Source organism: Prosthecobacter fusiformis (genome assembly GCF_004364345.1).
GTDB lineage: Bacteria > Verrucomicrobiota > Verrucomicrobiia > Verrucomicrobiales > Verrucomicrobiaceae > Prosthecobacter > Prosthecobacter fusiformis.
On record NZ_SOCA01000001.1, the window covers coordinates 288,357 to 346,027 of the forward strand.

General features: G+C 57.1%; 42 protein-coding genes and 1 tRNA gene (2 of these 43 cut by a window edge). 20 read left to right on the forward strand and 23 right to left on the reverse strand.

Annotated features, from left to right (window positions below):
- Together infB and nusA are read right to left on the reverse strand one after the other, a co-directional pair.
- Positions 1–1,859: the 5' portion of a translation initiation factor IF-2 gene (gene infB / locus EI77_RS00915; RefSeq protein WP_133792877.1), read on the reverse strand. It extends 409 nt beyond the left edge of the window; only the first 1,859 of its 2,268 coding nucleotides appear in the window; its start codon is at positions 1,857–1,859; its stop codon lies beyond the left edge, outside the window.
- 79 nt (positions 1,860–1,938) lie between these two features.
- Positions 1,939–3,192 carry a transcription termination factor NusA gene (gene nusA / locus EI77_RS00920; RefSeq protein ID WP_133792878.1) on the reverse strand — a complete coding sequence of 418 codons (1,254 nt, stop codon included), beginning with the start codon at positions 3,190–3,192 and terminating at the stop codon, positions 1,939–1,941.
- Positions 3,193–3,473: 281 nt separating this feature from the next.
- On the opposite strand from nusA, the gene EI77_RS00925 reads away from it, so the two are divergent.
- Genes EI77_RS00925 through EI77_RS00935 form a run of 3 tightly spaced genes read left to right on the forward strand, consistent with a single transcriptional unit; the run spans position 3,474 to position 6,069 of the window.
- Positions 3,474–4,253 carry an ABC transporter ATP-binding protein gene (locus EI77_RS00925; protein ID WP_133792879.1) on the forward strand — a complete coding sequence of 260 codons (780 nt, stop codon included), beginning with the start codon at positions 3,474–3,476 and terminating at the stop codon, positions 4,251–4,253.
- 30 nt (positions 4,254–4,283) lie between these two features.
- Complete coding sequence (locus EI77_RS00930; protein ID WP_133792880.1) at positions 4,284–5,498, forward strand: FtsW/RodA/SpoVE family cell cycle protein; 1,215 nt, start codon at positions 4,284–4,286, stop codon at positions 5,496–5,498.
- Positions 5,499–5,532: 34 nt separating this feature from the next.
- Positions 5,533–6,069 (forward strand): cob(I)yrinic acid a,c-diamide adenosyltransferase, encoded by a 537-nt coding sequence (locus EI77_RS00935; protein ID WP_133792881.1) that lies wholly within the window; start codon positions 5,533–5,535, stop codon positions 6,067–6,069.
- Positions 6,070–6,072: 3 nt separating this feature from the next.
- Here EI77_RS00935 and EI77_RS00940 read toward each other — a convergent pair whose 3' ends face one another.
- Positions 6,073–7,320, reverse strand: a complete 1,248-nt coding sequence (locus EI77_RS00940; RefSeq protein ID WP_133792882.1) for a PQQ-binding-like beta-propeller repeat protein — start codon at positions 7,318–7,320, stop codon at positions 6,073–6,075.
- 128 nt (positions 7,321–7,448) lie between these two features.
- Between EI77_RS00940 and miaB the strand changes: the two genes are divergently transcribed.
- Together miaB and EI77_RS00950 are read left to right on the forward strand one after the other, a co-directional pair.
- Complete coding sequence (gene miaB, locus EI77_RS00945; RefSeq protein ID WP_133792883.1) at positions 7,449–8,810, forward strand: tRNA (N6-isopentenyl adenosine(37)-C2)-methylthiotransferase MiaB; 1,362 nt, start codon at positions 7,449–7,451, stop codon at positions 8,808–8,810.
- A gap of 66 nt (positions 8,811–8,876) precedes the next feature.
- Positions 8,877–10,145, forward strand: coding sequence for a glutamate-5-semialdehyde dehydrogenase (locus tag EI77_RS00950; RefSeq protein ID WP_133792884.1), 1,269 nt, complete (start codon positions 8,877–8,879; stop codon positions 10,143–10,145).
- Between the two features lie 49 nt (positions 10,146–10,194).
- Here the strand turns inward: EI77_RS00950 and EI77_RS00955 are convergent, their stop codons facing one another.
- Positions 10,195–11,862 (reverse strand): coiled-coil domain-containing protein, encoded by a 1,668-nt coding sequence (locus EI77_RS00955; protein ID WP_133792885.1) that lies wholly within the window; start codon positions 11,860–11,862, stop codon positions 10,195–10,197.
- Positions 11,863–11,991: 129 nt separating this feature from the next.
- Here EI77_RS00955 and EI77_RS00960 point away from each other — a divergent pair, with 129 nt between their 5' ends.
- Positions 11,992–14,367 (forward strand): hypothetical protein, encoded by a 2,376-nt coding sequence (locus EI77_RS00960; protein ID WP_133792886.1) that lies wholly within the window; start codon positions 11,992–11,994, stop codon positions 14,365–14,367.
- Here EI77_RS00960 and EI77_RS00965 read toward each other — a convergent pair whose 3' ends face one another.
- From EI77_RS00965 to lepA, 7 genes are all read right to left on the reverse strand, one after another.
- The gene (locus tag EI77_RS00965; protein WP_208300231.1) at positions 14,368–17,703 is read right to left on the reverse strand and encodes an autotransporter-associated beta strand repeat-containing protein; all 3,336 of its coding nucleotides are present in this window, start codon (positions 17,701–17,703) and stop codon (positions 14,368–14,370) included. It abuts the gene before it with no gap.
- Between the two features lie 154 nt (positions 17,704–17,857).
- Entirely contained in the window at positions 17,858–18,637 is a 780-nt protein-coding gene (locus EI77_RS00970) for an MlaA family lipoprotein (RefSeq protein WP_133792888.1), read from the reverse strand.
- Positions 18,637–19,218, reverse strand: coding sequence for an MlaC/ttg2D family ABC transporter substrate-binding protein (locus EI77_RS00975; RefSeq protein ID WP_133792889.1), 582 nt, complete (start codon positions 19,216–19,218; stop codon positions 18,637–18,639). Before EI77_RS00975 ends, EI77_RS00970 begins: the two co-directional genes overlap by 1 nt.
- Positions 19,215–19,691: an outer membrane lipid asymmetry maintenance protein MlaD gene (mlaD, locus tag EI77_RS00980; protein ID WP_133792890.1), complete on the reverse strand. Its 477-nt coding sequence runs from the start codon at positions 19,689–19,691 to the stop codon at positions 19,215–19,217. Before mlaD ends, EI77_RS00975 begins: the two co-directional genes overlap by 4 nt.
- Entirely contained in the window at positions 19,688–20,497 is an 810-nt protein-coding gene (locus EI77_RS00985; RefSeq protein ID WP_133792891.1) for an ABC transporter ATP-binding protein, read from the reverse strand. Before EI77_RS00985 ends, mlaD begins: the two co-directional genes overlap by 4 nt.
- A gap of 2 nt (positions 20,498–20,499) precedes the next feature.
- On the reverse strand, positions 20,500–21,276 hold the full coding sequence (locus EI77_RS00990; RefSeq protein WP_133792892.1) for an MlaE family ABC transporter permease: 777 nt from the start codon (positions 21,274–21,276) through the stop codon (positions 20,500–20,502).
- Positions 21,277–21,404: 128 nt separating this feature from the next.
- Positions 21,405–23,201 (reverse strand): translation elongation factor 4, encoded by a 1,797-nt coding sequence (gene lepA / locus EI77_RS00995; RefSeq protein ID WP_133792893.1) that lies wholly within the window; start codon positions 23,199–23,201, stop codon positions 21,405–21,407.
- A 423-nt stretch (positions 23,202–23,624) separates the two neighbouring features.
- Between lepA and EI77_RS01000 the strand changes: the two genes are divergently transcribed.
- From EI77_RS01000 to EI77_RS01020, 5 genes are all read left to right on the forward strand, one after another.
- Complete coding sequence (locus tag EI77_RS01000) at positions 23,625–25,415, forward strand: DUF4407 domain-containing protein (protein WP_133792894.1); 1,791 nt, start codon at positions 23,625–23,627, stop codon at positions 25,413–25,415.
- Positions 25,416–25,490: 75 nt separating this feature from the next.
- On the forward strand, positions 25,491–27,509 hold the full coding sequence (locus tag EI77_RS01005; RefSeq protein ID WP_133792895.1) for an acyltransferase family protein: 2,019 nt from the start codon (positions 25,491–25,493) through the stop codon (positions 27,507–27,509).
- 134 nt (positions 27,510–27,643) lie between these two features.
- Positions 27,644–28,501, forward strand: a complete 858-nt coding sequence (locus EI77_RS01010) for a class I SAM-dependent methyltransferase (protein WP_133792896.1) — start codon at positions 27,644–27,646, stop codon at positions 28,499–28,501.
- Between the two features lie 38 nt (positions 28,502–28,539).
- On the forward strand, positions 28,540–28,980 hold the full coding sequence (locus tag EI77_RS01015; protein WP_133792897.1) for a c-type cytochrome domain-containing protein: 441 nt from the start codon (positions 28,540–28,542) through the stop codon (positions 28,978–28,980).
- A 172-nt stretch (positions 28,981–29,152) separates the two neighbouring features.
- Entirely contained in the window at positions 29,153–30,580 is a 1,428-nt protein-coding gene (locus EI77_RS01020; RefSeq protein WP_133792898.1) for an aspartate aminotransferase family protein, read from the forward strand.
- A gap of 65 nt (positions 30,581–30,645) precedes the next feature.
- Here EI77_RS01020 and EI77_RS01025 read toward each other — a convergent pair whose 3' ends face one another.
- The 4 genes from EI77_RS01025 to EI77_RS01040 all read right to left on the reverse strand — a co-directional run bounded on the left by EI77_RS01025 (position 30,646) and on the right by EI77_RS01040 (position 38,271).
- The gene (locus EI77_RS01025; RefSeq protein ID WP_133792899.1) at positions 30,646–33,186 is read right to left on the reverse strand and encodes a bifunctional serine/threonine-protein kinase/formylglycine-generating enzyme family protein; all 2,541 of its coding nucleotides are present in this window, start codon (positions 33,184–33,186) and stop codon (positions 30,646–30,648) included.
- Positions 33,187–33,341: 155 nt separating this feature from the next.
- The gene (locus tag EI77_RS01030; RefSeq protein WP_133792900.1) at positions 33,342–34,610 is read right to left on the reverse strand and encodes a DUF1552 domain-containing protein; all 1,269 of its coding nucleotides are present in this window, start codon (positions 34,608–34,610) and stop codon (positions 33,342–33,344) included.
- 11 nt (positions 34,611–34,621) lie between these two features.
- On the reverse strand, positions 34,622–36,982 hold the full coding sequence (locus tag EI77_RS01035) for a DUF1592 domain-containing protein (protein ID WP_133792901.1): 2,361 nt from the start codon (positions 36,980–36,982) through the stop codon (positions 34,622–34,624).
- Positions 36,983–37,143: 161 nt separating this feature from the next.
- Positions 37,144–38,271 (reverse strand): prenyltransferase/squalene oxidase repeat-containing protein, encoded by a 1,128-nt coding sequence (locus EI77_RS01040; RefSeq protein ID WP_133792902.1) that lies wholly within the window; start codon positions 38,269–38,271, stop codon positions 37,144–37,146.
- Between the two features lie 175 nt (positions 38,272–38,446).
- Here EI77_RS01040 and EI77_RS01045 point away from each other — a divergent pair, with 175 nt between their 5' ends.
- On the forward strand, positions 38,447–38,728 hold the full coding sequence (locus EI77_RS01045) for an SWIB/MDM2 domain-containing protein (protein WP_133792903.1): 282 nt from the start codon (positions 38,447–38,449) through the stop codon (positions 38,726–38,728).
- A gap of 21 nt (positions 38,729–38,749) precedes the next feature.
- On the opposite strand, the gene EI77_RS01050 is transcribed toward EI77_RS01045, so the two are convergent.
- The 3 genes from EI77_RS01050 to EI77_RS01060 all read right to left on the reverse strand — a co-directional run bounded on the left by EI77_RS01050 (position 38,750) and on the right by EI77_RS01060 (position 43,263).
- Positions 38,750–39,043 carry a GIY-YIG nuclease family protein gene (locus EI77_RS01050; RefSeq protein ID WP_133792904.1) on the reverse strand — a complete coding sequence of 98 codons (294 nt, stop codon included), beginning with the start codon at positions 39,041–39,043 and terminating at the stop codon, positions 38,750–38,752.
- A 131-nt stretch (positions 39,044–39,174) separates the two neighbouring features.
- On the reverse strand, positions 39,175–39,651 hold the full coding sequence (locus EI77_RS23210) for a hypothetical protein (protein WP_166646920.1): 477 nt from the start codon (positions 39,649–39,651) through the stop codon (positions 39,175–39,177).
- Positions 39,652–40,020: 369 nt separating this feature from the next.
- Positions 40,021–43,263, reverse strand: coding sequence for an efflux RND transporter permease subunit (locus EI77_RS01060; RefSeq protein WP_133792906.1), 3,243 nt, complete (start codon positions 43,261–43,263; stop codon positions 40,021–40,023).
- A 163-nt stretch (positions 43,264–43,426) separates the two neighbouring features.
- Here EI77_RS01060 and EI77_RS01065 point away from each other — a divergent pair, with 163 nt between their 5' ends.
- Entirely contained in the window at positions 43,427–46,027 is a 2,601-nt protein-coding gene (locus tag EI77_RS01065; RefSeq protein WP_133792907.1) for an alkaline phosphatase D family protein, read from the forward strand.
- Between the two features lie 86 nt (positions 46,028–46,113).
- Here EI77_RS01065 and EI77_RS01070 read toward each other — a convergent pair whose 3' ends face one another.
- Both EI77_RS01070 and EI77_RS01075 read right to left on the reverse strand, forming a co-directional pair.
- Positions 46,114–46,368, reverse strand: coding sequence for a hypothetical protein (locus EI77_RS01070; protein ID WP_133792908.1), 255 nt, complete (start codon positions 46,366–46,368; stop codon positions 46,114–46,116).
- Positions 46,365–46,877 carry a hypothetical protein gene (locus tag EI77_RS01075; RefSeq protein ID WP_133792909.1) on the reverse strand — a complete coding sequence of 171 codons (513 nt, stop codon included), beginning with the start codon at positions 46,875–46,877 and terminating at the stop codon, positions 46,365–46,367. Before EI77_RS01075 ends, EI77_RS01070 begins: the two co-directional genes overlap by 4 nt.
- Positions 46,878–47,039: 162 nt before the next feature.
- Here EI77_RS01075 and EI77_RS01080 point away from each other — a divergent pair, with 162 nt between their 5' ends.
- Positions 47,040–47,879, forward strand: coding sequence for an NAD(P)-dependent oxidoreductase (locus tag EI77_RS01080; RefSeq protein ID WP_133792910.1), 840 nt, complete (start codon positions 47,040–47,042; stop codon positions 47,877–47,879).
- Between the two features lie 4 nt (positions 47,880–47,883).
- The gene (gene ygfZ, locus EI77_RS01085; RefSeq protein WP_133792911.1) at positions 47,884–48,741 is read left to right on the forward strand and encodes a CAF17-like 4Fe-4S cluster assembly/insertion protein YgfZ; all 858 of its coding nucleotides are present in this window, start codon (positions 47,884–47,886) and stop codon (positions 48,739–48,741) included.
- A gap of 7 nt (positions 48,742–48,748) precedes the next feature.
- On the opposite strand, the gene EI77_RS01090 is transcribed toward ygfZ, so the two are convergent.
- The gene (locus EI77_RS01090) at positions 48,749–50,446 is read right to left on the reverse strand and encodes an exosortase/archaeosortase family protein (protein ID WP_133792912.1); all 1,698 of its coding nucleotides are present in this window, start codon (positions 50,444–50,446) and stop codon (positions 48,749–48,751) included.
- 102 nt (positions 50,447–50,548) lie between these two features.
- Here EI77_RS01090 and EI77_RS01095 point away from each other — a divergent pair, with 102 nt between their 5' ends.
- A complete protein-coding gene (locus EI77_RS01095) occupies positions 50,549–51,622 on the forward strand; it encodes a hypothetical protein (protein WP_133792913.1) in 1,074 nt (357 codons plus the stop codon).
- Positions 51,623–51,653: 31 nt separating this feature from the next.
- Here the strand turns inward: EI77_RS01095 and EI77_RS01100 are convergent, their stop codons facing one another.
- Entirely contained in the window at positions 51,654–52,205 is a 552-nt protein-coding gene (locus EI77_RS01100; RefSeq protein WP_133792914.1) for a hypothetical protein, read from the reverse strand.
- A gap of 217 nt (positions 52,206–52,422) precedes the next feature.
- Here EI77_RS01100 and EI77_RS01105 point away from each other — a divergent pair, with 217 nt between their 5' ends.
- Positions 52,423–52,971, forward strand: a complete 549-nt coding sequence (locus tag EI77_RS01105) for a hypothetical protein (RefSeq protein WP_133792915.1) — start codon at positions 52,423–52,425, stop codon at positions 52,969–52,971.
- A gap of 21 nt (positions 52,972–52,992) precedes the next feature.
- Here EI77_RS01105 and EI77_RS01110 read toward each other — a convergent pair whose 3' ends face one another.
- Positions 52,993–55,245, reverse strand: a complete 2,253-nt coding sequence (locus EI77_RS01110; RefSeq protein WP_133792916.1) for a hypothetical protein — start codon at positions 55,243–55,245, stop codon at positions 52,993–52,995.
- Between the two features lie 317 nt (positions 55,246–55,562).
- Here EI77_RS01110 and EI77_RS01115 point away from each other — a divergent pair.
- From EI77_RS01115 to EI77_RS01125, 3 genes are all read left to right on the forward strand, one after another.
- A tRNA-Phe gene (locus EI77_RS01115) sits at positions 55,563–55,638 on the forward strand.
- Between the two features lie 184 nt (positions 55,639–55,822).
- Positions 55,823–57,634 carry a GMC family oxidoreductase gene (locus tag EI77_RS01120; RefSeq protein WP_133792917.1) on the forward strand — a complete coding sequence of 604 codons (1,812 nt, stop codon included), beginning with the start codon at positions 55,823–55,825 and terminating at the stop codon, positions 57,632–57,634.
- A 1-nt stretch (position 57,635) separates the two neighbouring features.
- Positions 57,636–57,671, forward strand: partial view of a gluconate 2-dehydrogenase subunit 3 family protein gene (locus EI77_RS01125; RefSeq protein ID WP_208300232.1) — the 5' portion only. It continues 627 nt past the right edge of the window; 36 of the gene's 663 nt are visible here — the first part of the coding sequence; its start codon is at positions 57,636–57,638; its stop codon lies off the right edge, out of view.

Consider the following 57,671-nt stretch of genomic DNA (forward strand, 5'->3'; position numbering starts at 1 on the left):
TTGTTTTCCACCTTGGTATTGAAGCCGATGATGACGGCATCTGAACCGGAGGCGAGAAGCACGTCGGATTCCGTGATCGGGCCGACGTCGGAGTGGAGGATCTTCTGGTTGATCTTGTCGCTGGTGATCTCTCCCAGGCACTTGACGATGGCTTCCACAGAGCCCTGCACATCCGTCTTGAGGACGATTTTGAGGGTCTTCTTGTTGCCTTCGTCAATGCTGTTGAAGAGGGATTCCAGGGTGGAGCGACGGGTGACGGTGAGCTTCTTCTGGCGCATCTCTTCGAGGCGCTCGACGCTGAGTTTCTTCACCGAACGCTCACTGTCCATGACGACGACTTCATCACCCACGTGAGGCATGTCGCTGAAACCGACGAGTTCCACGGGCATGCCGGGACGCACTTCCTTGATGGGTGCGCCACGGTCATTGATGAGGGCGCGGGACTTGCCCCAATGCGGGCCGCAGATGAAGGGCTGGCCGACTTTGAGGGTGCCCTGGCGGACGATGACAGTAGCCACGGGGCCTTTGCCTTCGACCATGGAGGACTCGATGACGGTGGCACGTGCGGGAGCTTTTGGGTCAGCCTTGAGTTCGAGAACTTCAGCCTGAAGGGCCATGGTCTCAAGGAGGCTTTCAATGCCAAGACCGGACTTGGCGGAGACCTCCATCACTTCTGTATCGCCACCCCAGTCAACGGGTGCGAGGCCAATGTCCTGAAGCTGGCCTTTGACGCGCATGACGTCTGCGGAAGGCAGGTCACACTTATTGATGGCGACCATGATGGTCACATCCGCAGCTTTGGCGTGGTTGAGTGCTTCACGGGTCTGCGGCATGATGCCGTCATCCGCAGCGATGATGAGGACGACGATGTCCGTGACGTGAGCACCACGGGCACGCATCCCCGAGAAGGCGGCGTGACCAGGGGTGTCGATAAAGGTGATGGGCTTGCCATCGTGGAAGACGCTGTAAGCACCAATGTGCTGGGTGATGCCGCCGGCCTCACCATGAGTAACCTGGGTCTTGCGGATAGCATCCAGCAGGGAGGTCTTGCCATGGTCAACGTGACCCATGAAGGTGATGATGGGAGCGCGGAGTTCGAGCTTCTCTTCTTCGATTTCCTCAACGACTTGTGCCGTTGGCTCGACGATGACTTCTTCCACCTTGTGGACGCCGGCACCTTTTTCGCGTTTTTCGCGCTCGAGATGGAAGCCGTGTTTTTCACAGACTTTTTCAGCGACTTCGATGTCAATGGCCTTGTCGGCATTGGCGACGAAGACCTTGAGGGCGATCAAATCGGCGATGATTTTGAAGGGGCGGAGGCCCATCTTCTCAGCCAGTTCCTTGACAATGATTGGCGGCTTGAGGTGAATCACCCTTTCACCCGCTTCGTTGATTTCCACTTCAGGAATCACGGCGGCGGGTTCTGGAACAGCCACCTTGGGCACCACGACCGCAGGCAGCGAAGGCGGTGGCGGCATTTGCTGGATGGGGCCTGGCTCACGGATCATGGAGATCGGCGGCAGGGAGGTAGGCTGTTCCGGCGGACGACGGCGGACCTTGGGCTTGTCGTCGTCTTCGAAAAGGTTCAGGGCCTCACGCTTGTGGTCATCCAGCGTCTTTTTGGGCGCTTCGGGGGCCTTGGGCAAAGGCTTAGGGGCTGGCTTGGCACCCAGGGCAGGCAGAGGGGTGGCCTCGCGCCGGGGTGCTCTGGTCTTCGGTTTCTCGTCCTCCTCAATCAATGAGAGCACTTTTTTAGCCGCCACTTTCTTGGGGGGCGTGCTCTCAGCCGCAGCTCTCTCGTCAGCAGTGCTGTCGGGATTGGCTTTGGCAGGTTTGGATGAAGAGGATCGGCTTGGCATGAGAAACGTTGGTCGTTCGAACGGCGGGTCGGGCTGTCGGTTTGAGATTTGTAAAGTTGTAGGAAGCGCGGCTCATAAGCTACGCTTTAGGAGTGTAAGCTGCAATGAGAGTATAGACCTGCTGGGCAAGCTGGTCATCACCCCCGAGGACTTCAGAAATGTCCTCCATATCCACGCGGCGAAGTTCCTGAAGGTCGCCCAGACCACCATTGGCCAGTTTGCGGGCGGTATCGAGATTGATGCCGAGGGCGCGCTCCAGTTCATGGGCGGCGGTATCGAGCTGGCCTTCGAAGACTTCGGCGGCGTGCTCATCGCGCTCAATGCTGAGCTCCATGCCGACGAGGCGGGAGGTGAGGCGGGCATTCTGGCCACGGCGACCGATGGCCTTGGAAAGATCTTCTTCACTGACGGTCAGGCGGGCGGCCTTGTGGTCAGGAGCGACCTGGATGGAAAGGACTTTGATGGGCTTCAAGGCCTCGCGCACAAATTCGGCAGGGTCTGACTTCCAGCGGATGATGTCCACCTTCTCATTGTTCAGCTCACGAACGATGTTCTTCACGCGGGCACCCCGGAGGCCGACGCAAGCGCCGACAGGGTCCACTTTTTCATCGGCGCTATGGACGGCGACTTTGGTGCGATAACCAGCTTCACGAGCGATGCTGGCAATTTCCACCGTGCGGTCACCGATTTCGCTGACTTCGAATTCGAACAGACGACGGACGAAGTTCACGTGGGCACGGCTGAGGACGATCTCAGGGCCACGGGCACCTTCACGCTCCACGGCCTTGACGTAAAAGCGCATGCGATCACCGGGAGTGTAGTCCTCCGTGGAGACGCGTTCTTTGGAAGGCATGGTGCCTTCGAATTTGCCGAGGTCCACCACAACGTCGGACTTATCGAAACGACGGATGGTGCCGTTGACGACATCGCCCGTACGGTCCTTAAACTCATCGTAAAGATTTTCCTTCTCTGCCATGCGCAGACGCTGGAGCATGGTCTGCTTGGCGGTCTGGGCGGCGATGCGGCCCATGTTTTTCGGAGTGACCTCAAGGTCGATCTCATCACCGAGCATGGCTTCCTTTTTGATCATCCGGGCTTTGGCCAGCGGAAGCTCTTCCCATGGATTGGTAACTGTCTCAACGGCCAGCAACTTGGCCCACGCCTTGATCGTTCCTTTCTCAGGATCAATATCAATGCGCAGCTCGCGGGCAGGACCGATGCTCTTCTTCGAGGCCGCGAGAAGTGCTTGAGAAAGCGCCTCGACCATCTTTGCACGGTCAATGCCCTTCTCTTTCTCGTAGTAATCGAATAGTGCTTTTAGTTCGCTGATCATAAAAATGGTGACCTCACCAGACAAAAAAGAGCGGGGAAGACCCCACTCTTGCCAAAAAACAGTGCCTTGTCCCGGTAAAGGAGCACTGAGTGTAGTTCAGGGCGACATTTCGGCAAGCCCAAATTCCGATAGACTTGTAGTCGTGGGAACCCGGATGGAATGAAAGCATGAGGCGGATGTGGTGGGTAAACCTTTTTTTCGCAAAAAGCCCGGAAAGTGGATGCATAATTCCTCCAGCCATCATTTGGCACCAGGGCGCAGTGTGGTAAACTCCGTAGCTTATGGTCCTCCTTCGTGTCGAAAACCTGCAAGTTCATTTCCCGATCCGCTCGGGGTGGTTTGGTCGCCGAGACGTGGTGAAAGCTGTGGATGGAGTGAGTTTCCAGGTCGAAGAAGGCAAAACTCTGGGGCTGGTGGGGGAAAGCGGCAGTGGCAAGTCCACCGTTTCCCGTGCCCTGCTGAAGCTCATCCAGCCCACCCAGGGCAGCGCCTATTACCGGGATCGTGAAATTTTCGGCCTGGCGGAGTCTGATTTCCGCCCGCTGCGCAAGGAGATGCAGATGATTTTCCAGGACCCCATCGGCTCCCTGAATCCACGCATGACCATCGAGACGATCCTCGCGGAGCCTTTGACGATCCATTTTAAGGAGATGACCAAGAGGCAACGCCGGGATGTCTCCGCAGCTCTGCTCCATCGGGTGGGTCTGCCGGAAGATTCTTTGCAGCGTTACCCCCATGAATTCAGCGGTGGGCAGCGCCAGCGCATCGGCATCGCCCGCGCCCTGGCCGTGCAGCCGAAATTCCTCATTTGCGATGAACCGGTGAGCGCGCTGGACGTGAGCGTGCAGGCGAGCGTGCTGAATCTGCTAAAGGACCTGCAGGACGAATTTAAGCTGACTTACCTTTTCATCGCCCATGACTTGGCCGTGGTGCGGCACATGAGCGATGACATCATCGTCATGAACCGGGGCGAAGTCGTCGAAAGCGGCCCTGCGGATGAACTGTGCGAGAACCCGCAGCATGAATACACGCGTAAGCTCCTGGCCTCCATCCCTGCCTGACCCCGCCGAAACGGGCTCCCTTCCCACCCCATGACCCCTCTTTTCAAAAAATTCCTCGGCATCAACTGGATCCTCATCCTGACGATGCTCGGCCTACTGGCCTTCGGTGTATATGCCATTTACAATGCCTCCTACTTCCGGGATGACTCCGGTGTACTCAAGCTGCACCTGAAATGGAAAGACCAGATGAAGTGGATCGGCCTCGGTTTGCCCTTCCTGCTTGGGGCGGCGTTGATCGACTACAAATGGGTCCGCTGGGCCTGTGTGCCAATGTATATGGCAGGTCTGGGCGGTCTCGTTTACCTGCAACTTTACGGAGTGGAGGTGAAAGGAAACCTCGCCTGGGTGACCATTGCCGGGGTGAATGTGCAGCCGTCCCAGTTTGCCATCATGGCCGGAATTGTGATGCTGGCGGTGGTCTTTGGAGAGCTGCCGCGAATGTGGCCGGTGTTTAGACGTCCGTGGTTGCGGCTGATTGTGGCAGGCATCGTGGCCGGCATTCCTGCGGCCATGGTGATCAAGGAAGACTTAGGCTCCGGCCTGGTCTGGGGACCGGTTTTCCTTTCTATGATGCTGGTGGGCAGCATCCCTTTCCGCTACATGATCACTCTCATCCTGGGGGCCTTGTGCATCATCCCCATCGTCTATTTCTTCGTGCTGAAGCCATACCAGCAGGCACGTATCGATACGACCTGGTACATGATCACCAACCAGATGGACAAAGTGGACACCCGAGGAGACGGCTGGGTGCCAACGTTTGTGCAGATCGCGGTGGCATCGGCTGGCTTTGAAGGCAAAGGCCCGATGTCTGAAAAAGTGCCCGACCATGGCACCATCCACCGGCAGTTCTTTCCTTCCACCGAAGCACACAGCGACTTCATCTTTGGGGTCATTTGCGAAGAATTCGGCTTCCGGGGCGCGGTGCTGCTGCTGACGGGAATCGCGCTGCTATTGATCCAGGGCATCTTCATGGCCTTTTACTCCAGAGACCAAGTGGGGCGGCTGCTAGTGGTGGGCGTGGTGGCCATGTTCTTTGCCCATACTTTCCAAAATGCGGGCATGAACCTGGGCATGCTGCCGGTGATCGGCCTTCCCCTGCCCTTCATCAGTTACGGGGGCACGTTCATGATCGTCACCCTTTTCCTCATGGGCATGATGCAGAGCGTGTGGGTGCACCGGAACATCTCCCCCGTGAAACGGAAGACCATGGGCGGACGTGATTTCCGGGATGATGACGATGATTGAACCGCGACCGCTGTTTCATCCGTAAACTGAGCTCATGTCCATCGCCACCCGCCGCGGCGACCAGGGGGAGACCGATCTCCTTTTTGGTCAGCGCCTTTCCAAATCCCATCCCCGTGTCCACGCCCTCGGTGCCGTGGATGAACTCAATGCCGCGCTGGGTCCTCTGCGCATCGCTGCCCTGAAGGCGGAAACCCGGGAAATCGTGGCCAAAGTGCAGCCGCTGCTCATCAGTCTGATGGGGGAACTGGCCACGCCTCCGGGCATGGAGGAACGTTATGCCGCGACTCACAAACCCTTTGAGCCTGCCCACACTGCGTGGCTGGACGAATGGGTGGCCAAGCTGGAAGCGGGCGGTGCGCTGCAATTCAAAGGCTGGGCGCTCCCAGGGGAAGCTGGGGTGATGACCGGTGCCTATGCCGACCTGGCCCGCACGGCCTGCCGCCGAGCGGAAAGAATGGTGGTGGACCTCACCGGCACCGAACAAGAAGTGCCGAATGCCGAAGTCGTGCGTTTTTTAAACCGCCTGGCCGATGTACTCTGGCTGTTGGCACGCTGGGAAGAGCGGGACTGACGGTCATTTCCCCACCCGCCACAGGTGGCCTTCAGTGCGGATAAGGAAATCATCCTCAATCACCGCATAGGAGGCCAGGGATCGCTCGGCCATGTCGTTCTGCGCCACGATTTGGAGTGTCTTCCCAGGCTTCACCACGACGCCTAGGCCCTTTTCATCCTGGAGATAAAGGAGACCGTTGGCATGCAGGATGGAGGCGCTGATGGGACCAGTGCAGCGTTCCTGAAAATGCACCGCGCCCGTCTTGGCATCGGCACAGGTGAGCACGCCATTGTCCGCGACGAAATAGAGCTCATCCCCCACGATGACCATGCTGGGATTGTGCGGGACAAATTTTTCGATCTTCCAGGCGATGTGGGTATCCGTCACGTCCCCTTCCCCATCTGCCCGGATGGCCAGAGCGACTGGTTTACCATAACCAGTGGTGACATAGACCATGCCATGCGCATAGAGCGGACGTGGCACCACGGAAAAGCCTTGGTCATAACGCGCTTTCCAGATTTCCTTGCCGGTCAGCGGATCCAGAGAATTCACCACCCCGCTGCCCGCCGTGATGAGCTGTCTGCGGCCATTCACCTCGATCACCAGCGGCGTGCTGAAGGAAAATTTGTTCTTCGCCTCGCTGATCCGCGCAAACTTCCACACCTGCTTGCCAGTGTTTTTGTCCAGCGCGATGACCACCGGGTCCACGTCCGCATCGGCATTGAAAATGAAAAGACCGCCTTCAATGACAGGGCTGCCGCCATTGCCGTGCACGGGCTGGTAGCTGAAATCCTGCGTCTTCCACAGCACACTGCCATCCACCGCATTCAGGCAGGCGCTGCCCTGATGGCCAAAGTGGACATACAGTTTCCCATCTTCATAGACCGGCGTGGGGCTGGCATGGCTGTTCTTTTTATGCACCTGAGGCGCATCCTTGGGCTGTAAAAAGATCTCCGCTTCCCACACCAGGCTGCCATCAGCGGCCTTCAGGCATAGCACCCGCAGGCTGCGATCCACCACCGGTTTTTCCTCTCCCCCCACAGCGACGGCGGAGGTGAGGTAAATGAGGTCCCCCACGACTACGGGCGATGACCAGCCGATGCCCGGCACGGGTGCTTTCCACAGGATATTTTTATTCACCGCTGGGCTCCATTCCGTCGGCAGACCCGCCGTGGCAGACTGACCCTGCCGGGAGGGGCCGCGAAATTCCGGCCAGTCTTCAGCAGCGGCGTAGGACGTGATGGCGAGGAGAGGGAGAAAGAAGCGCATGGACGGGTAATGACGCTGCTCAGCCCCCTAACCTATCCTGTTTCACAAGGTCCGTGCAAATTTCCTCCGCGTCATTCTTCCGCCCTTCAGTTGTCATCCGCCTAATTCTGGCTACTCTCCCCTCCCCCATGCCACGAGTTCACATCAAGACCTACGGCTGCCAGATGAACGAACGCGATACGGAACAGGTGTCGCAAATGTTCGTCGAGCGCGGCTACACCATGACCGCCACCGATGAAGACGCGGATGTGGTGCTGATCAATACCTGCTCCGTGCGGGATCAGGCGGAGCAAAAAGCCATCGGCAAAATGGGCATGGTCAGGCGCCGCCGTGTGCCCTTGGTCACTGGCTTTATGGGCTGCATGGCGCAGAGCCGCGGCAGTGAACTGGTGGAAAAAACCAAGGTGGACCTGGTGGTGGGCACGCAGAAATATCATCGCGTAGTGGAGTATGTGGATGAGATCATCCGCGCCAAAGAAGCCCGCATGATGGATGAGGAGCGCTTTTCCATCGTGGACATCGAGGAGGAAAAAGCCAGCCAGAACGCCATCCGTGACCACACGCTGAAGGAGAAGCAGGGGGCGGCCTTTGTCAGCATCATGCAGGGCTGCAACATGAAGTGCACCTTTTGCATCGTCCCCTATACCCGGGGAAGCGAGCGCGGGCGACCCATCGCCGACATTGTGGAGGAGGTGCGCCGTCTGGCAGACAAGGGGGTGAAAGAGATCACTTTGTTAGGCCAGATCGTCAATCTTTACGGCCGTCATGAATTCCCCGCGGTGGATGGCAAGAGCCCTTTTGTGCAGCTCTTGGAAGCGGTGCATGAGGTGCCTGGCATCCAGCGCATCCGCTTCACCAGCCCACATCCCATCGGCTATAAAAAGGATCTGATCGAGGCCTTCACGTATCTGCCCAAGCTGGCGGAGCATGTACATCTGCCCGTGCAAAGTGGCAGCGACGAGATCCTCAAAAGGATGCATCGCCCTTACACCGCAGCGAAGTTTACCGACCTCGTGGAACGCATCCGCGCAGCGCGGCCAGGCATCGCCGTGACCACCGATGTCATCGTCGGTTTCCCCGGTGAGACGGACGAGCATTATCTGGAGACCCGGGAACTGTTCGACCGCCTGAAGTTTGAAAACGCCTTTGTCTTCCGTTACTCCAAGCGACGTGGCACCCCGGCTGCGGAGATGGATGAAGCCATCCAGCTCAGCGAGCAGGTGAAGGAAGCCCGCAACCAGGACCTCCTGGCGCTGGTGAACAAACATGCGTGGACCAAGTATGAAGAGCTCCTCGGACAGGAGGTGGAGATCCTCTGCGAAGGCACCAGCAAGACCAATGAAAGCCGGCTCATGGGCCGCACGCGCACCAACAAGATCGTCATCTTTGAAGGCAACCCCGAGCGCCACATCGGCGAACTCATCAACATCCGCATCAGCCACTATGAGAACTTCACGCTTTATGGCGATGTGGTGACCCGCGATGAATAGAGCTCGCCTGCTGTTAAAGATTCCTCAGCCCTTCCCGTCCCACCTTTCGTTCTCTCTTAGACTTCCATGACCGATTCTGAAATCCAAGCCGCCATTCACGAGATGGGCAGCCGCGCCCGTGCCGCCTCCCGCGAACTGGTGAAACTCAGCACCGGGCAGAAAAATAGCATCCTCCTGGCCATGGCGGATGAGATCCAGGCCCGCGAAGAATCCATCCTGGCGGAGAACGCCAAGGACCTGGCACGTGCTGAAGAAAACGGCCTTTCCAAAGCCATGCTGGACCGTCTGACGCTGGACTCGAAGCGCCTGACCGCCATCGCCCAGGCTGTGAGGGACGTCGCCGCCCTGCCTGATCCGGTGGGCGAAGTGCTCACGGAATGGACGCAGCCTAACGGATTGCACATCACTAAAAAGCGCGTCCCCATCGGCGTTATTGGCATCATTTTCGAATCCCGGCCTAACGTCACCACGGATGCCGCCAGCCTCTGCTTCAAGACAGGCAACGCCACCCTGCTACGTGGCGGTAGCGAGGCCATTCATTCCAATGTCGCCCTAGCCGCCGCCCTTCAGGCCGGGGGCGAACGCGCGGGCCTGCCTGCGGACAGTGTGCAGCTCATCCCCTTCACCGACCGCGCCAGCGTGGAGCACATGGCACGGATGGACCAGCACCTGGACCTCATCATTCCCCGTGGTGGCAAAGGGCTGATTGAAAAAGTCGTCGCCACGGCACGCATGCCCGTCATCAAGCACTATGATGGCGTCTGCCATGTGTATGTGGCTGCGGATGCGGACCAGGAAATGGCGGCAGACATCATCGTCAATGCCAAGACGCAAAAACCCGGCGTCTGCAATGCCCTGGAGACCATCCTGGTTCATCGCGACATTGCGGCCAGCTTTTATCCCCTCATCGGCCAGCGCCTGGCTGCGGCCAAAGTGGAAGTGCACGCAGATACGGAAGCGCAAAGTTTGTTAGGCGTGACCAGCATTCCAGCCACCGAGCAGGACTGGAGCACCGAATGGCTGGACCTCATCCTTTCAGCCAAGACTGTCTCGGGTCTCGATGAAGCCATCACCCACATCAACCGCTACGGCAGCCATCACACGGACAGCATCATCACCCGCGACCGCGCCGCCGCTGAACGCTTCCAGCATGAAGTGGACAGTGCGGTTGTGCTTCACAATGCTAGCACCCGCTTCAATGACGGCGGGGAATTTGGCTTCGGTGCCGAGATCGGCATCAGCACGGACAAGCTTCATGCTCGCGGTCCCATGGGCCTGGCCGAACTGTGCAGCTACAAATATCTGGTGGATGGCAGCGGGCAGATCCGCAAATAGCCACCTAACATTTGGGTTAGATGGCTAGCACACTTCCGCGCGGAGGATTTTATTTCTCCGCCTTTCGCAGCACCATCTGCGGGAAAGGAATGTTCCAGCCATGGCGGGTGGCGGAATCCAAAGCAGCCCGCTGCAGCACACGCGTCAGGTTGGGATAGTTGGCAGCCTGACTGCCAGTAAACACGCCCACGATGATGAAGTTCAGGGATGAATCCGCCGCTTGCTCGAATTCCACAATCACATTCACCAGTTCCTCTTCGCGCATGGTTTCCAGCAGGGCCTTGCGCACATCCGCTTTCAGCAGTTCCGGTATTTCCTTCAGAGCCTGGGCCTGGTGTTTATAGTCCAGTCCCAGAGTCATGGAACGGGCGAAACCACCGGATAGACAGGAGACATCTGCCTTCATAAATTCGCCAATCGGCATCCAGCGTTTAAGCCCGCCCCCATGCACCAGTTCTACGCGGTCTGGAGTGATGTCGGTGACCTGGGCAAACAGGCTGCCATCAATGATCACATAGGATCGTTTGGAACAGGGAAACCAGGGCTCATCGAGGCCGCTCGGACGGGAGGTGAAAGTGGATAAGATATCCAGAGGCAGGCGCAGACCGGAGCCGCCAATTACGATATTTGTAAGTTGGGTGAACATGTGAATGGCCCCTACACGCCAGGGAACTCCATCAATGTATATCCGCTCCCCTTCGCGCACCTGGCCCAGGTTCAGCATCATTTGCAGGTCCTCCATGTGCCTGCTGATCCCGGATTTGGCCGTCATCACCATGGCCCCTACAGCAAAGAGAGCCAGGCCACCCAGCAGCCAGTCACCCCGCGCATACAGGACCAGCAAGGCCGCCGCCACCGCTAGCACCACGCTCACCCCTTTATGCACCACATCCAGCAGCCTGCTGGAAAAGCTGAGCTTCTCATACTTCTTCACCGGCACCAGTTTCAGCACATAGTAATAAGCACCGCGCAGACCAAAGAGGACGACCAGAAAGGCCAGCAGAGCCAGCGCGATATTCGCGCCCCGGACAAAGATAAAATTCGTCACCTGCCGACCCAGTTCGGACCAGAAACTCCCGGCGTCCTTTTCCACTTCCTTCAGCTCATTTTCAATGACGGCAATGCGGTTCAGAACATCGTCACGCCGCACCTGCCAGCGCTCACGCGTTGCCAGCAGTTCCTTGGTCAGAGAAGCATCTTTTTCAGGTTCCGCTTTGAGTTCCCCAAGCAATACCTCGACATCATCCAAAGCACGCTCGGCCTGAGTTTTTTGGGATAGCAGCAGAGCCAGCTCCTGCCGCAGTGATTGCAGTTCTTGCGGTCGGCGGGTCACGTCTCGCAAGTCGCTAAAAACAGGGATGAGCAACTGGCCGATTTCATCCTGAAGTTTCATCGGCGTCTGCGCCACAGGATCACTGGTCAGATCCACCAGCGACTGTCGGCCTGTCACCAAAGCATTAAAATCACGCTCCACCTCCAGACGTCGTTTCTCCAAACGCTCGATCTCAGCTTGGACATCCTGTTTGCCCGTTTCGGTGATTTCGCTGCGCAGCTTTTTCCTCTGTTCCTCCATGCCTGCACGCAGGCTTTCACGTGTGGCCAGGAGGGCGCTCAGGGTCGCTCTCTTAGTTGGAGCAGCCTGCTCAGCCAGCGCAGGTACAGGTGCCTTTTCCACCGCCTCCTGCGCAAGTAAAATCGAAGTCAGCAGCAGCGACAAGAGACCCGTCTTTAATATCCAAAACAATCGCATATGTCATTACACTACGGACGCCCGCCTTTGCAAGGCGGTGTCTGTTTTCGGCTACGGCATTGCTCTTACACGCAGGCTCGCTAAAGTGGCTGCTTCATGACTGCTCAGCGCCAACCACGCAAGACCCAGCCACCTGCACGAAATGCTGCCCCTATTGTTCCCTTGGGGACCATCATCCAGGAGCATGACCGCTGGCGCAAAACCCAGCCGGGCAAACTTGGGCGGGGAGCACTTCGAGACCATTGGCAGAAGTTGGATGCCCAGCATTCTCAGCGTCCAGATTATCTCCTGTGGCGGGAGCTTCAGGGGACGGAATGTCCACCCCAGCGGAAGCAGGATCCGGTGGACTTGGCAGTGCGTGCTTTGAAGTCGCCTGAACCGGCCATTCACTGGGCTGCATTGGCCCTGATGCCAGATGTGATGCAATCCCCGGCCCTGGCTTCGGTGGCGCGTAAAAACCTGCTGCTGGATGCCTTGCGCCAATGGCTTGGTGGCGGTCGGCAACCGAGGGTGCCACTCACGGCCGCACCACAAGCAACAGCCCTTTTGTTATGGCTGGGACGCGGCTTCATCAATCCCGATGATGCGACACTTTGGTCTGATCTTAACGCATTGATCCAAGCCGCCCAGAGTGATTGGAAACTGGGGCGTAAACCGGATCTTGGCTTCTGGGAAAGCGGTCTGGTCTGGCCTCTCACCCAGGGACAAATTGCGCGGCGTCTGGCCCTGGCCATTCATTCTTTGATCCAGCATCAAACCGCAGCGAACCCTGCCCGCACCAGCGACTTGGCCCCGTGGCATTTCACGGCCTGGATGCTGCTGAGGGATACCCGCACGGCTCAGAATCCTGCACGCGTGATTGAGATCGAAGTATTGCTAGCGGCTGCCACCACAGCCCGCCTCGGTGGTGACGCCGACCAAGCCGGAAGACTGGCTGCGCTGGCCCTGAATCTTTCACCGCCCAACCTGCCTGAGCCGATGCAGCAAAGCTGCCGTGTCGCCGCCTGGGCCTTGGCAGAAGCCGGGCTCTCTGTGCCACCAACTTTGCGGGTCATCTACGATGAACTCCCCTTCCCTGGAGATCCACCTGCCAGTGAAAGCGGACAGACTGCCGCGCGCCAATACCTGGACAGCAAGGATGCCGCCCATCGACAGCTCATGCTTGAGGTGGAAAACGATCCCGACTGGGAATTGCTGCGCAAGGCAGGTGTGGTGCTGCATCATCCCCTGGCCGCACTTTCTTGGATCGCCCGCAAGGCGCAGTCTTATGCCCTAAAAAAGCAGCACGACCTCCTGCAATCCGCCGCCACTCTGGCCACCCGTCATCATCGCTTGACGACTCTTGGTCGCTTGCTTCCACACCTGCCTGCAAATGCTGAACGGGTGCTCAATTTTGCTCAAAGTCTGCGTCAGAGCCAGAGGCGAATGCCCTTCCTGCGCGATCATGAAATCTGGCAGGACTGGACCCGCTCCCTGCGCACTGCGTGGGCACGCCTAGAGCCGGAGGCTATTCAGGATCCCGAACAACTCTTCATCCTGCACGAGACGCTGCATGATCGTGAGGTCACCCTGTTACGCATTCTTCCTCTAGAGTTGCGCCTGCTGTCGCTGCGCCATTTGCATGGTCGCAAGCAGCCTTCCTCTCTCGTGCAAACACTGGCGACAGAGCCTCGTCACATGCAGCAGCTTGAACATCAGCGGCAGGTGGAGCTCTGGTCAGTCGCTGCGGAATTACGTGAGCGCCCGGAACTGGTAGGCACCGTCTGGATCAGCCTCGTCTTTCGTGGTGATCCCGCCCAGGGCCGGTATAGTTTGATCGTGCAAGGGCCAGCTGGACGCGTCATCCATCATGACCGGCTGCGCACATTACAGACGACACCTGCGGAACTGGACTGGACGCCCCTTTGGTCTGTCCTCAGCAACAGCGTAAAAGAGGTGAATGCGGAAGCCAGCCACATCCTCGCTGCGGTGGATCCCACCATGACCGAGCTGCCCTGGGCCAGCCGCCTGCGGGAAACTGGGCTCGAAGCCTCCATCAGCTTCATCCCAAGCTTGGAATGGGCCTTCCGTGTCATGCGCGAAACCTCAGCCCCAACTCATCCTGGGGAATACCTCTTGCCTGAAAACACGACCGCCACCCTGCCTGACAAACCTTTGCCTAACGGAACATGTGTCCTCCTGCCCACAGCTCCGCAATGCAATGCAGGCACTCGATGGACGAGTTCCGCCAACGTAGCAGAAGACGAAAAGCCCGCCAGCCAGCGCTCGCTGCAAGTGGGTGCGCATGAACGCATCCTCAGCGCGATGCCTATTGTTAGGGGACCGCTAAAAGAAGACCTCATCCGACTGTGCTTGGCGAATGCCACCCGACAGTTTACCGCCCCTGATACTGCACTGACGGAAGAGCAAAGCGCGGCTTTCCAAGCGGCCCCACTTTCTCCCCCAGGTGACTGGTTGAGGTATGGGGTATAATTACACAACCCGTCGGCGGCGCATGCCCAGTGCGCCGATTCCGACGAACACCAAGAACAACCTCGAAGGCTCAGGAATGACGACCGTGATGACGCCAGTGGTATAAAGATTGGAGACATCCCAAAAGAAGCCGAGGGGACTCAGGTCCGGCAGTTGGGGAAAATTGGCCACCTGAGATCCCGTCAGATTGCTAAAAGACCCAGTTACACCTCCAGTTAGACCGCTCCAGTCGATCACCTGCCAAGAAGTGCCTTCCACCCATCCTGCTGAATTTTCCGCATCAATGGCAATGCTCGTGGAGATGCTCAGTATAGCACCTGCCCCCAGCGTCAGACCATCGGCTCCTTCCAGGACTAGCATGTCCGCAGTAGTGGCGGCATTCAGTACACCACTCTGCTGACCGCTGAACAGATCGATGTTTACCCGGCCGCCAATCTCCAGCGAACCCATGCCGCTCGTACTCAATGTGAGCGCATTACCTGCCGTCTGCGACGGCGCACCAATAGTAAGTGTGCCATTGACGGTGATATCCATATCCGCCGCTGAAGCGATCCTACCATTGCCAGTCAGAATGGCCGGAGATGCCAGGATAAAGGCACCGCTACCGGTGGCGCTGCCAGTTGTGTTGAGAATGCGCAATGTGCCCGCACTGATGGTGGTGCCGCCGCTGTAGGTGCTGGCGGTATTCATTACTAGAGTGCCATTACCGGTCTTTTCGATTGCCGCAGCCCCCATCGCCTTCACCCCGATCGTGGTCGTCCCGGAGGTGATCTGGAAAGTGCGTGTGCCAGTGCCCAGATGCAGTTCAGCCTCCACGGCACCCGAGGAACCCGTGGTGATGGAATTGGTACCTGTCGCGGTGAGGTTACCCAGCAGATGCATTTCCACCCCGGCATTGCCCCGGTTGAGGGTGATGGTCCGGCCGCCCAGAGTGAGGCCACCTTCACCGATAGTTAAACTCGTCTTAGGATTGCCCACTCCATTGTTCCCACCGACCAGCATTCCCGCCCCGGTCAATTCCGCCGCATAAAACTCCCACACCGGGGCATCCGCGCCGCCGCTGTTGATCGTCATATCACGGCCGCCGAGAAGCTTGACCGTGCCAAGGACCGTTAAATCCCCCCTATTACCGGAAGCAAGAAAACCTCCCGTTTCCTGGGTATAGTAGGCCAATGTTTCCTGTGTGGTAAATCCTGAAATGGTTCCGCCCTGGACAGTTATGCCTGTGGTATTGGCGATCTGCTCGTTTTGACTGAGCAATAGTGTGCCACCTGTGGCGATCACCAAAGGTCCCGTGATGGCATCCGTGCCCGCTGTTTGATCCAGGTCCAGAATGCCGCCGCTCACCGTTGTCGTGCCGGTATAGGTTTTGGGCAGGTATCCCGTGAATGTCAGAGTTCCATTTCCAGTTTTGGTTATACCCCCATTCCCCACGATGCCGACACTGATATCGGTGGTGCCGCTGGTGATATCAAAGATGCGGACGGCATTCCCCAGATCGATGTGCGGCTCAATGGTGCCACTGTTGCTAACCAGGATAAAATTATTCCCTGTACCAGAGAAGTCACCGTTGAGATTGAGAGTGACGCCTGAATTGCCACGATACAGGGTAATGGTGCGTCCCGCCATGGAGAGGCCGTCACTGCCAACGGTCAGAGCCGTGCGTGGATTCCCCGTGCCGTTGTTGCCACCGATCAAAATGTTCGCCCCGGTGAGGACAACGCTGCGAGCCTGAAAATGCGGAGCAATGGCTGAGCCGGGCAGACTGTTGATGGTGAAGGTATTGCCTCCACTCAGAGTCAGTGCACCTGTGATGGTGACCTGACCACTGTTATCGGAAGCTGTTAGGCCGCCGCCATTCTGTGTGTAGTAGGCAATGGTTTCAGTGGTCAGCCAGCCGGAAATAGTCCCCCCGGTATTCACCGTGATACCCGCTGTATTTGCGATCTGTTCATCCGCCGCCATCGTGAGGGTGCCGCCAGAGTTGACAATAATGTCACCAGCCACAGCGATTACATTGTCGGATTGATTCAGAACCAGCTCTCCCCCATTGACGCGGGTCAGCCCTGAGTAGCTATTAGCCCGGTCACCGGAAAGAGTAAGCCTTCCAGCCCCTGTCTTCGTCAACCCCGCCTCCAAAGAAGCCCCGTTGGTAATTTCCACATTGATAGTTAGGCTGGCCCCTCCACCGCTGACATCGAAGACACGCTCCACAGGATCTGCGTCACCGCCCAGTTCCACACGCACCATGCCGGTTCTTCCACCCGCCGTATCCTCCCAGATGGCTGAAGCCGTGGTTCCAGTCACGGTGACATCACTGTTAAGCACCAGTTTACTACCAGCAGCTTCCGAATTCCCTCCGCGAAGATTCAGCCTCGATCCATCGAGGAACAAACCACCCTCTTTAATGGTGATGATGCCGAGGGTTGGTGAGTTTCCATAGAGGGTAAAGCTGTTGTTTGTTGGCACTGTACCGCCCGCAGTAGCGGGCATATTAGTGAGGCTGAGGCTGCCAAAAGTCAGGCGAGCACTGCTGTTTCCGACAAAGATGGTATTCTCGCTTCCGCCAGTGAAACTCCCTGCACCGTCGATCGTCCAGTTGGAACCCGATCCAGCGTTGAACGAGCCGCCAGTCATGGTCAGACCGCCGATGGTTTCGGTCAGATTTGAAGTCAGCATCGAATTGGTTCCCTGGCCATTAAAGACACTGCCCAGGCCGCTAACGGTGACCACCGTGGTATCCGCAAGCTGATGAGAGCGAGCGAAGGTCACTTTGCCACCATTGCGGATATCTAGATTCCCAGCTACCGCATTGCGGTTGGAGGTTTTATCCAGCCGCAGAATCCCGGCCTCGACGGAGGTTAGACCGGTATAGGTATTGGAGGCGGTGCCACTAAGAGTGAGCGTCTGAGTTCCGATCTTTGTGAGGCCCCCATCTCCACTGAGGATACCGCTCAAGGTCAGGCTCCCTGCTGCCGCATCAAAGGTGCGTGTGGCCTGCATCAGCATGGCCAGGCTGAGGGTCTGGAGAAAAGTGGAGTTATTGGTTACATCGCCGCCGAGAATAATGCGGTTTCCCGAAAGGGTGAAGGCCTCCGCATCTGCATTGAAGGTGATGCCAGCGAATTGAGTATCCGCAGTGAGGTTATTGGCCGCAGTCAGGCGCAAGGCACCACCAAAGAACAAAGAATCACCGCTCAGGGGTAGCTGGCCGCCCCAGTTGAGAGCCGTGCCCCAGTTGTTATCCGCCCCGCCGCCATTCCAGGTGACAGCAGCCCCTTTGACCAAACCAGGTAATGAGAAGATCAGCGATGCAATCCAAGATAGAAAGAGCACCCGACCATGAATAGGCCGAGAAAAGGGATGGGGGGACATCATAGGTTGTCCCTATTCATACCACACCATCTCTGCTGATCTCTCATACAGAGTACCCTAGCAGCCATAGAATAAAGATTATTCTGAAGGCTGTCTAAAGACTCAAATAGCGGGCTTATTCCTTCACCGCTGCATCCCGGTTCTGCATGTAAGTACTGCGGACGGAGAGGTATGGATCCACGGAGTTCTTGCAGGACTCGTCATAGTAATACAAGAGGTCCGGGCTGGACTGGATGGTATCTACGGTGCCAGGAATCCAGGCCCAGTCATTGGTATCACCCTTCATGAACAGACCCCAGTGGGTGGGATTCAAGACATAGTCTCCTGCATAACCAACAGCATCGCGTAGATTGCTTGGTCCAAGTATCGGCAAGACAAGATAAGGTCCTGTACCGACACCCCAGCGGCCAAAGGTCTGACCGGTATCCTCTTTGGGGACAGCGGTCAGGGCGGGGATCTTGTCTGACTGGCGGATGAATCCACCAAATCCAGCAATGGTATTCACGCCGAACTTTTGAGCTTCCTTACCTGCACGGCCAAATTTGCCCTGGAGACCGCTATTAACGAAACGGATGGGGAATTTGACGTTGTCGAAAAAGTTGCCCAGGCCCTTGCGGACGGGGGTTGGGGCAACGAATTCATACCCTTTGGCGACTGGACGGAAGACAAAGTTATAGATACCGTCATTGAGCTTGAAGGTGGCCCGGTTCAGACCCTCAAGAGGATCTGAAACTGCGACGGTGGCCCCATAGTCATCCAGTTCATCCACAGCATCCGCAGCATCAACCACAGGGGCGTCCGCTGGAGGTGCAGGTTGGGATTTGGTAGCGCAGTCCGTCAAAAACGGAATGACGGAGAGGAAAAGCAGGCGGAGGGTGGTGGATCCAGGCTTCATTAGGGGCGAGAGACAGATTGTTCGAGAGAGCTAATTACAGCGGTCGCCCCCCCTTTCTTAAAAGATGCATCAAGCTGGGCACGATAATTGGCCACCATGCTGACGCCTTCGATGACGACATCGACAATGCGCCATCCGCTTTCCTGCTCCATGCGGTAGGTGACGTTGTAACGGCTGCCCTTATAGATCAGATCCGTCGGGACATCCACGCGGCCAGCGGCCGGGGCGAGAGCCGTCTTGAAATTGACCGTGGCGCTTTCACCCGGAGTGAACTTGCCGCTATAAGTGCGGATCACCAGGGTGGTGAAAAGCTGCACGGCTTTTTTCTGCTGGTCACCACTGAACTGGCGCCAGCCGACACCCACCGCTCGGCGGGTCATGGTTTCAAAGCTGATGTGCTTTTGCAAAACAGGCCGGGCTTTTTCTGCCAAGGCACTGCGGCTGGAAACGCTATTGGAAACAGCGAGCACTTCATTCACAGCCGTTTTTAAACGCTGCTGAGCTTCTGCGGTGGATGCATGCACAGGCCCCGCCAGAAATGGCGTCAGTGCGATAAGGGCAAAAAAGGAACGTCGGTTCATGGAGGAGGAGCTTTTTCTGTTTCTTCTGAGACGCTACCGAAGGCCATCTTTCCGATTAACGATTCTATATCAACGGAAGACTCCGTCATTGTGATTCGCTCGCCAGCCTTCAGGAAAGTTTCGTCTGCACCGGGTGAAAGTGCTACATATTTATCACCAATCAGACCGGTTGTCTTAATCGAAGCCATGGAATCTGTGGGAAGACGCAGGTCGGACATCACGCGGAAAGAGACAATGGCGGTGTATTCGGAAGGTTCCACGCGGATAGCCTCCACCCGCCCGACGGGCACGCCAGCGACTAGGACGCTGCTGCCAGTATTCAGACCGCTGACACTGCTGAACCGGGCCTCCAAAGCATATGTATCCCCTCCCAGCAAGGAGCCGCCGCCGAGCTTCACCGTCAGGTAAGCGATGGCGGCAAGACCGAGGAGGACAAAGACTCCAACGAGGAATTCGAGCTTGGTCTGTTTCATGAATCTTGAGATGGAAGAGTTTCGCCACTGCGAATGGCGGTCAATGAAGCGCTCAGGGCGGTGGTATTGTCGCGGAAACTTGTCACTACAGGATCGGATGAGACCCGGAACTCTGCGGGTGTGCCTTGAAAATGCATGCGGCCCTGATCCAGCAAAGCGACGCGGTCACTGGAGATCAGCGCCTCAGGCACATCGTGAGTGACAACGACGGCGGTGAAGCCAAACTGGCGCTGATACTTGGCGATCATAACAAAAACGGCGTTTCTGCGCAGAGGGTCCAGACCGGCGGTGGGTTCGTCAAAAAGCACCAGTTCAGGCCGGGTGACAATGGCGCGGGCCAGGGCCAGACGCTTCTGCATGCCGCCGGAAAGCTGGCTGGGGTAGCGGTCATGATGTGCCTCCAATTCTAGCTGGCGCAAGGCCTCGAGACTGCGCTCGCGGATTTCCTTGTCAGACAAATCCAAGGTCTGCTCCAAAGGCAGGGCGACGTTTTCCAAAGCGGTCAGGGAATCAAACAGAGCGTTGCTTTGAAATAGGAAACTGCAACGTCGGCGAAACTCCATGCGGGTTTTGGCATCCCTGGTTTCCAGCGGGCGGCCATCAAAACAGATGCTGCCTGAGTCGGGGCGAATGACATCGGCCAAGCATTTGAGGAAGACGGATTTGCCGGTGCCGCTGCGTCCCATGACAGTAACTACGCTGCCGCGAGGGACATCCAGATCTGCCCCAGCGAGCACCACATTATCACCAAAGCGTTTATGAACGCCCTGCACCTGAAGCAGCAGATTCTGGGAAGGGGTAACCATGATCAGACAAGGAAGGAGGTGATCATGTAATCGGCCGCCAGCACCGTGATGCTGGACTGAACCACAGCCCGGGTGGTGGAGGCACTGACGGCGCGTGCTCCGGTGGCCGTGCGGCAGCGGTGGGCGTTATACCCGTGATAAGCACAGAGGGCGATGGTGAGGAACCCAAAGGTGGTGGCCTTCAAAAAACACTCCGTGACATCCTGCATCTGCACCGCCCGCTCCACAGCAGACCAGTATATGCCTGACTCTAATCCGAGCAACCAGGAGCCGGAAAGACTGCCGCCGAACAAACCAATGGTGACAAAAAGCGCGGTCTGCATGGGATACACGACCAAGGCCGCGAGCAAACGCGGGGTGACCAGATAGCCGATGCTGCTGACGCCCATGGTTTCCAGAGCGGCCACCTGCTCCGTATTGCGCTGGATGCCCAGCTCTGCCGCAAGGGCGGAACCCGCCTGGCCTACGAGCATGAGAGCAGCCAGCACGGGACCCATCTCGCGAACAAGACTGAGTGAAACCAGTGCGCCCAAGAGGCTCTCCGAACCGAAACGGTTAAGCACATAGTATCCCTGGAGACCAAGAACAAGGCCGGTGAAAAGGCCAACGATGAGGATCACCGGCAGGCAGCGGACGCCTTGCTCAAAGACGGCACGCAAGACCCGACGGAACAGCCGCCGCGAACTTAACACGGACTGAAAAGACTTCAGCGCAAAGAGCGCAAAATCCCCCAGCCCGTGAACAATCGCGAGAGTCTGAAATCCCAGGGTGCGCACCATAAAGCCGCATACTATCACCCAGCCCGAGGCTGGATGCAACGTCCAGGTGATTGTTCTTACAATTTGAAAAGTGGTCAGAACATGGCGCGCTCAGCCGGGGGAAAGCGCACCCAAAATTAAACACGCTTTTAGTTAGTCTTCAGCACTTCAATGAACGCCTCTTGCGGGATGTTCACGCGGCCAATGGACTTCATGCGCTTCTTACCTTCCTTCTGCTTTTCCAGGAGCTTGCGCTTACGGGAAATGTCACCGCCGTAGCACTTGGCGGTCACGTCTTTGCGCAGAGCGCTGATGGATTCACGGGCGATGACCTTGCCACCAATGGCGGCCTGGATGGCGACGACGAAGAGCTGCTGGGGAATCACTTCCTTCAGCTTTGCAGCGAGCTGGCGGCCACGCGCCTCAGCTTTGCCACGGTGCACGATGCAGGAGAAGGCGTCCACAGGTTCACCTGCGATGAGCATGTCCATCTTCACCAGGTCATCGGCCTTATAACCAGCATGTTCATAGTCCATGCTGCCGTAACCACGGGTGAGGGACTTGAGCTTGTCATTGAAGTCCACGAGGATTTCATTCAGCGGGATGACGGTGTGCAGCAGCACGCGACGATCATCCAGGGTTTCGGTGTTGTTCACCTGACCGCGCTTATCCATCACCAACTGCATGATATCGCCGATGTATTCATTCGGGATCATGATAAAAACCTTCACGATGGGCTCACGGATTTCATCAATCTCGTTGGCCGACGGCAGGAAGCTGGGGTTATCCACAAGGATCTCGGTGCCGTCCGTTTTACGAAGTTCATAAATAACGGATGGATACGTGGAAATGACATCCATGTTGAACTCACGACGCAGACGCTCCTGGACGATTTCCATGTGCAAAAGCCCCAGGAAACCGCAGCGGAAACCAAAGCCCAGCGCGGCGGAGCTTTCCGCCATGAAGGTGAAGGCGGCATCGTTGATCTGAAGCTTGCCCACGGCGAGCTTCAGGGCTTCAAAGTCATCAGTGCTGATGGGATAGATGCCACTGAAGACCAGGGGGTGGATTTCCTTAAAACCAGGAAGCGGCTCAGGAGCCGGCTTGCGGGATTCCGTCAGCGTATCGCCAATTTTCACATCCGCTGTGGTTTTCACGTTAGCGATGATGTAACCCACATCGCCAGCTTCCAGCTTGTCACAGGCCACCATCTTCGGGCGGAAAGTACCGACTTCCTTGATTTCGGAGTCGTTTCCGGAAGCCATAAGACGGACTTTTTGACCGCGCACAATGGAGCCGGACATCACGCGGATGTAACTGATGACGCCACGATAGGGATCGAAAATGGAATCAAAAACGGAGGCGCGAAGGTAGCCATCACCCGGTTCTTTTGGAGCAGGAACGAAAGCGACGATGGCCTCCAGGATGTCAATGATGCCAATGCCCATCTTGGCACTGGCGGAGACAGCTTCATCCGCAGGAAGTTGAAGGATTTCCTCAAGCTGCTTCTTCACCTTATCCACATCCGCATTCGGCAGGTCGATCTTGTTGATGACGGGGATGACATGCAGGTTTTGCTGCAAGGCCAGATTCAGGTTGGCCACGGTCTGGGCTTCCACACCCTGGCTGGCATCCACCAGCAAAAGAGCGCCTTCACAAGCGGCAAGGGAGCGGCTGACTTCGTAGCTGAAATCCACGTGGCCAGGGGTGTCCAGCAGGTTCAGCTTATAAATCAGGCCGTCTTTGGCCTTGTAGTTCATGCACACCGGGTGGGCCTTGATGGTGATGCCACGCTCACGTTCCAGGTCCATGCTGTCGAGCAACTGGTCCTGCTGCTGACGTTGGGTGATGGTCTGCGTGGCCTCCAGCAGCCGGTCAGACAGCGTGGTCTTACCGTGGTCAATGTGGGCAATGATGGAGAAATTGCGGGTACGTTCGATGGACATCAGGGGATGGTCGGCTGGCGAACCGATACCCTAGCCCCGAGTGGTGAAAGGGTCAAGGTCGGTGCGCGGCTACCGTAGCGGTGGGGGATGGGGAAAGCTGCGAATTTTTCCCCATTTGGGGATGATTGAACTCAATTCGTTGAAAATCAACGAACTGCCATGGGGATAATTGTCCCCATGGAATCCCCATGCGGGGAACGGAGGGGGAAATAAAACCGGGAAGCCTTCATGGAAGGAGATGATTTAAAGAGGTCAAACGGGGCCTGGAGTGAGCACTCCCTAATGGAAAACCCATATGCTGGGATTATCGCTCAGAATGGGCGGTGGCGCAAGGGGACGACCCGCCGGATCCGGCAAAGGTAAAAATTTCCTGATCCTGCGAATAGTGGGCGAGGAGCCTCCGTCTGAAAACTCATCCCAGCGATGTCTGCGAGCTCGTTTGACTTCGCGCACATTGCCCGCACCTTTACCATCGGGCATACCGCCCATTATCCCATGTCTTTTATTGACCGTCTGGAACGCGTCTTCTTCTGGCTCTCTGGAGCCTCTGCCGACAACCTCGAAAGCTGCCCAGCCTGGGAACGGCGGAAGTATGTGGCCTTTGGCGCGACGGTGCTGGTGCCCTGCACGTTTGCCATGATCGCCTGTGCGTATGCGATTTCGACACTGACGAACAATTGGTTCATCATTACGACGATATCGCTGGTGTGGGCCTTCATCATCCTGACGGTGGACCGGGCGCTGCTGGCGACCTACCGGGCCTATCAAAATATTTTTCGCAAGCTAGCCCAGTTCAGCCTGCGCATCGTGGTGGCGGCGCTGATGGGGATCACCATTTCACATCCGCTGACGCTGCTGCTCTTTAAAGATACGATCATCTCCGTGGTGGAAAAGGAACGGCAGCAAGAGATCGAAACGGCACGCAAGCTGGCTGCAGATCAAAAAGCGCTGGTGGAGGCGCGGGTCAAACCGTTGGAAGATCAAATCGCCCAGCAAAGGCAGGCGTGGTCGGGCAGCTTCGAGGCGAAGTTCCTGGATGGCGATGGCAAGCCGATGGAAAAACCCCTGACGGCAGATGAACAAGCGGCCAAGGCGGAACGGGATGCAAGAATCACATCTGCGGTGGCCCCTGGCAAAGAACGCCTGGAGGCCCATGATGCAGAAATGGCCAAGCAGAGTGCGGAGTATCAAAAAATAGCGGGTGAGCTGAACCATTGGCAGACGGAATTCGAGCGGGAGGTGAATGGCCAGCGCAGCGGCATCACCGGACTGGGGCCACGGGCCAAAAGCATCCAGGAAGATCAACTGACGTGGAGGCGGGCTGAATCCGCAAGGCTCAGCGGCGTGATGGAGACAATGACCAAAGATCGCGGAGTATTGCTGGCTGAGATCAAGGCGGCAGAGGACGGTGTGAATGCTGCCCTGGCTGCCAGGGATGCTGAATATGCGGCCAAGGTGAAGGCGGAGGAAACCCGTGTAGCCGCGCTGAAACAGCAGGTGCAGCAGGAGCAGGCGGACCAGTTTGTGGGGCAGCAAAATGCCATCCGTGAGACGCTGAAGATCCAAATTGATGCGCTTTTGGTCCAGCTCAACAGCCTGCATACGGAAATCGCGAGTCTAGCGGAGGATGAGAAGACACGGATCGACGGACTGCGTGCTGAACCGCGCCGGGACATCTTGACACAGACTCTGGCCCTGCATGACCTGTTTGAAAACGGGGCTGAGGGGGGGCGCTTTGCCCTGACGGCTTATTTGGTGCTATCCGCCCTGTTCATGCTGGTGGATACCATCCCCCTGGTGGTGAAGTTTTTCTCCAAGCCGGGACCGTATGACTCCCTGGTGGACTGCGATGAGGTGAAGTATGACCAGCAGCGCATGGCATTCCTGAAGAGCATCGACCGCTATACCAAGCAGCTGGTGGACAGCCCCTTCCTGCACATCACACAGAACCGGCCGCTGGAGCGTGCGCTCATCGAAGGCGTGGACCGCAGCCGGGCCGCGAAGGCCTTTTTGGAACATTTGATGGATCTGGAGCAGGCTTTCCAGGACAAGGTGCGGCTGGAACGCGAGCGGCTGGCCACCACGGGTGGAGTGAGCGGCGCGGCAGACATGCTGGAAGAAATGGCGAGCGCTTTTTACGCAGACCTGCGCCTACGTATGGAATCCTTCTTCAAGGATGACAGTCATGCCGCGCCGGGTACGGCGCGGGCGTAAGGAGAGGCCATGAGTCCCTTTACGAAAGCAGAAAGTAGCGCACGATAACCGCCCCCAATGCAGACAAATTCGTAAATGAGCCTTTTGGAAAGAACTAAAATCCCTTACATTGCACCCCTCGACGGAATTCGGGCAGTGGCCATCTTGGCAGTTCTTGTATTTCATGTTTCACCAGAATTTTTGACTGGTGGCTTTGTCGGAGTGGACATTTTTTTCGCTCTTTCAGGCTATTTAATCACATCCGTGCTTATGTCCGACCTGGACAATGGCCGCTTGTCATTAATAAAATTCTATCAAAGAAGAATACAAAGGCTCCTGCCCAGCATTATTGTCATGCTTTTGGCAGTCTTGCTTCTATGGGTGCAATTTATGCCTCAAAGCGATGCGCGTGCCACGGGCGTCCACGCCTTATGGTCACTCTGCAACCTGTCTAATGTGTACGTATGGAAAGACTTGGGCAATTACTGGGCACCCTCTGCTGTGTGGGCACCGTTGACCCATACATGGTCCCTTGGGATTGAAGAGCAGTTTTACCTCTTCTTCCCATTTTTAATGACAGTGCTCGTCAGATACCAGCGCCACAGGTTGAGTCTATGGCTAGCAACTTTTACTTTAGCAAGTTTTGCAGCGTCCTGGTATGGGAGCAATCATCACCCGGCAGCGGCATTTTATCTTTTGCCAACACGCTGCTGGGAGTTTTTTCTGGGTTCACTGTTGAGCATCAATCAAAACCGTTTCGTTGCGACCCTCCAAAGCTTTAAAACCGGCACACAGACTCTGGCTCATGAATTTCTCAGTGCTCTTGGGCTTGGCATGGTCATTTTGAGCTTCTACATCATCAATGAAAAAACACCGTTTCCTGGCTGGATCAGCTTGGTGCCTGTTTCAGGAACGATCTTGATTATCGCCTCTGCCTTAGCGGGCCGATCTAAAATATCGCGCTTCCTTGCCTGCCCTCCAATGGTTGCGACAGGACGGCTTTCATACTCATTTTATTTGTGGCACTGGCCGTTCATTATTCTTGGGAAAGCCTTAGCAGATAAAAATGAGCTTCCACAGTTAGCTGGTGCCTTTGCTGGATGCATACTGGGATTGATTCTAGCATGGGTAGCACACATCGTTGTTGAGCAACCCCTGCGGCACCGTTCTACTGGTAACAAATGGCGAATTTCGTTAACTGCTGCAGGCTTTAGTGCTGCTGCGTTGTGTGCTTGTCTGATAGCCCTAGCACAACGAACAACTGAGCCAAGAAGTCTTTTCGATATCTCTACTTTTAGCATCAAGCTCTATGATACTGGCCGTGATCCTGAGGCAGGCTTAGCAACTAGCGATCTATTATATGACCTTCATTTTCCAGATGTACCTCAACCAGACCAGGACCTATGGAGAAATGGAGGGATTCAACATTTGCATGGAGACACTCCACCAAAGGTTGTGGTCCTTGGCAGTTCACATGCACTCATGTATTCCAAGGTAATCGATGCCATTTGCCACGATCATCGCGTCTCCGTTGGATTCTTGGGCGCTGGGCTTGGATCCCCCGCCTTTTTTGAAACTCCCGTTAATGGTCATTTTGCTACGTTGGATATAGCGCGGGAATTCGATCGGGCGCGCAGAAAGTGGATTAGTCTCTGGAAGCCTACAACCATTATCGCGATAGACCGCTGGGATACCCGAGCCAAGACCCCTCAAATATTCGAATCAAAATTGAGGCAGTTTCTTCAGGAGTTATGCCCTCTTGCTAATGTGATTATCGTTGCTCAAGTTCCTGTATTGGATGTCGGCCACCACCGGAATTTGCGTGAATTCATCCATTGGCATACAGACGGTTATAAAAAATTCCCTTTGCTTTCGGCTGACATTCATGATGAAACCCGACGAAAGTACATTAAATTAGCGGAATCAGCCAAAGATGATTTTGACAGTCTTTCAATCTTAAGAGCAGACCTACCCTTTTATCATAACGACGGAAGTATCAAGTACTACTCAGGCAGAACGTTTTTTTATGCTGATGACAATCATCTGACAGACGAAGGCAGTGAATCTATTCGATATCTGTTTGAAAAGGCGATTCTTGAAAGCCTTACACAGTAACCTAAAAACTTTACAGTCCACGAATAGGCGCACACCTCCTGGAAGGACAAATTCCACAACAAAAGGAAGGTAGTCAGGGAAGCCCTGCGTTTTTCCCGATGGCATAATGCTCATCTCCAAGCGATAAAGAGGGTATGCGCTCCGACTTTCATCGCAAGCCTACGGGCTCCCGCACACCGCCACGTCCCGGCCCCCGCCCGCCGCAGGGTAAGGGCGCACCGGCGGGACCGCGCCCGGACCGTAGCCAGGGTGGGACTTCCTGGGAGAAATCTGCCGACTGGTATGACAGGATCCTTGGAGAGCGCGGGTCTGAGCTTTATCAGGCGGTGGTGATCCCGCAATCCCTGGCGCTGCTACAGCCGCAGAAGGGGGAGCACATCCTGGACCTGGGCTGTGGACAGGGTGTCTTTTCCCGAGCACTGGCAGACAAAGGGGCAAAGGTGACGGGTGTGGATGCTGCGCCGACACTCATCGCCAAGGCACGCACTTACCAGAGCCGCACGCCCATCCGCTATTATGACCGCGATGCAGCAGAACTGACCGGGCTGGGTGAATTCGATGCGGCCTCGGCCATTCTTTGCCTGCAAAACATGGAGCACCTGGATACGGTCATCGCCGCGACGGCCACGGTTTTAAAACCGGGTGGGAGAATGCTGTGGGTGCTGAATCACCCGGCCTTCCGCATCCCGCGCCAGTCCTCCTGGGGCAATGAGGAGGAGAGGAAGATCCAGTACCGGCGGGTGGATGCCTATAGCAGCACGCTGGGTATCCCCATCCTGATGCATCCTGGCAAGGCGGATAGCGAAAGCACCGTGAGCTTTCACCGCAGCTTTGAGACACTGACATCCTCCGGCTTCAAGGCGGGGCTGTCCATGGTGGGGCTAGGGGAATGGTATTCGCACAAAGAAAGCCAGCCAGGGCCGCGCGCCCGGGCGGAAAACCGTGCTAGAAAAGAGTTTCCACTTTTCCTGGCCATGTTGTGGAAAAAGTAGGCGTCACATCTGCATCCAATCCGGCTAGAATCCTCCCGATGAAATACTTTGCTCCCGTTTGTGCCCTGGGTCTGATCCTGGCCGCCTGTGCCAGCAAGCCTGCACCTGAAAAGCCCGTCGAGGCACTGGCGGGCCGTGATTACTTCGTGATGTATGTGAAGCCGATCCTGGAGACGCAGTGTCTGCGCTGCCATCAGGGGGCGAATCCGCCGGCGGGACTCTCGCTGGTACAACGAAGCGGAGCCTATGCACCGCGCAAGCGTGACCGGGCCTTCATCGTGCCGGGAGATCCAGATGCGAGCCTGCTGCTGAGGGCGGTGAGCCGGGAGGGGACACACCCGCTGACCATGCCACGGCTAGACATCACCCTAACCGATGATGATATCGGCGCGCTGCATGAATGGATCGAGGACGGAGCCTACTGGCCGGACAATCCAGACGGGTTTTTACAGCCCCGATACAACATCGAAAATCCCTGATTTTACAAGGGATCCAGCACAGTGTAGCCGGACTGATACATTTCTGACCTGGACTGTGATGCCTTACCTTTTTGAGGGGCTGTCACAAAAATACCCACATGAGAGAGTTTGCGCGTAGCAGGGCCACTGGATGCTAGACATGGTGACATTGTCCTAACCAACCAAATTTCCCATGGGCAAAGAATACGACACTACTCCGACAACCGTCCCGCACGTGGCGACCCAATATCGCACCATCTGCACACCGGTCCCCCACCCTGATTCCATCCAGCACATCGAGCGGAGCCGCAAGTATGAACCTCTGTCCATGCGCGGCATGCCGCCCATCGTGTGGGACCGGGCGGAAGACATCTTCGTTTATGACAAGTACGGCAACCGGTGGCTGGACTGGAGCAGCGGTGTGCTAGTGACGAACTGCGGGCATGGCGTGCCCGAAGTGCGCCAGGCCATCATCGACCAAGTGAACAGCGGGCTGATCCACAACTACGTCTTCCCAAGTGAGGAAAGGCCGGAGCTGTGCGAACTGATCGCCAGTGTCTCGCCCGAGCCTTTAAAGAAAGTCTTCCTGCTGAGCACGGGCAGCGAAGCTACAGAATGCGCCATCAAACTGAGCCGGGCGCATGGCATCGCGGTAGGTGGACGGGAAAAGATCGGCATCATTGGCTTTGAACGTGGGTATCATGGCCGCACACTGGCCTCCCAGCAGGCTGGGGGCATGGCAGGCCAGAAGACCTGGATCGTGAACATGGACCCGGCCATTATCAATGTGCCATTCCCGGACGGATACTGGGACGAAAACAGCAGCTTTGACGGCTTCCTTGAGGCGGTGGAAGAAAGCGGCATGAAGCCGAGCCAAATCGCGGGCGTGATCATGGAAAGCTATCAGGGTGTGGGGCCTGACTTCGCGCCGGTGGAGTATATCGAAAAACTGCGCGCCTGGTGCACGGAGCATGATGTGGTGCTGACCTTTGACGAAGTGCAGTCCGGCTTTGGCCGCACGGGCAAGTTTTGGGCCTTCGAGCATTACGGTGTGGTGCCGGATCTGATCTGCTGCGGCAAGGGCATTTCATCATCCCTGCCACTGGCGGCAGTGATCGGCAGACAGGACATCATGGACCAGTTTCCACCAGGATCGATGACCAGCACGCACTCGGGCAACCCGGTGTGCTGCGCAGCGGCGCTGGCGAACATCCGCAAGCTGCTGGATGAAGACCTAACAGGCAATGCGGCAAGGCTGGGACCGGTGCTGCTGAAGGCTTGCCAGGAAATCCAGGCGAAGCATCCTGAAGTGATCGGCAATGTGACCGGCGCGGGGTTAGTGGCCGGTTTGCAAACGGTGAAACGTGGAACGAAGCAGCCGGACCATGATCTGGCGCATCGTGTCATCGAGCTGTGCTACCAGAAGGGGCTGCTGTTCTTCGCACCCGTGGGTGCATGGGGGCAGACGGTGAAAATTTGCCCGCCTCTGACCATTCCGCTGGAGGCGCTGCAAGAAGGCATCGCCGTGCTGGAGGAAGCCTTCGACGAGGCGGTGGCTGAAATGTACGAGGAAGCAGAGGTGGAAACCTTTGACGAAAATCTGGCGGAGCTGGTGGCGTAAGCAGCCGGTTTTGTCTCTGAAAAAAGCTCCATGGCCTCGCGGTCGTGGGGCTTTTTTATGGGGGGCTATTTGCTCCGCTCCAGGACGATGCGGAAGCTGATGGTCGGCCGACGTGTATCGATGGCGATAGGAATGCGGACGGAGGAGAGGAGCTCATCCGGATTGAAGGTCTGCCAGTTGCCACCGCGAACCGTGCCAAGGAGCTTTTTGCTCTTGGGGACCGATTTGGCACCGGGTTCATAATCGGTATCCACCCATTCGGAGGCATTGCCGCCGAGACCGGAGATGCCGCGTTCGTTGGGGAGGAAGGCTCCCACGGCACCTAATTGAGGGAAGCGGTCTTCATAACCTGGGATGAAACCTTCGATGCTGGTCCTGCGCCCGGCATTCGTATCCGCCAAGTTTTCGCTATTGGGTGGAGGTGGCCAGTCGAAGCCCCAGGGGTAAATGCCACGGATACGGCCATTGCGCTCCGCCGGGGTGGCTCCGCGTTCCAGGGGCAGGCCGACGGCGCGGCTCCATTCTTCATCCGTGGGCAGACGATAACGGTCCTTGGGGCCAATGAGCCCGGCATTGCGTTCGCGCTCTGTCAGCCAGGCGCAGAAGGCGCGAGCCTCTTCACGATCTATACCGACGATGGGCTGGGTGCCGCCACGGCCATCATTATCTATATTCCCCGGACGGCGGGCGTTGGTGGCTTTGACATACTCCAGGTAATCACGTCGGCGGGTTTCTACGGAGGCGATCATCACATCCCCCAAAGGCACGAGGCGCAGGCCGAGGCCGTTGGCTTTCCATTCACGACCAAAGGTGACGGCCTGGCGAGTTTGCATGTCCGAAAAGAGCTCCAGCAGAGCACCGGATTTTACCTCGCCCTCCAGGACGACATCAGAAAAGCCTTCTTCCCGGAGTTCAAACTCCACGGACCCACTGCGCACGCGGGGGAGTTCCAGGGGGGTATAGCCGAGGAATTCGTCATGCTGAAAGACGCGGACTTTTTCTGGAGTGGTGCGAATGACGACGCTGCCATAGGTCTGGCGCTCCACCCGGAGATGGAAGGCCTGCCAGTCTTTTTCATCATTGCCAGCCGTGGCTTCACTGTCGCGATCCTCCGGCATGTCTTCACTGCCTGTATTGCCGCTTTCCACGTAATAGAAAGGTTCCACCTCATAATGATGCTCCTGGCTGAGGGCACCTGCGGCACGGTCCGCATCGGTCATCCAAAAGCGGAAGGCCTCCGCATCGCCGACGGGCACGACCACGAAATAAGAGGCGTCTTTGCCATTATCGGCAAGGGAAGCGCGGACGACTTTTCCTTCGAAAGAACGGCCGGTGGCCTCCAGGAAGCGCTTGAAGAATTTGATCTCCACGGGCTGCTCGCTGAGGTGTCCGCTCTGGGCAGGTTTAAAGGCGATGCCAAGGCTATTGGTCCAGCGCTCTCCAGGCTGGGGCAGGCGGGTGGCCTCCATTTTCAAATCGTATTCCGCAGGACGGCTGCGGCTGGCGCTGTGCTCAATCTCCAACTGCTTATGACCGGGCAGGCGAAGCTGATAAATGACAGGAACGCCTTCTTCAGGATTCAGTGCCAATGGGGTGACGCCCACCTTGTCCTCACCTGAAAAAACATCGGCTCCCGCGGGCACCGTTTTAATGGTGAGCATAGGCAGACTTTTTTGCACTTCCAGGACCGGGGCGGCATTGCGCTGGGCGAGCCACATGCCAAAACCAACGGCCAGGCTGAGGGTGACGGCTCCTGCTGCGGCCCAGTACCAAACGAGGCGACGGGAGGGTAAGGGCTGGCCGCGAAGAGCCAGCGACATTTCATGGGCACTGGTGTAGCGATCCTTCGCCTTCGGGGCACAGGCTGTGCATATGACGCGGTGCAGGCGCTGCCAGACATCCAGCTTATCTCCGCTTTCTGAACAGGAAGGAATGTCTGGAAAATCCAGGCGGTCTTTGCCTGTGCTGGCTTCATAAAGCACCATGCCGAGAGAAAAGATGTCTGATTCCGGTGAGCCGGGACCCTCAGGTGCCACAAAACCCTCCGTGCCCACAAAGCTGCGTTGCCCGAGCAGGGCGACGAGGCCGATATCGGCGAGGCGGCAGTTGCCATCAATGAAGATGAGATTCGAGGGTTTTACATCCCGGTGGATGAGCTTGTTTTCATGAAGGAAGTGCAGCCCCTCGGCCACATTTGAGCCGATCTGCAGACAACGCTCTGCCATGATGCGTTTTTCCCGGCGCATCTGCAAACCCAGGGTGTGGGATTTATACGTCGATGGCTGGATGTCGCGGCCGTGCTCCAAGTCATCCGCCAACTCCATGACATAATAATAGAAGCCCTGGGCATCACTGCGGCCGACCTGGAGGATGGGGACGAGACCGACGTGACGGCGGGAGATGGGCTCGTAACGTTTGATGGCCTCGAACTCACGCTCAAAGGAATCCGCCTGGTCATAATCCTCCCGCCAGACGACTTTGACAGCGCGGAGAGCACCCGTCACGGAACGGGCCATCCAGACTTCCCCATAGGCCCCCCGACCAATGAGACGCAGCGTCTCGTGGTCACGGATCTCAGGCGCGGTGCGGATGGGAGCTGCGGTCATCAGGGCAATTGGACAGGATTCGGCGGCGAGTATTCAGCATTTCGCACTCGAAGGTCAAGACTTGCCGCTAGAAACTGCCAGGTATACCCCTGGGAAGCAGTGTATCCGCGCCGGATACACTGCTGGTTGGGGTGAATACAAGACGCCCTGCTGTTTTATACGGACTCCAGCCCCGTCATGGTGGAGGTGCTGGTGGCAAATTTATCTTCCTCCAGACCCAGGCGCTGAAGAGTGCTGAGGTAGAGATTTGGCAGCGGGTAGTTATTCTTCTGGTCGAAGGCGAGATGCTGCCCGTGACGGAACCCACCGCCCGCGAGCATGACTGGCATGTTCTTGTTGTCGTGAGAAGAAGCATTGCCCAGGTTGGAGGTCATCAGCACCATGGTTTCATCCAGCAAACTGTCCGTCTTCAGCTTGCGCAGGAACTGGCCCCATTCACCGATGAGAGCCTCCTCCACGCGGGAGAGCTGGGCGAGTTTTTCCTCGTCCATGCCATGGTGGCTGAGGCCGTGATAACTCTCATCCACACCTTCGATGCCGGAGACATTGTTCCCGGTGACATGCAGAGTGACAAAACGGGTGGAGTCGGTGGCCAGAGCCAGATGAATGATGTCCAGGAAAATACGCTCCACAGCGGCTTCGTTGTCGCGTGGGATCTGAGTGGGTGGTTTCATGGAGACGGCAGGTTTGGGCAGACGGATCCACTCTTCATTGGCCACGAGGCGCTGCTCCAGCTCACGCACGCTGGTGAACCAGGCGTCCAGCTTGTCTCTGTCTCCGGCACCGACTTCACGCTGAAGGGCGCGGGCCTCAGCACCGACGACATCCATGACGCTGTGCCCACGGCGGATCAGCTCGGCTTGGCGGTCCTGCTCTGCCGGTGTGTCGTTAACAAAAAGTTTAGTGAAGAGACGGACGGCATTGTTTTCCGCCGGAATCATAGAGCCGTTCTCAGTGTAGGAAGGGCTGGTCTGGTTAGCCGTACTGAGGACCATGGAGGGAAAGCGCGTCTCGTGACCGAGGTGCTTGGCCATGAGCTGGTCCAGTGAAATGGTGTTGCGGGAGGTGGCGCCGCGCAGGTTTGGACAACCGGAAAAGATGCTGCCTTCAGCCGTGTGGCCACCGGTCACGCCCGGATGCGAAGAGCCGGAGACGATGGTGAAATCATTGCGCAAATCGCTGAGCTGCTTCAGATAACGTGAAGGGGTGTAATTCCGGCCCTGACCTTCTGGAACAAGGTTCGGATTATGCAGGCCCAGGGCCAGGCTGATGCCGACAAAGCGCTTGGCATTTTTAGTATCCGCCGCCGCTGAAAAAGCGGGGGTCATGGCATCCAGAAACGGCAGACCGAGTGACACACCCGCACCGCGCAGCAATGCGCGCCGAGAGAGCCGGGCACCGAAGTTAAAGTTCACGTTTTTCATATCGGGGGGGATTATTTGTGCAGAAACACCGGACTAGTGACAACCGCACTTATAATAGAACGAAGGCCGTGGCCGGATTTTCCAGCCTGGGTGACGATTTCATCCACGGTATCCTTTTCGCTAAAACGAACGCTGGCACCGGTGGAATAGGTGATGAACTGGCGGGCAAACCCGGCGGCGAGCTCGTCACTGCGGCGGGTATAAATCTGCTTCCAAGCCTGGAGATCCGCAAAAGCATCTCCATCTGGCGTGACGCCGGAAGGATTCACCGGTGCTCCCTTGCCGCTCTTTCCATACCCTTTCCGCCAGATGCCCACAGGATCATAGTTCTCCAAGGCGAAGCCGGGGGGATCAATGGTCATGTGGCAAGAAGCGCAGGAGGAATTGCTCCGATGTTTTTCCAACTGGTCGCGGATGGAAGTGGCTCCGCGAATGTCCGGCTCAATGGCGGGAATACCCGGTGGTGGAGGCGGGATGTGAGTACCCAAAATGCGCTCATTGATGAAGACTCCGCGCACAACGGGAGAGGTATGGGTACCATCGGCCGTGACTTTGAGGATGGACCCCTGAGTGACGAGGCCGCCGCGTCCCTTCAGGTCCGACTGACTGAGCATGACCTTTTGCAGGCCCTGGCCGGGAGGAAGTGGCTCTTTACTGCCATAATGACGGGCAAGACGGCCGTTCAGCATGGCGAAGTCGGAGTCCACTAAATGGGTGATACTGAGATCATTGGAAACTACTTCACGGAAATAAGCCCGTGTCTCCTGGACCATGGATTCCTGGACGACGGGGTCAAAGGTGGAAAACTGACGGGTATCTGGAGAGGTGAAATCAATCTCCTTAAGCTTCAGCCACTGGTCGGTGAAACTGCGGATGAAGCGGCCAGATTTCGGATCATTCAGGAGGCGGTCAACCTGCTGGGCAATGACTTCGGGCTTTTTCATTTCACCGGCTGCGGCCAGTTTCATGAGCTGGGAATCCGGCATGGAAACCCACAGGGCATAACTGAGGCGGGAAGCGATGGCGTAATCATCCAGCGCACCGGGAGCCTCAATGAGAGTCAGAAAGCGTGGGGAGCAAAGAATGGCCCGGTAACTGGCCCGTAGCCCCTCTGTAAGAGAAGCTCCTTCGGCGAGCATCTGGTGGCCGATGTTGCTGTAAGCGGCCAGTTGCGAGGCTTTCAACGGGCGGCGGAAGGCCCTGCGGGCAAACTGGGCCACGAGACGGTCCAACGATGCCGTTTTATCCGCCTCCAATTTTTTGAAGTCTCCCTGTCCTAGCAGATGTCGGCGCACCGTGGCCCGATCCGCCGTGGGATAAATTCGCTCCATGTGAATACCGCGATGGGCGATGCCAGAGAAACCGTCTTTCACCAGATCTCGGCCTTTATACGAAACATTGCCACCTTTTCCGCCAGGGGCGACGCGGCGCAGGGTGGCATCATTCGGCTTGAGTTCGAGCATGTTGCCTTCATACATCCAGGCTTCAAAGACGAGGTCACGAGGCTGCTTTGTCGCCTCCACAAGACCAATCATGTAAAGCATGGGAATGGAAGAGATGCAGCGGCCCGAGCGAAGGGTGCCCCAAACACTGCCGACAGGACCCGCATTCAGCGCGCGGACATCCTTCAAGGTGATGCGGTACCAGCCGTCCGCCGGGGCGGCTGTGACAGGCATCCGCCCAACGAACTGCAAGGTCATGGGCCAGGACACGCTCTCCCCTTTCCTCAGTTCAGGTCCGCGAAAATTGCCCCGGTCATTGATGGGAAGTTCTTCAGGAGGACAAAATTTCTTGAAAACGGTGTCGCCATCGAGGGCCCGCTTGAATGCTTCCGTCAGGGCCAGATCGGCCACATCCAGGTAACGTGCCAGTTGATGCTGGGAAAGCTGCTGGGCCTCCGCGACGGTCTCGAATCCATGAGCTCCGCGCTCCGCAGGCAGAAGGTCTTTGAGCGGCAGGTCAATGCCGAGGAGATCGTGCAGGGTATGCTCGTATTCTGTGCGGGTCAGGCGGCGGCTGCGGACGCGCCCATTGCTGGCGATGTCCTGTTCATCTGCCTGGATGAGCGGTTTCCCAAGACTGGCCAGGAAAAGCTCAGCCTCTGTTTTGGTAGGCTGGGTGTTTTTGGCCGGAGGCATTTCGCCAGTATGCACCCGCTCAAAGATGCGCTGCCACTTCAGAGCGGCATCCGCATCGGCCAGATCAAATTTGAGGTCTGTGAGATCAAGACCCGCTTTTTTCACATCTGAATCATGGCATTCAGTGCAGTGCTGGTCGAGAAACGCTGCGACTGGCTGCGGAACTGCGGCCAAGGCGGGACTGGTTGCCAGCGAGGCTAAAAGGAGAGACAGGCTAAGGGGGGGGAATTTCATACATTACAGACCAGCCCCAAGCGGGAGGCCTTGTTTTTCTTCATCGGCAAAGGATTAGAACGCGAAATAACGGCCTAACTTACGGTTAAAACAATGGTGAAGACGGTAAAAGCTGTCCTCAGCAGCAAAGTCGATGCCACCATTCAGGCCCATACGGACCGTCATTTTTGATAAATGGGCAGAAAGTGGTGGTACACACTCAGGCTCAGCAGCGCCAGCGAGGTGGCGTAAACAGGACCCGCACTTTTTTCGTTGCCATTCTTGGGGTGCCAGGAGCCTTCGGCACTCTGGGCACCGACGAGCATCTGCTCGGTCTTCTGGCGGGCCGTGGCTGCGTGGTCGCCGCCCCGCTGATACATGCCCTGGGCGTAATAATAGCACCCGTAGTAAAACCAGGGTTCATTGACCTCCGGCGGGAATTTCAGCAACCAGTTGGAGGAGCCTAGCACCTCTGGAGCATCATACTGACCGGCAACCTGAAGGGACAGCAGACCGGCTGAGGTGGTTGAGAAAGTCTGGCGTCCCCCGTAAGGCTCGTAACTGAAGGCTGCCTCGAGTTGCTTCAGGTTGCCGTTGCTGTCCCGCTCCCCCCGATAGCTGCGTTTGATATAGGCGATGCCATTATCAATGGCCTCCTTGGGCACCTCGATGCCGCTGTTCTTCGCCGCACGCAGGGACATGAGCTGCCAGACGCTGACGCTGATGTCACTGTCACTGCTGGCTGGTTCATAACGCCAGCCGCCCCGATTGGCTTCACTTTTAGGCACCTGCTGGGCACGAATGATCAGCTTGATGGCCTTTTCAGTCATGGAGCGCACTTTTTTATCCGTCTCTTCATCCGGGGACATGCCGAGCATTTCGGTCAGCATGAGGGTCATGATGCCGTGCCCGTACATGCGGCTGCGGTCACTGCGCCCCAGGTAGCCGTTTTCATCGGGCTGCACATTGTCCACGATGTAACGGAGCGCTTTCTGTGCAGCCTGCCCTTCAGGAGTGGGGTCCCCAGGGAGATGGCCGACGGAGGCCAGCCCCATGATGGCCAGGGCGGTCATGGCACCGCTGTGGCTGGGCATGTCCCCCCGCTGAGGTTTTTTATCGGTCTTTTGCTCAGAAAAATAACCGGAAGGCTGCTGCTGCTTCAGCAGCCAGGTGAGTCCCTTGTCCACGGCGGACTTCACCTGAGGGGAGATGATTTCCGGCCGGGGAGCCTGACCCTGCAATCCTGCCGCGTGAAAACTTGCGGTGAGAACCAGTAAAAAACTGGCTTTTTGGGCAGAAAAAAGGGGCATAGGACGAAAATGAGACGGGACACCGCCAGGATGAACGCAGACTGAGCTTAACGCATTTGGAGCGAAAACCTCACTGATTCACCCAGATTTTTGTGCTTCTGCCGCCTCCGTTCCTTGGTAAAATACCCCTAATCAGGGGGATTGACTTATCCGGCGGCGTCTGCGAAAAAGGTAAATGGCTAAAACCGAACCTACCAAAACACCTCGCAAACCGAATCCAGCCCTGATGAAACCCGTCCAGCCGGATGAGGTTCTGGCGGCTGTCGTCGGGTCCACACCCCTCTCCCGTGGTGAGCTCACCAAGAAGGTGTGGGATTACATCAAGGCCAAGGGCCTGCAGGACGAAAAGAAGAAGACGCTGATCAACGCTGACGAAGCGCTGAAGAAGGTCTTCGGTGGCAAAGCCCAGGTGACCATGTTTGAGATGACGAAGCTCATCTCCGGTCACGTGAAGTAAGCTGGCTCCCAACACTGCTTTTTAGGATGGCTGGAGGTTCGCCTCCAGCCATTTTTCTTTTTGCACACGGCCGAGCGCTTTGAAGACCCGCTCCGCCTTCAGCGCCGCAGACATGTCTGCATGGCACCAGGAGCCGAGCAGCCACAGCGGCCCCCGGCCTCGTGTGTATTTGGCCCCCTTCCCTTCCCGGTGCATCTCCAGCCGCCGGTACAGGTCATTGGTGATCCCACAATACAGACTGCCGTCCCGACAGCGCAGCACATAGAGGCACCAGGGCTTGGCTGGGGCTTCGACAGACGTGGACGGATCGGGCATGAAGGATGCGAACGTTATAGCATGGAGCTGGAAAAAGTCTGGCGGTCTGTGGGATAAAGTAGCCTGCACAGTCCTCTGTGCAGAGAGCGGGGCGGAGGCAAAAAGCATAGGTCTGGGTGGGATAAGACAGGCTACGTGGGATTGGAGGAGCTTGGGGGCTTCGCGGTGCTGTCTGCACAGGGGACTGTGCAGGCTACTTTTTGTGGGCAGATCAAGACTTGCCCTCGCATGGAGTTTGGGTAAGTCGGCGCTGTTGCATGAGTTTTCAATTCTTCAGCCCGCTCGCCAAGGTGTCCGTTACGCAGGGTAATCTGCCACACTGGGACCAGGAAGGGGCCACGTATTTTATCACTTGGCGAATGGCTGATTCCATACCCGCCGCCGTTTGGCAGCGCTGGTGTGCAGAGCGTGATGACTGGTTGTTGCAGCACAGCATTGATCCCAGTTTTCCTGATTGGCGGGTACGAATGGAAGATCTGCCGACCACCGTCCGCCAGGAGTTCAAACGCTTCACACGCAGCCTGGAACATGAACTTGATGCTGGTCATGGCAGTTGTGTTCTTCGCCGCCCGGAAGTTGCCGGGATTGTAGCGAGCTCCTTGATGCATTTCGATTCATCCCGTTATACTTTGGGAGACTTTGTGATCATGCCTAACCATGTGCATGTCATCGTTGGAGGAATTGCCAGGGCGACCATGTTGCAGCAGGTGAAGTCATGGAAAAAGTGGACGGCGCTCAAGATCAATGAGTGCATCGGCCTGTCTGGACGGTTTTGGCAAAATGAAAGCTTTGATCATTTGGTCAGAAATGAAGCCTCTTTTCAAAAACTGCGGCAGTATATCGCTGAAAACCCTGGGAAAGCAGGGTTGAAGCCTGGAGAATACCTGCTGTGGCAACGTGAAGGTGGGAGCGAAGGGATAACCGAAAGCTCATCTCCGAAAAGTAGCCTGCACAGGGGACTGTGCAGGCTACTTTTCTCAGATGGCGGCGGCCTCCGCATTCACTGGCATTGGCTGCGGCTTACGTCCCAGGAGGCGGTTGAGCAGCTTGCCCAAATCATCCACGGCCAGATAACACAGTGGCACGAGGAAAAGGGTGATGACGGTGGCGAACAAACTGCCGTAGCCCATGGAAACCGAGACCGGAGTAAGGAACTGGGCGCTGGTGGCCTGGGCAGCACGGTTGTCACCAAAGATCCACACCAGCATGTGGCTGATGCCAGGAGGTGAATTCTCAATCAGGCTGCCGAACTCAAACATCAGCGGCATGAGGCCGACAAAGGTGGTGATCTGGGTGAGGAAGATGGCGCGGAAGCGGCTGCGGCCACCTTCCTGCACGGCGTATTTGAGGTCCCCTGTTTCTTCCCGGAGCTGGTTGATGCGGTCCACGAGCACCAGGGTATCATTCACGATCACCCCGGTCACCGCCAGCATGCCGCAGACGCTCATGCTGCTGACCGGCATGTCATGGAACAGATGGCCAAGCACGGCCCCAACGATGCCGAAGGGCACCACAAGCATGACGATGAAGGGCTGGGTGTAGCTCTTGAAAGGAATGGCCATCATCGCATACATGCCTAACAAAATGATCGCCAAGGCCCACTTACCCGCATCTGCCCCTTCACGCTGGGCCCGCGCCTCCCCCTCAAAGCTCCACTGGATATGCGGATGGGTGGCCATCAACTGGCGGACAAAGACCTCCGCATCGGCACGAACCTTGGCAGGGTCTGTCGTGGATTTGTTCACATCGGCGGTGATGTTCATCGCCCGGCGGCGGTCCACACGTTTGATGTTGGTGAAGCTTTTCCCAACCTTGGCCTCCGCCACACGTGAGAAAGGGATCTCCAGGCCAGACGCGGTCCGCACCCGCATGGTCTCCAGGGTGGCCAGGCTTTTACGATCCTCTTTAGGATAACGCAGCATCACCTTCACCTCATTGCGCCCACGCTGGATACGCTGGACTTCATCGCCATAAAAGGCCTGGCGCACTTGCCGGGCGAGATCGCTGACGGTCACGCCGAAGGACTGTGCCTCGGGTTTCAAACGAAGCTGGATTTCATTGCGCCCGCTGTCCAGGGAATCGGTGATGTCAAAGACGCCTGAGTAAGTGGCCAGATGCGCTTTGATCTGGTCGGAGATGTCCAGAAGTTCATCGGGATCCGTGCCGGTCAACTGGATGTCCACAGGGTCACCACTGCGGATGATCTCCGCGCGAAAGTTCAGTTCCTCAGCCCCAACGATGGTGCCGATGCGCTCCCGCCAGTCGGCCGCCATGTCCACGGTATTGACCTTCAGACTGCGCTCCTCGGGGCCATAAGTTTCCATGTTGATCTCCCCCACATGAGAGCTGCCGGTGCTGCCGCCGCTGCCCCAGGTCAGACGAGTGGTGCCCGTGGTGGCCAGAATGGCGCGGATGACGGGCTTGCCATCCGGGCCGACGTATTCTTTGCGCATCTGCTCGGCGATTTCATACATGCGCTGGATGTGAGCATCCGTGACCTCAAAGGGCGTGCCGTCCAGCATGGTCAGCTTGGCCTCGATGCGCTCACTCTGCACACGGGGAAAAAAGATCCAGAGAATGCGCCCACTGAAAAAGAAGCCGCAAAGGACGATCAATCCACCGAAGCAGCCCGCCAAGGCCGTATAGCGATGATACACACACCAACGCAGGGCGGGACGGTACACATAGTCCACAAACTTGCGCAGGTTCCGCTCCGAAAAACGGTGTACAGGCCCCAGGATATCCGATGCACCGCTAAGCCCTGGAACAGGATGCGCCAGATGCGAGGGCAGGACAATTTTAGTCTCCACCAGAGCGATGAGCATCACCAGGATGAAAACAATGGCGATGGGCTTGAACATCATCAGGAAGTCGCTCGCGCCAAAGGCCATGGGCAGGAACGCGATGACGGTGGTGAGCACCCCGAAAGTGATGGGAATGGCCATTTCCTTGGTGCCCTGTATGGCGGCATCCAGGGGGGACATGCCGCGCTGCCGCAAAGTATCCACATGCTCGGATATCACGATGGCATCATCCACGACAATCCCCAGAACGAGGATGAATCCAAAGAGGGAAGATAGATTGATAGCGATATCAAAAAACGGCATCAAAGCAATGGCTCCGAGGAAGCTGGCCACCATACCCACCGCGACCCAAAACACAGCATCCAGGCGGAGGAAAAGGCCCACACAAATGAATACCAGGATGAGGCTGCTCTGCGCATTTTGAATCAACAAACTGATGCGGCCTTTGACGATTTTGGAGCGGTCATTCCAAAATTCGATCTGCACACCGTCAGGCATTCGTTGTTGCGCCGTAGCGATGTATTCTTTGACCGATTCAGCAATGCGGATGGCGTTTTGGCCTCCCTCACGCATCACATTGACCACCACACAGCGTTTGCCATTCAGCCGGGCCAAGAGCGGATTTTCGTTAAAGCCGTCCTGGATCATGGCAATCTCCCCCAGCGTCAGCTTGGTGCCGTCAGGCCGGGTAAGGATGACCACATTGGCATAGTCCTCGCCGGTATAAGCACGACCGCGTGTGCGAATGGAAACATCTCCCGCCTCCGTCTGAACCACGCCTGCTGGCAGGTCCAGTGCACTGCTGCGAATGGCCTGGCTGACGCGCTCCAGATTCAGGCCGTATTTGCGCAAGGTGGATTCTGGGATCTCGATGCCGATCTCATAAGGCCGCACGCCAGAAAGGCCTGCATGGGTGATGCCCGGTAGGGCCGAGATTTCATCCCGGATTTGCTCACCTAACCTGCGTAAATCTGCCTCAGCCATGTCTGCGGCGACGGCCACGGTGATCACGGAGTGAAAGTTATCATCGAGCTGGATGGTCGGTTTTTCCGCCAGTTCAGGCAGGTTAGGAATGGCATCGACACGGATTTTGATGTCATCCAACACCTCCCGGGGATCTTTGCCTTCCTCCACTTCAATGACGACGGTGCCGCCGCTGGAGGAGGCCGTGGAATTGATGTGCTTGATGCTGCCCACCTGCTGGATGGCCTCCTCAATCTTCAGCACGATGCTTTCCTCCACCTCTTCCGGTGCTGAGGCCGGGTAGGGCACCGTGACTGAGATCATCCGGGAGGGCATGTCTGGAAAGACTTCCAGTGGGATGCGGTCAGAAAGGAGAGTCCACACGCCAGCAATCATCGCCCCGATCATGAGGAGATTGGCGGCGACGTGGTTGCGGGCAAACCAGGAGATCATGTGGAAAAAGAGACGGCATTAAACGAACGAAGCCGCCGGGTGCAAGGTTGCCTGGACAGAAACGCGGGACCAAGAATAAAGAAAGCACTCAGTGTGGGATTCTCCGTGTGAGAGCGTGGCCCTCGGCTGAAAGAGAGGTCTGCTGCCCCCGTTTCACACGCGCATGCCATCCCCCACCCTCTCCCGCAGAAAACTGCTCGCTGACTCCGCCATCCTCACCGCCGGGGCATTGCTGGCACCTCATTTAAAAGGTCAGCAGGCCACTGCTGCGTCGGCCTTCATCAGCCGTTGGGAAGAGGACCTGGATCGTGTGTGGCTGGGAGCGGATTTTTGGGTGAATCCCATGCAGGACTGGCAGGTGAAAGATGGCCGCGCCGAATGCATCGCCGCCAAGCCCAACCGCAATGTCCATGTCCTCACCCGTGAGCTAGGCGATCATAGCGGCGACCTGCACATGAGCGTCCGCATTGGCCGCGTCGGTGGGGGTTCCCTGGCAGGCAATGGCAAAGGCAGCGCCGGATTCAAAATCGGCATTCTGGGTACTCTTCGCGATCACCCGGAGCTGCGCGATTACCGCAACAACCTGGCTTTCAGCAGCGGATGGGATGTGGGTTTCACTGCGGCAGGCGGACTCTTCTTTGGTGATTCGCGCCAGGCGGAGAAAGATGCCGTCACCCTAGGTGCAGTGGAAGCGGTGGACCTGGATCTGAAAGTGGAACCAGCGGGGTCCAGCTACGCACTCACACTGACCGTGAAAGATGCCGCAGGCGGTCAAACATTGGGCGAGCTCAAACGTACGGATATCCGTCCTCTCCAGCTCATCGGTAATCTGGCCATCGGCTGCAACTTCGGTCCTGAAGCCGGTCCGCGCGCTGCCGCCAAGAAAAAGGCACGCCCCGAAGGTCCAGGTCTCGGCGAGTTTTGGTTCAGCCACTGGTCCATTCAGGGCAGCAAAGTCATCGCGAATGAGGCGCACCGTTTTGGGCCGATCCTGTTTAATCATTACACACTCAGCAATCGCGTGATGAAAATGAGCGTGCAGATGCCGCCGCTGGGCATGGCAGATATCCAGGAAGTCAACATGGAGGTCAAAGCCAATGGATCGGACTGGAAAGCGGTGGCGAAAGCTCCCATCCATCCGCAGGCTCGCACGGCCACTTTTGAAATGCCCGGCTGGCAAGATGACCAGGACATCCCTTACCGCCTTGCTTATACCCTCAAATCCAAAAGCAGCGAGGCCGTCCACCATTACGAAGGCACCGTGCGTGCCAATCCGAGCGCCCAAGTGGAATTCAGCGTGGCGGACATCTCTTGCAACATTCACACCTGTTTTCCGAATGCGCCGTATGTGGCCAGTGTGGCAAAGCTCAATCCAGATCTCATGGCTTTTGTGGGTGACCAGTTTTATGAAAGCACTGCCAGTTATGGCGTGCAGCGTGATCCTCTGGAGCCAGCCATTCTCGACTACCTGCGGAAGTGGTATTTTCACGGCTGGACCTGGCGAGAGCTGACCAAGGACCGTCCCAGCATCTCCCTGCCGGATGACCATGATGTCTATCAAGGTAATCTCTGGGGCATGAATGGTGCGCCGCAAGGTCAGAGTCAGGAGGCAGGGGGCTATCAGATGAATCCAGAGTGGGTGAATGTCGTGCATCGCACGCAGACCTCCCACCATCCCGCTGCATACGATCCCGAGCCGAGCGAGCAGGGCATCAGCAATTATTACGGTGCCATGACCTATGGCGGCATCAGCTTCGCCATCCTGGCCGACCGCCAGTTTAAATCCGCACCGGAAAACAATGTGCCCGCCACCGACAGCCGCGCGGACCACGTCATCAATCCCGACTTCGATCCCAAGACTGCTGACATCGCCGGGCTGGAACTGCTGGGGGCTAAGCAGCTTCAGTTCCTGGAGGAATGGGCGCGGGACTGGAAGGACGCAGAGATGAAAGCGGTGCTGTCACAGACCATCTTCACCGGCATGGCTACCACCCATGGTACCGAACGTGAGGTGCTGCGCATCGACTATGACCAGAACGGCTGGCCCCAGGCCGCCCGCAATGCCGCCTTGAAGGCCATCCGTAAATCCTTCGCCTTCCATGTGGCGGGAGACCAGCACCTGCCTGCCCTGGTCCATTACGGCATTGATGAGCATCGTGATGCAGGAGTCGGCTTCGCCGGACCCGCCGTCAACGTGGGCTACCAGCGCTGGTGGGAACCCACTGAAAAGATCCACAAACTCAAGCCCGGCCAGGGACTGACGGGTGACTTTACCGACCACTTCGGGCATCCAATGACGGTGCTGGCGGTGAAGAACGGCATCCTCGAACCGCGCAAGGACGCCATGGGCATCAGCATCGACAAAGCCTCCGGTTTTGGGATGGTCCGGTTTAACAAAAAGGATCGTACTATCACCTGCGAATGCTGGCCTTTTGGCACTGATTTTGGCCAGCCCGGTGCGCCCCAGTTTGATACCTGGCCCGTTGTCACCAGCCAGCTTGACCAGTATGCCCGTAAGGCCCTGGTGCATCTACCGAAGCTGAGCATCAATGGCACGGCCAAGCCCCTGGTGGAAGTCATGGATGCCGCTGGCGAGCTCGTTTACGCCCTACGCCTCGCCTCCGCCGACTTTCAGCCTCACGTCTTCACGGAAGGCCCATACAGCCTGCGCATCAGCGATCCAGAAACCGGCAAATTCAAGATGCTGGAAGGCCTCAGCGCGGTGAAAGACAACAGCGAGACGCTTGAGGTAGCGCTGGGATGAGGGATTTCTAAAAGTCTGCCGCAGCTTCATTCCTCAATGCCGCCTTCCCAGGAATGAAGCTCATAGACGAACCGACTTGATAAAACTCAAGTAGCCGCAAGCTGCTCAAGTTTTTGCAGGTTCAGTGCACCGCCACCACGGAGAAAAAAGCGGGTAACTTGCTCACGCAATGTGCGATAAAGAGCGGGATCTGTCACGGCGAGTTCTTTCGGCACGTCGCGCTGGGCATACCGCACAAGGGCAGCAACCTCTGCCCAGCGTTTCTCCTTGAGCCTGATTCCCAGAAGCTCTGGATGCTCCAGCATTTCGCGGGCGATAAGTTCTTCTTCTCTAGCGCTCATGGCTGAATGATATCCAGATAGACGAGGTTTTCCAGTGCCTGTTGCTTGGCGGGCTGTGAAAACGTTTCGACTACGTCTCGGATAGTTTCTATTTCCGGCTGATGTTTGCCTGCCAAAAATACCACGTCTTCGATGTCGCGCGCGTCCCCGCGAACCAATTTTGAAGCAATCAGATGTTCAATGGGCGGGCGGTAGATTTCCAGTCTTCCCATGCGCTCCATCAATACAGGTTCAAATTCACCCACTTGGGTAGGACCAGGATCTACAATTTGTAAATAAGGCCGCCCTGGCTCCAAACTGGATTTCGGATCAAATAACATGCCAGCCGCCTCGACAGCCCTGCGTAATTCCAATCTATCGTAGTCACTGGCGGGTCTCCATACATCCAGATCTCTGGATGTTCTGCCCATCATCCCACCAAAGACACAGGCAACGGATCCAATCAAACAAAGCCGGATAGGCGCACCATCTTTTTCCAGCGCTCCAGCGATGCGTTCGAGCAGATCCATCCACTCTTCATGGTTTAATTTTCCCAGCACAAGGCATGACCTAACCGAGAACTGCCGGGGTCACAAGCATTCTCAACATCGGCATGAGGACACCAGTTCTTTTGATCCCCACACCCCGCACTTGCAGTCTCCGTCAACCCGGCGGAGCATCGTGGACATTTTATGAGTCAACCTTCTTCCATCGGCATCCTCGGCCTGGGCATCATCGGCAGCCGGGTGGCTGAAAATTTGCGTCAAGCAGGTCACAGCGTTCACGTCTGGAGCCATACCGCCCGTGACGTCCCCGGTGCCCAGCCGTCCCCACGTGCTGTGGCCGGGGCGGCAAAGGTCATTCAGATCTTTGTCCGCGATAGCGAGGCCCTGCTGAAGACCATCCGTGACATGCAGCCTGCGCTGACTCCAGATCACGTCATCATCAATCATGCCACCGTCAGCAAAGCCGCCACGCTGGAGGCTGCCGCGCTCTGTACAGAAAGCGGTGCTGGTTTCCTGGATGCACCCTTTACCGGCAGCAAGATGGCCGCACAAAACGCCAAACTGGTCTATTACATCGGTGGGTCTTCTGAAGTCCTGGAACGTGTGCGCCCCATCCTGGAAGTCTCATCCACCAAGATCCTGCCACTGGGTGAAATCGGCGATGCGATGGTGCTGAAAATTGTTACCAACCTCGTCACCGCCATCACGGTGAAAGCCTTGGCTGAAGCCGCTGCCATCACCCAAAGCCAGGGCATTCCCCTCCCCCATCTGCTGACTGCCCTAGAGAACAATGCGAACTACTCCGGCCTCATCGGCATGAAGCTGCCCAGCATCATCAAGGACGATTTCGAAGCGCACTTCTCCCTGCGCAACATGTTGAAGGACGCGGACTTCGCACGCGCCCTGGCAGCCGAGGGCGGACTCCCTACCCCTGCCCTGGATTGCACCGCCGAGGCCATGCGCACAGGCGTATCCCATGGCCAGGGCGATCTCGATTTCTCCGTGATCGGCAAAATCGCTTCCTAAATTCATGACTGCCGAACTCTATAAAACCGTCACCTCACTCGGCATCTGTGTGGACCTCTCCACCCGCGCCAAGTGGCGTCTGTCCGGCGCGGATCGCGTGCGGTACCTGAATGGTCAGGTGACCAATGACGTGCGCACTGCAAAATCCACCACGGCCCTCTATGCATGCGTGACCAACCTCAAGGGAAAGATCGAGGCGGATGTCTTCATCCACGCTACGCCGGATGGTGAAAGCCTGCTGATCGATGCAGATGCCAGCCTGCGTGAAAGCCTGGGCATGCGCCTGGAGCGTTACATCATTGCGGATGATGCCATCCTCGAAGACATCAGCGATGAATGGCGTCTCTGGCACATCCTAGGCAGCCAGCAACTGCCCGAAGGTGGCCATTCCCTGGCCAATGATTTACGCTTTGGCCTCGCTGGGACGGACGTCTGGCTACCTGCCAGTGCAGAGTTTCCCAGCCTTTCCACCCTGCCGCAGACGGAGGTGGAGACGCTACGCATCCTGCAAAAAATCCCGGCCTATCCGAATGAGCTGAATGCAGAGGCTTTCCCCCAGGAGGCTGGCTTGGAGAACTCCTCCATGAGTTTCACCAAAGGCTGCTACCTCGGTCAGGAGATCCTTTCGCGCATCAAGACCACCGGCAAGATGCCACGCCAGCTCATTGCGTGGACCAGCGAATCCGCCATTACTGCCGGTGAATCCATCGTGAATGAAGAGGGCAAGGAAATCGGTCGTGTCACCAGCGCCGCCTGGCATCCGGTGAAACAAACATTTATAGGCCTGGCTTATGTCAGGCAGGCTTCAGCCACTGAAGGCACATGGAAGACAGCGGCCGGACAATCCCTCGCCAGCGCCTAACCATCTTTTATTTAGCCTCCCCCTCTTTGAGTATCAAAGGGGGGACAAATTCGCGGATGAATGTCTTCATGTCTTCCAGCACATTCAGTTCCGCGAAAGGATCCATCTGGGCCATCGGCGTATCCTGCATCGGTGCAAAAAACGACAGCAATGCCCAGCGGTGGTCCCGACCGCGAATCAAAGCATCCTTGTATGAAGTGACCACATGAGCGTCATAAGACGGGGCGGTTACACCCTCCGAGCCCTGATACCAGTAAACATTCAGCGCGCGGGTGCGAACGACTTGTCCAGTGGCGGATTGCACATCCCGATGCATCCGCAGCAGGGTCGCCTGAACAGGCCTCGAAAGACCACCATCTATCTCGATAAAGCTTTGGCCGCTGATCACCCAGCCCTGGCCGGGCAGACAGACCTGCGGCTCATGCAGGGAACGTTTCTCCGCCCCACTGAGAACGACCGAAGCCAGCACTGCACGCTCCTTGGTAAAATAGAAACGGCGACCAATCTGCACCCCCTCATTCAGAACCTGTCGCTCTTTTGCAAGCATGGGCATGTCCTGGCTATCAAAATTTCCCATTCGCTCAGGCAGTGCCAGGCTTACCGGCGGCTCACCTACCCGATAAGTGATGTCCGTCGCCGCACACAGGACCAGCCCAGCCCCGCAGATGCCTACAGCCACTCCCAGCGGCAACCACGGGCTTTTAGGCAGCACCTTTTTCGTGGGGGCTGCGGGTGCGGAATTCAGCTTGCGCTTGGCATGCCATTTTTCCAATGCGGTGGCGATGACGAACATCCCCGCCAGGGCCACGCCGAATACCACAAAGCCAGCCAGCGTGTGAAAGGTACTCATTTCCTGCTCCCCTTCAATGTTTCGCCCCACGGCGAATTCCACGCCGAACCACCGGCTGCCCAGGGTCAGTAAAATCATGCGTACAATGTTCCCCAGCACCGCCAGCGGAATCGCGCTGGCAAACAGGAGTATGCGCGGCCCCCATGCCTTCAGCGCCAGCCAGCCATAGAGCGCGCTGATCATCATCAGGGAAAACAGAGACCGGATGCCGCTACAAGGCTCTTCCACATCCAGCTTGAAAAGCGCGCCCTGCTCCAGCCCACGGGCGGCATCGGCAGCGGAATGCAGGCCTGTCCCGTCACGAATGACATCCATGCCCACCAAATTCAGAAACCCTGCGGAGAACTTCGCCGTCAGGATGCGCAATGGAAAAGCCAGACGGGTTTCCAAAGGAATCATCGGCCATAGAAAAACCAGGAAGATCCAAGGGAAAATGAGCCATTTCATCCAGTGCCATCCCCCCAGCAGCAGGATGAGCCCGAGCGTCACTAACTGGATAGCCACAAATCCAGGGTAACCCGTATCCACCTTATACCCAGCCCAGTAAAAGAACATCCCCACCAGCAGGATGGGTACGCCCAGCCAGGAGCCATGCAAAGGCAGCCGCTTCAGGTCCTTCCGCATTCGCCAGATAAGCAAAGCCACGATTTTTGGAACAAATAAACAATAATACCACTCAGAATCTCTCTCCGCCTTATGCACGATCCCCATGATGATGCTGGACCTTCCCTCAAATTCCCAGTGCTGATAAGGCCAGATGAGCGCCAGCAGCAGTACCATCAACCCCGCACTGCCCCACACGATCTGGTTGATGCGTGAATTAGGGGCTGGAGACAGTGGGGGAGCTTCACTCATGAGCACAAAACATCAGGCAGAACACATGCCTGCCACATCGTCTGACACCTGTCCACGTTCATAGGCTGGAATTTATTTGAGATTGCGCTTAATTCTTTTCACATGGCCGATCATCCCCCCTCCACCCCGGCGCGGAAGCCCCTTCTTCAAGACGCATCACCCGCCCCTGAAACTGTCGCCACGCATTCCCGCGTACTCGTCACTGGTGGCCGCACCATCAAGCCGGAGGCCAGCCGCCCCGTCGGCACGTCATGGGCACCCATCATTGTCCTGGCGTTTTTTCAGCTCGGCCTCCTAGCGGCAGCCCTGGCATGGGGCACCACGTATGTGAGCAGGCAGGTGACCAACGCAAAAATCGGACGTTCTGAATCCGGCACGGGTGAAAACACCGGCGCGTTAAAAAATTCACTGGAACGCGCCAATGCCCAGATCGCCGCTCTTCAGCGTCAACTGGATGCTCAGGATGAAGAACGCGCCCGCACCCAAAATCGCCTCCAGGAAATGGCCGACCGCATGGCCCTGGTCATCCAGCAGTCCTCCTATGCCCCCACAGGGGATGCTCCACGCATCTCCAATGCCGATGCATCCCAGATCGCCGCCATGCTGCCCAGTGTCACCCCGGCTACAGGAGAGCTGATCCTCATCAAGGAACGCAACCGCCTGACTTCCTATGCGGACAAGGCCATCGCCACAGGCAGCCGGGAATCCCTCCAGGCCCTCGTGGATGCCATGATGGACCCTGCAATGAAACACCTCATTCACGCCGCCCAGGCCGAATTTAAGCGTGTTCAAGCCTATTACGACATGGGCATCGGCATTGATCCTGGCTATACCCTGCCAGTGCGAGAACTCTTCAAGGATACCCCCGTCACCCGTGAGGCAGACCTCACCCCCGGTCAGCTTCATGGCTTGTTGCAGGATCAAAAACAACCGTGGGAAACCCGCCTCCGCGCCGCCTATCTCCTGCGCTCCAGCACCGAGGCCGAGACCAACAGCCTCCTTCTCAAAACCCTCAAAGACGATCCCACCCTGGACGTGGCCAAACAGGCCCAGATCACTTTTGAAAATCGCGTTGGTCGTAAGTTCCGCCTCTTCGACATCCCCGCCATTGAGGCCTGGTGGCAGGCCCAAGGCGGCGACAAACCCGTGCTAAAAATGATCGAGCCCGGCAAGTAAACCCAACAGTCTTATCTGACTTGTGCCTAGCTCAAGAGATCGCTGGCAGATCCGGCGGTCTCACTGCTGGCGGCGGTGTGGGTGCTTCTTTGGAAGCCCGGCGGATCATAAAAAGTCCCAATAAAAGGCCCATTGCGAGTGAAAACACGCTACCACCCAGCTTTGGCTGCTCGCCATCGCTGATGATAATAAAATCATCGGCAAGGGAAAGGTCTAGGTTTGTCAGCTTCTCCCGTTCTTTGCTGGTCGCATCAATGCCGAATTTCACCAATCCCTTCACTTCTCGCTCAGGAAATAGGGAGTTCATCAATTCAGGTGTCATCTCAGCCGGAGACTTGAGTGCATTCAATTGAGCTGCGTTGCTGGTCATTAAATCAATCAGCGCTTTATCTTTCGAAGCCAGGAGAACAAATGCTGGTTTTTCACCTCGGTCACCAACGGCCTCAACCGCGATGTAAACCTCTTTGGTCTCGTCATTAAACCGGGAAGTGACATAGGCACTATTGACCAAGTTTAACTGAGCCTTCGAGAGGCTCACCCACTCAGCGGAAGGCCGTTTTTCCGCGTATTCCTTGAAGGTCATCTTCAACGGCTCACGATTTTTCAGTGCGACGTAAATGCCTTGGACACCTCCCCATAGCAAAGCAATGCAAAGGATCATGCCCAAACATCCAAAATTGATAAAGCCGCTGCTTTTCGAAGGTGATCCGGTAAATTTCATAGGACAACGAACTGAATGACATTTCCTCGTTTACAAGCAATAATATTCTACCCATATCTAGTTAATATTCTAGCAAGGCATGCAATCCACATCTCAACCACCCGAGCTACCTGCCCAAGTGAAATGGACCCAGGAAGAACTCAATGCCTACCTTGATCGACCCCTCCAAACTGGAGGGAAAATATTCCCTGGCACAGAAGGCATGATGCTGCGTGACATCGAGCAGGACATCATGAAGGGAGGCCGTTTTATCGTGCATCATTGGTGCTTCTCCATCATCATCCTGTCATTCAGCCGCACCACTTCCACACGTTATTTTAGATCGTGGAAATCTGGAATCGGCCGTGCAAGTTTTTACAGTCTTGTGTCCATGACTTTCGGCTGGTGGGGCTTCCCTTTCGGTCTTCTTTACACTCCCCTTTGCCTCTGGAAAAATGCCCGTGGCGGCACAGATGTTACCTCCGATCTCCTATCTCAAATCATCGGCCCGGCGCGTGCGCACAGTGTGCTGAGCAAGGCCGCTCCGCGCAAAGCCGATTTCCTCCACGGTCTTTTACTCTTCGTCAGTTTCGCTCTGCCGGTAGGTCTATTTTTCGCACTCGTCGTCACTGTGGCATTGAGAAGATGAGCTATTCCGACCCTGCCCGCATCACGCCCTCGTGATCCGTTTCCAGAAGAAATCCAGCTCCCGCGCCAGCACCGTCATCACCTGAGTCGGCTCAGCCTGGACGGCTCCGGTTTCAGCGTCTTTGATGATCCGCTGCATGGCATAGAGAGCGGCCACGCTGTGGGTATCCAGGTGCACGGCATCCAGATGTGGCTTCAGTGGATCAGGCATGGTGTCACCTGAATAAAGCGCCTGCCAGGCGGCGTGTTCACGATCAGCTTTAAAAGTGACCACTTTCAGCTTCACTGGAGGCGTGTCATCACGCTCAGCCTCAGACGCCAGATCCACCAGACGTCCGGCAGCAAAACCTGCCAGAACACGCCAGTAAGCCGTGTCAGTAAAGGGTGCCAGTCCAAAGAGCAATTCCACCCCCTGGATGGACCATACCATCGTCTGCCTACCCGTCATGCCCAACAATTCATGTTCCCCCAGACGCACCAGGGGGAAACGGCGGCCTGCTAACCGGATCAGCTCACCCAGCTTGGCATAATCCAGAGGTTGATTCTCAGCCTCGGCCTTCATTTGCAAGCGCAACGTCTCAAACCGCCCCAGCAATGCATCCCCTGGGCGACTCACCGGAATGGGGGATGTCTTAGGTTTAGCAGGAGCGGCGGCAGGCGGTGCGGCTGGGGTGGAGGGGATATTCAGACGCTCTGCAGGAATGTCCGCCGCATCATCTGCCATCTGGTTACGCGCTCCAGGCTGCCTCAAGTGATGCAGCATTTCACGCAGTTTCACAAACGCATCGGAGGATGGGGACACCGGGGGCACCGGCGTCCCGGCACCGGCCTCAGCCGTCGTTGCCCGCCAATCGCTCGCCGCTGGCGGAGGCGGGGGATCATTCTGGGGAAGGGCTGCCTGAGGCTCAGCCAGGCTTTCAGCCATTTGCTGGACTTCGGCGGAGGTCGTCTCATCAAAGATGGGCGGTACTTCGTCGGCGGATTCCAGAGGCAAAGTCTCCGTCATCAGCGGAATGGTCGAGCTAGGCTCCACCGGCAAGGGAGGAAAACTAATGCCAGCACTGGGCACTTCAGCCTGCTCCCCAGGAACCGAAAGCGGCACCGAGTTTTGAAAAATCTCCCACTGCCGGGCACAATGCCGCAGAAAAACACGGGCCGAAACCGACCCGATGGGACGGCCCAGGAAATATTGCTTCACATCCACAAACGCCTCAAACTCCACCAGATCCTCCTTCGATATCTTGGCTCGATCCATCCGCAGCCGCATCAAAGCCGCAGCATCGGTCTCACGCAGCCCTCTTAAAAGCACCTGCGTGGCCGTCAGACGATCTTCCAGCGCACTCGGCAGATGATGCCCGAAGGTGGCCTGCCACACATCCTGGTTCAGGCTCAGCAGCACGTGCAGTCCCTGGCTATCCACCATATCCATGAGCAGAGAAGCAATCGTCACCCCGGCATCCGGGTTTCGATAATACCCGTCCAGATGATCCACCAGGAGCACCACGGGACGCCATAGAGACAGCATTCGCAGCCACGTCGGCGTACCGGTCTCACGGTCTGCTGCAGCCAGATCCTGCATCACCGCCACACCTTCGGCTCCCCCTTCAAAAGCTTGGCCCAGCATGGCGTCCAGCCAGGCATCTGCCACATCCGCCCGCACAGGCACCTGCCGGGCCACACGCCGCGCCAGGATGGGGCGCAGACCGCCCGCATGCTTGCGCAGCCAGTCGCCGATCATGTGCGCGGCACCATCCTTGTTAAAAACATCCGTCACCGGGCCTGTGAGCACGCGCAGCGCCTGCTCAGGATTGGCACTGGGGACCAAGCCTTCTTTGATCAGCTCATGCAAAAGATGCGCCACCAGCCCAGCACACGCCTCCCGCAGCCGGGACCAGTCCTCCGTATCCCCCGCTGCCAGACTTAAAGCCTCCAGTCCGCGACGAGTCACCGTCGTCAAATTTAGTACATCGCCGGTGCGAAAAGCCAGAGGCACCATCACCACTCCAGAGCCTGCGGCTGCCACCACACGGCCCAAAAGATGTGTTTTTCCGTAACCCGCACGTGGGGCCGTCAGCAGCATCAACGGAGCCCCAGATCGTGTCTCCACGGATTCTAGCAATTGATCCAGCACATCCTCATTCAATCCGCCCACGGAAGCCCCTTCGCCAACAGCCAACGGACTCGGGCAGACATCCGCAGCAAAAGGATTGCCACGGACCGGGGCAGGTCGTGTTTCAGCAGTTGAGGGGGGGATGGACGTTTCAGAGATTCCCACAGGAGTCACCAGGTCAAATTTTTCTGCTATCCAGTATTATCTATTGAAACTATTCTCCAGCACAAAAAATTAAAGTGGAGAGTTCGTTTATTTGCGAACTTTTGCAGTTTCGTGTGATTCGCACTCTCAATTATGATAAATTCCGTCAGTTATACACAGGCGCTGTTCAGTTGTTCTCACTGACTGCCCTCGTATAAAACGTGCGCCCCACCCTTCCCAAGCTGGGTTATATGGCAAAATTTTGCGTTAAATGTAAAAACCCGTTGCATGCCCTCCCACCCTTTGCCACTATCGCGGCCCGCCAGACCGGCGGGAATGGCTCAGTAGCTCAGTCGGTAGAGCAGGGGATTGAAAATCCCCGTGTCGGCGGTTCGATTCCGTCCTGAGCCACCACCTCTTTTAAGGTGTTGGCTTTTAACGGATTAAGAGATAAGTTTCTCTTTTTTTGGAGTCCTGATTGCATGCTTTTGCACCAATCCAGCGCCTAAGAGACTTGGCCTATCCGAAGTCGCGGTAAACTGTTTTACCCCAATTACCCTGAGAGACATCTCCGGCTCTCGCCGTTACCCTGTCACTCATGCCCGTTATCACTTCCGCCCAGGCCCAGGATTCCTACGACGTCATCATCGTTGGCTCAGGAGCGGGCGGTGGCCAGACGGCCTATACCCTCACCATGGAAGGCGTCAAAGTCCTCATGCTGGAGGCGGGCCGTTCGTTTGATCCATTGACGGAGGTGGCCATGTTTCAGCTCCCCAGCCAAGCCCCTTTACGTGGCGAGAAAACCCCGGACAAGCAGTATGGCTTTCACGACTGCTCCATCAACAGCGGCTGGGACATCCCTGGCGAGCCCTATGCCAACGCGGGCAAGAAGCCCGAGGACCAGTTTCGCTGGTGGCGGCAGCGCATGATGGGCGGGCGCACCAACCACTGGGGCCGCATCACCCTGCGCAACGGCCCGTATGACTTCAAGCCCTACACTCAATATGGGGCAGGCTTTGACTGGCCCATCTCGTACGACGACGTCGCCCCGTATTATGACAAGGTGGAGATGCTCATCGGTGTTTTTGGCAGCAACGAGGGGTTGGAAAATTCACCCGATTCCTCCCCTGGTGTCCTGATGCCTGCGCCGAAACTGCGCGTGGGGGAACTCTATGCCCAAAAGCACGCGCCCAAAGCCGACATGAAGGTCGTGTCTATCCATCGTGCCGTGATGAGCGTGCCGCAGGATGCTGAAAAACTACCCGCCAAGCTTCATCCCGGCAATCCCAAAGCCCAAAGCATCCTGGCCGATTCCATGCGCTCCAGGTCACCCTGTTTTTGGGCCACCGACTGCCACCGCGGCTGCTCCATCCGCGCCAATTACGATTCCCAAACCGTGCACCTTCGGCCAGCCCTGGCGACAGGAAACCTCGACATTCTGCCCAATGCCATGGCCCGGGAGGTGACCGTTAACAAGGAAGGCAAAGCCACCGGTATAACCTACATTGATAAAACCACCGGCAAGGAAGGCCACGTCAGCGGACGCGCCGTCGTCCTAGCCGCCAGCTCCCAGGAATCCGTCCGCCTCCTGTTGAATTCCAAGTCCTCCCTTTTCCCTCAGGGCCTGGCCAATTCCAGCGGCAAGGTGGGCAAATACATCACGGATTCCGTCTCCAGCAGCTTCAGCGCCCACATGCCCGCCTTCGAAGGCATGCCCCTGCACAATGAAGACGGCGCAGGTGGCCCGCATGCCTATGTACCCTGGACCCAGCATGAACAAAACCGCAAAGGCGCGCTCGGCTTCCCCGGCGGCTATCACTTGGAATTTACCAGCGGACGGCAGATGCCCTCCATGACTGTCGCCAACGGGTTTGACAACCTCGCGGGCCGCAGCGGCGTCACCTATGGTCGCCAGCTCAAGGAAGATGCCCGCCGTTATTATGGCTGCCGTCTCGGCTTCGGTGCCCAGGGCACCATGCTGCCCAACGAAGGCACCTTTTGCGAAATCGACCCCGACCTCAAAGACCAGTGGGGCATCCCTGCGCTACGCTTCCATTGGAAGTGGACGGATCATGAACTCAACCAGGTACGCCATCAGCAGAAGCGCATTGGCGAACTCCTCACCGCCCTGGGTGGGAAATTCACCAAACCACCGGAGACCGATCCCCTCAAAGCCATCCGGTCCGGCGGCTCCGTCATTCATGAAGTCGGCGGAGCCATCATGGGGGATGATCCATCCCGCTCAGTGACCAATCAATGGAGCCAGACGTGGGATGTTAAAAACCTCTTCATGGCCGATGGCGCACCCTTCGCCAGTACCGCAGATAAAAATCCCACGCTGACGATCATGGCCCTCGCCTGGCGCATGGCAGATCACCTCATGGAAGAGCTGAAGAAAGGAAACATCTGATATGATCCCCCCCACCCCTTCCCCGCTCCTGGACCGC

Excerpts from the sequence above, each read along its gene's own strand:
- nusA (WP_133792878.1), bottom strand. The coding sequence starts at position 3,192 with ATGATCAGCGAACTAAAAGCACTATTCGATTACTACGAGAAAGAGAAG.
- EI77_RS00925 (WP_133792879.1), top strand. The coding sequence starts at position 3,474 with ATGGTCCTCCTTCGTGTCGAAAACCTGCAAGTTCATTTCCCGATCCGC.
- EI77_RS00930 (WP_133792880.1), top strand. The coding sequence starts at position 4,284 with ATGACCCCTCTTTTCAAAAAATTCCTCGGCATCAACTGGATCCTCATC.
- EI77_RS00935 (WP_133792881.1), top strand. The coding sequence starts at position 5,533 with ATGTCCATCGCCACCCGCCGCGGCGACCAGGGGGAGACCGATCTCCTT.
- EI77_RS00940 (WP_133792882.1), bottom strand. The coding sequence starts at position 7,320 with ATGCGCTTCTTTCTCCCTCTCCTCGCCATCACGTCCTACGCCGCTGCT.
- miaB (WP_133792883.1), top strand. The coding sequence starts at position 7,449 with ATGCCACGAGTTCACATCAAGACCTACGGCTGCCAGATGAACGAACGC.
- EI77_RS00950 (WP_133792884.1), top strand. The coding sequence starts at position 8,877 with ATGACCGATTCTGAAATCCAAGCCGCCATTCACGAGATGGGCAGCCGC.
- EI77_RS00960 (WP_133792886.1), top strand. The coding sequence starts at position 11,992 with ATGACTGCTCAGCGCCAACCACGCAAGACCCAGCCACCTGCACGAAAT.
- EI77_RS00970 (WP_133792888.1), bottom strand. The coding sequence starts at position 18,637 with ATGAAGCCTGGATCCACCACCCTCCGCCTGCTTTTCCTCTCCGTCATT.
- EI77_RS00975 (WP_133792889.1), bottom strand. The coding sequence starts at position 19,218 with ATGAACCGACGTTCCTTTTTTGCCCTTATCGCACTGACGCCATTTCTG.
- mlaD (WP_133792890.1), bottom strand. The coding sequence starts at position 19,691 with ATGAAACAGACCAAGCTCGAATTCCTCGTTGGAGTCTTTGTCCTCCTC.
- EI77_RS00985 (WP_133792891.1), bottom strand. The coding sequence starts at position 20,497 with ATGGTTACCCCTTCCCAGAATCTGCTGCTTCAGGTGCAGGGCGTTCAT.
- EI77_RS00990 (WP_133792892.1), bottom strand. The coding sequence starts at position 21,276 with ATGGTGCGCACCCTGGGATTTCAGACTCTCGCGATTGTTCACGGGCTG.
- lepA (WP_133792893.1), bottom strand. The coding sequence starts at position 23,201 with ATGTCCATCGAACGTACCCGCAATTTCTCCATCATTGCCCACATTGAC.
- EI77_RS01000 (WP_133792894.1), top strand. The coding sequence starts at position 23,625 with ATGTCTGCGAGCTCGTTTGACTTCGCGCACATTGCCCGCACCTTTACC.
- EI77_RS01005 (WP_133792895.1), top strand. The coding sequence starts at position 25,491 with ATGAGCCTTTTGGAAAGAACTAAAATCCCTTACATTGCACCCCTCGAC.
- EI77_RS01010 (WP_133792896.1), top strand. The coding sequence starts at position 27,644 with ATGCGCTCCGACTTTCATCGCAAGCCTACGGGCTCCCGCACACCGCCA.
- EI77_RS01015 (WP_133792897.1), top strand. The coding sequence starts at position 28,540 with ATGAAATACTTTGCTCCCGTTTGTGCCCTGGGTCTGATCCTGGCCGCC.
- EI77_RS01020 (WP_133792898.1), top strand. The coding sequence starts at position 29,153 with ATGGGCAAAGAATACGACACTACTCCGACAACCGTCCCGCACGTGGCG.
- EI77_RS01025 (WP_133792899.1), bottom strand. The coding sequence starts at position 33,186 with ATGACCGCAGCTCCCATCCGCACCGCGCCTGAGATCCGTGACCACGAG.
- EI77_RS01030 (WP_133792900.1), bottom strand. The coding sequence starts at position 34,610 with ATGAAAAACGTGAACTTTAACTTCGGTGCCCGGCTCTCTCGGCGCGCA.
- EI77_RS01035 (WP_133792901.1), bottom strand. The coding sequence starts at position 36,982 with ATGAAATTCCCCCCCCTTAGCCTGTCTCTCCTTTTAGCCTCGCTGGCA.
- EI77_RS01040 (WP_133792902.1), bottom strand. The coding sequence starts at position 38,271 with ATGCCCCTTTTTTCTGCCCAAAAAGCCAGTTTTTTACTGGTTCTCACC.
- EI77_RS01045 (WP_133792903.1), top strand. The coding sequence starts at position 38,447 with ATGGCTAAAACCGAACCTACCAAAACACCTCGCAAACCGAATCCAGCC.
- EI77_RS01050 (WP_133792904.1), bottom strand. The coding sequence starts at position 39,043 with ATGCCCGATCCGTCCACGTCTGTCGAAGCCCCAGCCAAGCCCTGGTGC.
- EI77_RS23210 (WP_166646920.1), bottom strand. The coding sequence starts at position 39,651 with ATGCATCAAGGAGCTCGCTACAATCCCGGCAACTTCCGGGCGGCGAAG.
- EI77_RS01060 (WP_133792906.1), bottom strand. The coding sequence starts at position 43,263 with ATGATCTCCTGGTTTGCCCGCAACCACGTCGCCGCCAATCTCCTCATG.
- EI77_RS01065 (WP_133792907.1), top strand. The coding sequence starts at position 43,427 with ATGCCATCCCCCACCCTCTCCCGCAGAAAACTGCTCGCTGACTCCGCC.
- EI77_RS01070 (WP_133792908.1), bottom strand. The coding sequence starts at position 46,368 with ATGAGCGCTAGAGAAGAAGAACTTATCGCCCGCGAAATGCTGGAGCAT.
- EI77_RS01075 (WP_133792909.1), bottom strand. The coding sequence starts at position 46,877 with ATGGATCTGCTCGAACGCATCGCTGGAGCGCTGGAAAAAGATGGTGCG.
- EI77_RS01080 (WP_133792910.1), top strand. The coding sequence starts at position 47,040 with ATGAGTCAACCTTCTTCCATCGGCATCCTCGGCCTGGGCATCATCGGC.
- ygfZ (WP_133792911.1), top strand. The coding sequence starts at position 47,884 with ATGACTGCCGAACTCTATAAAACCGTCACCTCACTCGGCATCTGTGTG.
- EI77_RS01090 (WP_133792912.1), bottom strand. The coding sequence starts at position 50,446 with ATGAGTGAAGCTCCCCCACTGTCTCCAGCCCCTAATTCACGCATCAAC.
- EI77_RS01095 (WP_133792913.1), top strand. The coding sequence starts at position 50,549 with ATGGCCGATCATCCCCCCTCCACCCCGGCGCGGAAGCCCCTTCTTCAA.
- EI77_RS01100 (WP_133792914.1), bottom strand. The coding sequence starts at position 52,205 with ATGACCTTCAAGGAATACGCGGAAAAACGGCCTTCCGCTGAGTGGGTG.
- EI77_RS01105 (WP_133792915.1), top strand. The coding sequence starts at position 52,423 with ATGCAATCCACATCTCAACCACCCGAGCTACCTGCCCAAGTGAAATGG.
- EI77_RS01120 (WP_133792917.1), top strand. The coding sequence starts at position 55,823 with ATGCCCGTTATCACTTCCGCCCAGGCCCAGGATTCCTACGACGTCATC.